This is a genomic window from Nonomuraea sediminis, from assembly GCF_018531495.1.
GTDB lineage: Bacteria > Actinomycetota > Actinomycetes > Streptosporangiales > Streptosporangiaceae > Nonomuraea > Nonomuraea sediminis.
In genome coordinates, this window is the sequence record NZ_JAHDTI010000001.1 from 1,641,061 (window position 1) to 1,698,006 (window position 56,946).

General features: G+C 70.4%; 51 protein-coding genes. 18 read left to right on the forward strand and 33 right to left on the reverse strand.

The window, feature by feature from the left end:
* Nucleotides 1-131 precede the first annotated feature (131 nt).
* Complete coding sequence (locus tag KIK09_RS07640; RefSeq protein ID WP_214317884.1) at nt 132-1,034, forward strand: hypothetical protein; 903 nt, start codon at nt 132-134, stop codon at nt 1,032-1,034.
* A 75-nt stretch (nt 1,035-1,109) separates the two neighbouring features.
* Here the strand turns inward: KIK09_RS07640 and KIK09_RS07645 are convergent, their stop codons facing one another.
* Nucleotides 1,110-1,547: a YybH family protein gene (locus tag KIK09_RS07645; protein WP_214317885.1), complete on the reverse strand. Its 438-nt coding sequence runs from the start codon at nt 1,545-1,547 to the stop codon at nt 1,110-1,112.
* Between the two features lie 278 nt (nt 1,548-1,825).
* Between KIK09_RS07645 and KIK09_RS07650 the strand changes: the two genes are divergently transcribed.
* On the forward strand, nt 1,826-2,320 hold the full coding sequence (locus tag KIK09_RS07650) for a cupin domain-containing protein (protein WP_250572549.1): 495 nt from the start codon (nt 1,826-1,828) through the stop codon (nt 2,318-2,320).
* A gap of 72 nt (nt 2,321-2,392) precedes the next feature.
* Here the strand turns inward: KIK09_RS07650 and pyk are convergent, their stop codons facing one another.
* The 7 genes from pyk to KIK09_RS07685 all read right to left on the reverse strand — a co-directional run bounded on the left by pyk (nt 2,393) and on the right by KIK09_RS07685 (nt 10,235).
* Nucleotides 2,393-3,823, reverse strand: a complete 1,431-nt coding sequence (pyk, locus tag KIK09_RS07655; protein ID WP_214317887.1) for a pyruvate kinase — start codon at nt 3,821-3,823, stop codon at nt 2,393-2,395.
* A 35-nt stretch (nt 3,824-3,858) separates the two neighbouring features.
* Nucleotides 3,859-4,209 carry a DUF2784 domain-containing protein gene (locus tag KIK09_RS07660; RefSeq protein ID WP_214317888.1) on the reverse strand — a complete coding sequence of 117 codons (351 nt, stop codon included), beginning with the start codon at nt 4,207-4,209 and terminating at the stop codon, nt 3,859-3,861.
* Entirely contained in the window at nt 4,206-5,816 is a 1,611-nt protein-coding gene (locus KIK09_RS07665; RefSeq protein ID WP_214317889.1) for a S8 family peptidase, read from the reverse strand. The genes KIK09_RS07660 and KIK09_RS07665 overlap by 4 nt, the downstream gene beginning before the upstream one ends.
* A gap of 87 nt (nt 5,817-5,903) precedes the next feature.
* Nucleotides 5,904-7,376 carry an MDR family MFS transporter gene (locus tag KIK09_RS07670; RefSeq protein ID WP_214317890.1) on the reverse strand — a complete coding sequence of 491 codons (1,473 nt, stop codon included), beginning with the start codon at nt 7,374-7,376 and terminating at the stop codon, nt 5,904-5,906.
* Between the two features lie 77 nt (nt 7,377-7,453).
* Nucleotides 7,454-8,047 (reverse strand): TetR/AcrR family transcriptional regulator, encoded by a 594-nt coding sequence (locus KIK09_RS07675; protein ID WP_214317891.1) that lies wholly within the window; start codon nt 8,045-8,047, stop codon nt 7,454-7,456.
* A gap of 75 nt (nt 8,048-8,122) precedes the next feature.
* Nucleotides 8,123-9,184 carry an aldo/keto reductase gene (locus KIK09_RS07680; RefSeq protein WP_214317892.1) on the reverse strand — a complete coding sequence of 354 codons (1,062 nt, stop codon included), beginning with the start codon at nt 9,182-9,184 and terminating at the stop codon, nt 8,123-8,125.
* Nucleotides 9,185-9,257: 73 nt separating this feature from the next.
* Entirely contained in the window at nt 9,258-10,235 is a 978-nt protein-coding gene (locus KIK09_RS07685) for a glycerophosphodiester phosphodiesterase (RefSeq protein WP_308163963.1), read from the reverse strand.
* A 151-nt stretch (nt 10,236-10,386) separates the two neighbouring features.
* Here KIK09_RS07685 and KIK09_RS07690 point away from each other — a divergent pair, with 151 nt between their 5' ends.
* The gene (locus KIK09_RS07690) at nt 10,387-11,226 is read left to right on the forward strand and encodes a helix-turn-helix transcriptional regulator (RefSeq protein ID WP_214317893.1); all 840 of its coding nucleotides are present in this window, start codon (nt 10,387-10,389) and stop codon (nt 11,224-11,226) included.
* A 451-nt stretch (nt 11,227-11,677) separates the two neighbouring features.
* Here KIK09_RS07690 and KIK09_RS07695 read toward each other — a convergent pair whose 3' ends face one another.
* The gene (locus tag KIK09_RS07695; RefSeq protein WP_214317894.1) at nt 11,678-14,299 is read right to left on the reverse strand and encodes an AAA family ATPase; all 2,622 of its coding nucleotides are present in this window, start codon (nt 14,297-14,299) and stop codon (nt 11,678-11,680) included.
* Nucleotides 14,300-14,542: 243 nt separating this feature from the next.
* Here KIK09_RS07695 and KIK09_RS07700 point away from each other — a divergent pair, with 243 nt between their 5' ends.
* Genes KIK09_RS07700 through KIK09_RS07710 form a run of 3 tightly spaced genes read left to right on the forward strand, consistent with a single transcriptional unit; the run spans nt 14,543 to nt 17,212 of the window.
* Entirely contained in the window at nt 14,543-16,723 is a 2,181-nt protein-coding gene (locus tag KIK09_RS07700; protein ID WP_214317895.1) for an RICIN domain-containing protein, read from the forward strand.
* A 34-nt stretch (nt 16,724-16,757) separates the two neighbouring features.
* Entirely contained in the window at nt 16,758-16,973 is a 216-nt protein-coding gene (locus tag KIK09_RS07705) for a hypothetical protein (RefSeq protein ID WP_214317896.1), read from the forward strand.
* A 14-nt stretch (nt 16,974-16,987) separates the two neighbouring features.
* Nucleotides 16,988-17,212, forward strand: a complete 225-nt coding sequence (locus tag KIK09_RS07710) for a hypothetical protein (RefSeq protein ID WP_214317897.1) — start codon at nt 16,988-16,990, stop codon at nt 17,210-17,212.
* Nucleotides 17,213-17,434: 222 nt separating this feature from the next.
* On the opposite strand, the gene KIK09_RS07715 is transcribed toward KIK09_RS07710, so the two are convergent.
* From KIK09_RS07715 to KIK09_RS07730, 4 genes are all read right to left on the reverse strand, one after another.
* A complete protein-coding gene (locus KIK09_RS07715; RefSeq protein WP_214317898.1) occupies nt 17,435-18,907 on the reverse strand; it encodes a glutamate synthase subunit beta in 1,473 nt (490 codons plus the stop codon).
* A gap of 44 nt (nt 18,908-18,951) precedes the next feature.
* Nucleotides 18,952-23,442, reverse strand: coding sequence for a glutamate synthase large subunit (gene gltB / locus KIK09_RS07720; protein ID WP_214317899.1), 4,491 nt, complete (start codon nt 23,440-23,442; stop codon nt 18,952-18,954).
* Between the two features lie 568 nt (nt 23,443-24,010).
* Nucleotides 24,011-25,510: a bis-aminopropyl spermidine synthase family protein gene (locus tag KIK09_RS07725; RefSeq protein WP_214317900.1), complete on the reverse strand. Its 1,500-nt coding sequence runs from the start codon at nt 25,508-25,510 to the stop codon at nt 24,011-24,013.
* Nucleotides 25,511-25,651: 141 nt separating this feature from the next.
* The gene (locus tag KIK09_RS07730) at nt 25,652-25,831 is read right to left on the reverse strand and encodes a hypothetical protein (RefSeq protein WP_214317901.1); all 180 of its coding nucleotides are present in this window, start codon (nt 25,829-25,831) and stop codon (nt 25,652-25,654) included.
* 56 nt (nt 25,832-25,887) lie between these two features.
* Here KIK09_RS07730 and KIK09_RS07735 point away from each other — a divergent pair, with 56 nt between their 5' ends.
* Nucleotides 25,888-26,265, forward strand: a complete 378-nt coding sequence (locus tag KIK09_RS07735; protein ID WP_214317902.1) for a helix-turn-helix domain-containing protein — start codon at nt 25,888-25,890, stop codon at nt 26,263-26,265.
* A 325-nt stretch (nt 26,266-26,590) separates the two neighbouring features.
* Here KIK09_RS07735 and KIK09_RS07740 read toward each other — a convergent pair whose 3' ends face one another.
* From KIK09_RS07740 to KIK09_RS07775, 8 genes are all read right to left on the reverse strand, one after another.
* Complete coding sequence (locus tag KIK09_RS07740) at nt 26,591-27,175, reverse strand: hypothetical protein (RefSeq protein WP_214317903.1); 585 nt, start codon at nt 27,173-27,175, stop codon at nt 26,591-26,593.
* Between the two features lie 91 nt (nt 27,176-27,266).
* Nucleotides 27,267-28,067, reverse strand: a complete 801-nt coding sequence (locus KIK09_RS07745; protein WP_214317904.1) for a hypothetical protein — start codon at nt 28,065-28,067, stop codon at nt 27,267-27,269.
* Entirely contained in the window at nt 28,064-28,768 is a 705-nt protein-coding gene (locus KIK09_RS07750; protein WP_214317905.1) for a VIT1/CCC1 transporter family protein, read from the reverse strand. The genes KIK09_RS07745 and KIK09_RS07750 overlap by 4 nt, the downstream gene beginning before the upstream one ends.
* The gene (gene lgt / locus KIK09_RS07755) at nt 28,765-29,841 is read right to left on the reverse strand and encodes a prolipoprotein diacylglyceryl transferase (RefSeq protein WP_214317906.1); all 1,077 of its coding nucleotides are present in this window, start codon (nt 29,839-29,841) and stop codon (nt 28,765-28,767) included. Before lgt ends, KIK09_RS07750 begins: the two co-directional genes overlap by 4 nt.
* Before the next feature lie 25 nt (nt 29,842-29,866).
* Nucleotides 29,867-30,616: a DsbA family protein gene (locus KIK09_RS07760; protein ID WP_214317907.1), complete on the reverse strand. Its 750-nt coding sequence runs from the start codon at nt 30,614-30,616 to the stop codon at nt 29,867-29,869.
* Nucleotides 30,616-31,143, reverse strand: a complete 528-nt coding sequence (locus KIK09_RS07765; RefSeq protein ID WP_308163964.1) for a DoxX family protein — start codon at nt 31,141-31,143, stop codon at nt 30,616-30,618. Before KIK09_RS07765 ends, KIK09_RS07760 begins: the two co-directional genes overlap by 1 nt.
* A gap of 96 nt (nt 31,144-31,239) precedes the next feature.
* Nucleotides 31,240-35,169, reverse strand: coding sequence for an endo-alpha-N-acetylgalactosaminidase family protein (locus KIK09_RS07770; protein ID WP_214317908.1), 3,930 nt, complete (start codon nt 35,167-35,169; stop codon nt 31,240-31,242).
* A 123-nt stretch (nt 35,170-35,292) separates the two neighbouring features.
* On the reverse strand, nt 35,293-36,120 hold the full coding sequence (locus KIK09_RS07775; protein ID WP_214317909.1) for a helix-turn-helix domain-containing protein: 828 nt from the start codon (nt 36,118-36,120) through the stop codon (nt 35,293-35,295).
* A 100-nt stretch (nt 36,121-36,220) separates the two neighbouring features.
* Between KIK09_RS07775 and KIK09_RS07780 the strand changes: the two genes are divergently transcribed.
* Nucleotides 36,221-37,945: a glycoside hydrolase family 35 protein gene (locus KIK09_RS07780; protein ID WP_214317910.1), complete on the forward strand. Its 1,725-nt coding sequence runs from the start codon at nt 36,221-36,223 to the stop codon at nt 37,943-37,945.
* Here KIK09_RS07780 and trpA read toward each other — a convergent pair.
* The 8 genes from trpA to hisI form a co-directional block, all read right to left on the reverse strand.
* On the reverse strand, nt 37,942-38,742 hold the full coding sequence (trpA, locus tag KIK09_RS07785) for a tryptophan synthase subunit alpha (protein ID WP_214317911.1): 801 nt from the start codon (nt 38,740-38,742) through the stop codon (nt 37,942-37,944). The genes KIK09_RS07780 and trpA overlap by 4 nt on opposite strands.
* Before the next feature lies 1 nt (nt 38,743).
* Nucleotides 38,744-39,967: a tryptophan synthase subunit beta gene (trpB, locus tag KIK09_RS07790; RefSeq protein ID WP_214318083.1), complete on the reverse strand. Its 1,224-nt coding sequence runs from the start codon at nt 39,965-39,967 to the stop codon at nt 38,744-38,746.
* 12 nt (nt 39,968-39,979) lie between these two features.
* A complete protein-coding gene (trpC, locus tag KIK09_RS07795; RefSeq protein ID WP_214317912.1) occupies nt 39,980-40,819 on the reverse strand; it encodes an indole-3-glycerol phosphate synthase TrpC in 840 nt (279 codons plus the stop codon).
* Nucleotides 40,820-40,941: 122 nt separating this feature from the next.
* The gene (locus KIK09_RS07800) at nt 40,942-41,391 is read right to left on the reverse strand and encodes a DUF2752 domain-containing protein (RefSeq protein ID WP_214317913.1); all 450 of its coding nucleotides are present in this window, start codon (nt 41,389-41,391) and stop codon (nt 40,942-40,944) included.
* Between the two features lie 14 nt (nt 41,392-41,405).
* The gene (locus tag KIK09_RS07805) at nt 41,406-42,008 is read right to left on the reverse strand and encodes a CD225/dispanin family protein (protein ID WP_214317914.1); all 603 of its coding nucleotides are present in this window, start codon (nt 42,006-42,008) and stop codon (nt 41,406-41,408) included.
* 129 nt (nt 42,009-42,137) lie between these two features.
* On the reverse strand, nt 42,138-42,710 hold the full coding sequence (locus tag KIK09_RS07810; protein ID WP_214317915.1) for a DUF4190 domain-containing protein: 573 nt from the start codon (nt 42,708-42,710) through the stop codon (nt 42,138-42,140).
* Nucleotides 42,711-42,828: 118 nt separating this feature from the next.
* Nucleotides 42,829-43,350, reverse strand: coding sequence for a Trp biosynthesis-associated membrane protein (locus tag KIK09_RS07815; RefSeq protein ID WP_214317916.1), 522 nt, complete (start codon nt 43,348-43,350; stop codon nt 42,829-42,831).
* Nucleotides 43,351-43,604: 254 nt separating this feature from the next.
* Nucleotides 43,605-43,946, reverse strand: a complete 342-nt coding sequence (hisI, locus tag KIK09_RS07820) for a phosphoribosyl-AMP cyclohydrolase (RefSeq protein WP_372455574.1) — start codon at nt 43,944-43,946, stop codon at nt 43,605-43,607.
* An 80-nt stretch (nt 43,947-44,026) separates the two neighbouring features.
* Here hisI and KIK09_RS07825 point away from each other — a divergent pair, with 80 nt between their 5' ends.
* Genes KIK09_RS07825 through KIK09_RS07840 form a run of 4 tightly spaced genes read left to right on the forward strand, consistent with a single transcriptional unit; the run spans nt 44,027 to nt 47,916 of the window.
* On the forward strand, nt 44,027-45,076 hold the full coding sequence (locus KIK09_RS07825) for an ABC transporter ATP-binding protein (RefSeq protein WP_214317918.1): 1,050 nt from the start codon (nt 44,027-44,029) through the stop codon (nt 45,074-45,076).
* Nucleotides 45,070-46,266: an ABC transporter substrate-binding protein gene (locus KIK09_RS07830; RefSeq protein WP_214317919.1), complete on the forward strand. Its 1,197-nt coding sequence runs from the start codon at nt 45,070-45,072 to the stop codon at nt 46,264-46,266. The genes KIK09_RS07825 and KIK09_RS07830 overlap by 7 nt, the downstream gene beginning before the upstream one ends.
* 4 nt (nt 46,267-46,270) lie before the next feature.
* Nucleotides 46,271-47,128 (forward strand): ABC transporter permease, encoded by an 858-nt coding sequence (locus KIK09_RS07835; protein ID WP_214317920.1) that lies wholly within the window; start codon nt 46,271-46,273, stop codon nt 47,126-47,128.
* Nucleotides 47,125-47,916, forward strand: coding sequence for an ABC transporter permease (locus tag KIK09_RS07840; protein WP_214317921.1), 792 nt, complete (start codon nt 47,125-47,127; stop codon nt 47,914-47,916). Before KIK09_RS07835 ends, KIK09_RS07840 begins: the two co-directional genes overlap by 4 nt.
* A 456-nt stretch (nt 47,917-48,372) precedes the next feature.
* Here KIK09_RS07840 and KIK09_RS07845 read toward each other — a convergent pair whose 3' ends face one another.
* Nucleotides 48,373-48,729: an STAS domain-containing protein gene (locus tag KIK09_RS07845; RefSeq protein ID WP_214317922.1), complete on the reverse strand. Its 357-nt coding sequence runs from the start codon at nt 48,727-48,729 to the stop codon at nt 48,373-48,375.
* 144 nt (nt 48,730-48,873) lie between these two features.
* On the opposite strand from KIK09_RS07845, the gene KIK09_RS07850 reads away from it, so the two are divergent.
* On the forward strand, nt 48,874-49,671 hold the full coding sequence (locus tag KIK09_RS07850; protein ID WP_214317923.1) for an MEDS and STAS domain-containing protein: 798 nt from the start codon (nt 48,874-48,876) through the stop codon (nt 49,669-49,671).
* Nucleotides 49,664-50,050, forward strand: coding sequence for an ATP-binding protein (locus KIK09_RS07855; protein ID WP_214317924.1), 387 nt, complete (start codon nt 49,664-49,666; stop codon nt 50,048-50,050). The genes KIK09_RS07850 and KIK09_RS07855 overlap by 8 nt, the downstream gene beginning before the upstream one ends.
* A gap of 229 nt (nt 50,051-50,279) precedes the next feature.
* Here KIK09_RS07855 and KIK09_RS07860 read toward each other — a convergent pair whose 3' ends face one another.
* The gene (locus KIK09_RS07860) at nt 50,280-51,998 is read right to left on the reverse strand and encodes an ABC transporter ATP-binding protein (RefSeq protein WP_214318084.1); all 1,719 of its coding nucleotides are present in this window, start codon (nt 51,996-51,998) and stop codon (nt 50,280-50,282) included.
* 56 nt (nt 51,999-52,054) lie between these two features.
* On the reverse strand, nt 52,055-53,824 hold the full coding sequence (locus tag KIK09_RS07865; protein WP_214318085.1) for an ABC transporter ATP-binding protein: 1,770 nt from the start codon (nt 53,822-53,824) through the stop codon (nt 52,055-52,057).
* Nucleotides 53,825-53,942: 118 nt separating this feature from the next.
* On the opposite strand from KIK09_RS07865, the gene KIK09_RS07870 reads away from it, so the two are divergent.
* Nucleotides 53,943-54,572, forward strand: coding sequence for a TIGR03085 family metal-binding protein (locus KIK09_RS07870; RefSeq protein WP_214317925.1), 630 nt, complete (start codon nt 53,943-53,945; stop codon nt 54,570-54,572).
* On the opposite strand, the gene KIK09_RS07875 is transcribed toward KIK09_RS07870, so the two are convergent.
* Entirely contained in the window at nt 54,546-55,178 is a 633-nt protein-coding gene (locus KIK09_RS07875; protein ID WP_250572847.1) for a MerR family transcriptional regulator, read from the reverse strand. The two genes, KIK09_RS07870 and KIK09_RS07875, sit on opposite strands and share 27 nt — an antisense overlap.
* Before the next feature lie 120 nt (nt 55,179-55,298).
* Here KIK09_RS07875 and KIK09_RS07880 point away from each other — a divergent pair, with 120 nt between their 5' ends.
* From KIK09_RS07880 to KIK09_RS07890, 3 genes are all read left to right on the forward strand, one after another.
* A complete protein-coding gene (locus KIK09_RS07880) occupies nt 55,299-56,177 on the forward strand; it encodes a hypothetical protein (RefSeq protein ID WP_214317927.1) in 879 nt (292 codons plus the stop codon).
* On the forward strand, nt 56,174-56,644 hold the full coding sequence (locus KIK09_RS07885) for an ABA4-like family protein (RefSeq protein WP_214317928.1): 471 nt from the start codon (nt 56,174-56,176) through the stop codon (nt 56,642-56,644). The genes KIK09_RS07880 and KIK09_RS07885 overlap by 4 nt, the downstream gene beginning before the upstream one ends.
* Before the next feature lie 104 nt (nt 56,645-56,748).
* The gene (locus KIK09_RS07890; protein WP_214317929.1) at nt 56,749-56,910 is read left to right on the forward strand and encodes a cytochrome c family protein; all 162 of its coding nucleotides are present in this window, start codon (nt 56,749-56,751) and stop codon (nt 56,908-56,910) included.
* Nucleotides 56,911-56,946: the final 36 nt, after the last annotated feature.

Below are 56,946 nucleotides of genomic sequence, written 5' to 3' on the forward strand. Positions count from 1 at the left end.
GGTCAACTGTTCTGAACCGGGTTACTCCTAGATCATTCACTGAGCCCGGACATGTTTCCCTATTGTCGGCGATGTCGACAGGGCATTCGTTATCGAAATGGCAAATGTCCATTTTTATACAGGGAGGGCCAATGGGCTCTTTTTCCAGGATCGTCGGCGGCATAGGGGCAGCTGCGCTCGCGGGGATCACGGTGGGTGCGGTGCCGCCGTCGGCACAGGCGATGTCCCGTCCGGCGAAGGCCGTGAACGTCCCGTGCGATCCGGACGCGCTCGTCGCGGCGATTCGAACAGCCAACGGGAACGGAGCCACCAGGCTCCTTCTCTCGCCGGTCTGCGTCTACAACTACACCACCACGACCGCCCCCGACGACGCCCTCCCGATCATCACGGGCGACATCACCCTGGTGGGCGGTCCGGGCACCACGATCAGGCGCGATCCGTCGACATCCAGCGCCTTCCGTCTCCTGGAGGTCGCATCCGGGGGCACGCTCCACGTCCAGTGGATCTCCATACTGAACGGACGTACGGCGGGCCTCGGTGGCGGAATCCTCAACGCGGGCACCGTGGTTCTGAACCAGACCATCATGGCCCGCAACCACGCGTCGAACGGTGGCGCGTTCGCCAACACAGCGGGCGCCAACGCGACGATTTCCCTCAGCGTGTTCAACGAGAACTCGACAACGGGCGTCGGAGGCGGCGCCATCATCAATTTCGGGACGCTCACGATGTCCACGAGCTCCCTGACCAAGAACAGTGCGCCGATCAACGGCGGTGGGCTGAACACCCAGGCGAACGGCGTTTCACACCTCATCCAGAGCACCGTGGACGGCAACACATCCGGCAGCCTGGGAGGAGGCGTCTCCAACCTGGGAACCACCACGCTCGATCGGGTCGCGGTCACGCGGAACAAGGGATCCGGCGGCGGCGGAATAGCCACCGCCAACGACAATGTCAGCATCCGGAGCTCGATTATCCGGGACAACACCCCCGATAACTGCAGCCCGGCGAACACCATTCCTGGCTGCGTCAACTAGCCGTCGGGGGTGTCCGGTGGATCTCTGTCCGAGTTCGTCACGAACAAGGATCCACCGGGCATCTCAGCTGGCCGATCAGGCCGGCTCATATCCCGGCGGAAACCAGGCTTGAAGGTTCTGAGGGTTGATCGGCACTGAGATATGTTCGTGCGTGATCAGCCATTTGCCGTTCGACCGTCGGCAGCAAACGGTCGACCGTACCCAGATCGCGGTCTGGAGCCCGTTCTTGCGCGTCCCGCTGTCCAGGTGGAGCATGTGCGCGAACGCGGCGTCCGCATTCGTCGCGATGGTGAGGTCGTGGGTCTCCAGGCCGATGGGGCCGTCGTATTCGTCGAACCACCGCACGAAGTTGCCGCGGACCTCATCGGATCCCGCGAACTGGAGCGGGGGGACAACGTCGTAATAGACGATGTCGGGAGAATAATGTGACATGAGCCGATCGATGTCCTTTTTCTGGCAGGCATCGACTCGGCTCTCCAGGAACGCCCTGACCTCGGAATCGCTCGAAGTCATCGCATCCTCCATTCAAGAATCCGGCCGCGACCAGCTCATCTGGCGACGGCTCCCGTGGTCTCAGTAGTCCGACGACGCAGCTCGCCGGAATGTGAGCCGCCACCGGCTGTTCCAGCACTGCCGGTCTTGAGCGCGGCCGCGGCGTCGACGTCGCGGCGGGCTGGAGCATCCTGGATCCTGGCCCAATCGAACAGGCCGGAATTGGATCTCCCGACGGGGCTGCTTCATCGCCTAGGGTCATTCCGCTCAGAACGATCCACCGCTAGGAGTCAGTGACGATGTCCTATCCCCCGCCGCGCTACTTCAAGGATCACGGGATCGCCGGCGCGACCTTCCGGCCGGCCGACGTGCCGCCGGACCTCACGATCGGGATCAAGTCCCGGGTCGGCTATCTGGCTACCGGGGCGAGCACCGATGGGCAGTTCGGTCTCTACCGCTGGGACATGGCCGCGATCCCGAACGGCCCAGGCGCCCACTTCCACAGGACCATTTCCGAGTCGTTCTTCATCCTGGAGGGCACCGTCTCGCTCTACAACGGCGAGCGGTGGCTGGACGCCACCCCGGGCGACTTCCTGTACGTGCCGCCGGGCGGGGTCCACGCCTTCAGCAACAATTCCGATGCACCGGCTTCCATGCTGGTGCTGTTCACGCCGGGGGCGCCCAGGGAGGCGTACTTCGAGGAACTCGCCGACATCGTCGCTTCCGGCCGGCAGCTCACCGACGAGGAATGGACCGAGCTGTACGCCAAGCACGACCAGTACGCCGCACTGTGAACCACGCGGCCGTGCCGGGGGCTCGGCCTCCCGCTGAGGGGAGTCCGAGCCGAGATGAAGCGGCTTGGGCTCCTAGGCGCCGTGGGAGACGGCGGAGCCGATGGTGTGGACGCGGAGGGCGTTGGTGGAGCCGGGAGTGCCGGGAGGGGAGCCGGCCACGATGACGACCTTGTCGCCCTTCTCCAACCGGCCGAGGGACAGCAGCGACGCCTCCACCTGCCTGACCATGTCGTCCGTGTGGTGGACGAAAGGCACCTGGAAGGTCTCCACGCCCCAGGTGAGCGAGAGCTGGCCGCGCACGTGGGGCGCCGAGGTGAAGGCGAGCAGAGGGATCGGGGAGCGGTAGCGGGCCAGGCGGCGTGCCGTCTCACCGGACATGGTGAACGCGCACAGCGCCTTGGCGCCGACGATCGCGCCGACCTCGGCCGCAGCGCGGGCGATGGCGCCGCCGGTGGTCTCCGGCATGCGCTCCAGCGTGTGGGTGGCGTGCAGCCAGGTGGCCTCGGCGGCGCAGGCGATGCGGTCCATGGTGGAGACGGACTCGATCGGGTAGCTGCCGACCGACGTCTCGCCGGAGAGCATGACGGCGTCGGCGCCGTCCATGACGGCGTAGGCCACGTCGGAGGCTTCGGCGCGGGTGGGGCGGGGGGCGTTCATCATCGAGTCGAGCATCTGGGTGGCGACGATGACCGGGCGGGCCTTCTCGCGGCACAGCTCGATGATGCGCCTCTGCACGATCGGCACCTGCTCGAGCGGGAGCTCGACGCCGAGGTCGCCGCGGGCGACCATGATGCCGTCGAAGGCCTCCACGATCTCGGGGAGCCGGTCGACGGCCTGCGGCTTCTCGATCTTGGCGAGCAGCGGCAGCCGTACGGCCTCCTGCTCCATGATGTTGCGGACCACGTCGGCGTCGGAGGGGCGGCGCACGAACGACAGCGCGATCATGTCGCAGCCGGTGCGCAGCGCCCAGCGCAGGTCGGCCTCGTCCTTGTCGGTGAGGGCGGGGGCCGAAACGTTGACGCCGGGCAGGTTGAGGCCCTTGTTGTCGGAGATCATGCCGCCGATGACGACCCGGGTGGTGACCCGTTCGCCGTCGACGCGGGTGGCCTCGAGCACGAGGCGGCCGTCATCGACGAGGATCGTGTCGCCCGGCCGTACGTCGTTGGGCAGGCCCTTGTAGGTGGTGGACACCTGCTCGCGGTCGCCGGGCACGTCCTCGGAGGTGATGGTGAAGACGTCGCCGAAGCCGAGCCGGACGGGCCCCTCCTCGAAGCGGCCCACCCGGATCTTGGGGCCTTGCAGGTCGGCGAGTATGCCTACGCCGCGGCCGAGGTCGGCCGCAACCTCCCGTACCCGGTCGTACACCTCTTTGTGGATGTCATGGTCGCCATGACTGAGGTTGAAGCGGGCGACGTCCATCCCGGCGGCGATCAGCTCGCGCAGTTTCTCCGGTGATGACGTGGCGGGTCCGAGGGTGCAGACGATTTTAGCGCGACGAGTCACGACTCCTACCTTAATTGGTACAGACCACTTGGCAGTCAACGACGGCGTGAAAGGTAGCCCACGTAGGAGAACAGCACGAGAACGGTCACCCCCAGGCGGACCAAGTTCGTGTACTTCTCCGGGTAGATCACGCCCTCGATGTAGTAGTCGATGAAGCCGGAGGCGGGCAGCCCCTGCATCCCGGCGTGATGGCGTCCCCAGTCCTCGATGACCGTCAGAGGACACTCGATACCGGTGGCCAAGGACAGCACAGCCCACCCAACAACCGCTATATGGGCATAAATGGTACGCCGCCACCGCCATGCGATGAACCCGCCCACGGCCAGGTAGGCCAGGAACAGGAAGTGCACCACCATCGCGGCCTCGGCGACGAGGCGATACATCATGGTTTGACGGTAACCGCTCCAAGCGCCGACACGATGCCGTGCCCGTAGAAACCGTTCTTGGCCTTCCCGCCCTCGCAGCGGTGGGACTCGGAGCCGTAGGAGTACTTGCGAGGCTTCGGGCAGGCGTGCTTGGTGGCGCTCTTGTACAGCAGCTTCTCGACCTTGTCGGGCCCGATCTTGCCGAAGCGGCTGACGATCAGCGCCGCGACCCCGCTGGCGTGCGGCGCCGCCATGGAGGTGCCCTCCATGTACTGGTAGTACGAGCAGCTCCCGTTGACGCAGCTGCGCACGACATCGTCGCTCTTCGGCTTGCCCGAACGGTCCAGTTTGCCCTGGCTCCGCAGCGCCCCCTCGGGCGCGGCGGCCAGGATGGTGCGCGCCTGCGAGCCGCCATCGTCGTCGAGGTCGTCGCCGCCGGGGGCCGACACGTCGGTCTGCTCGAGGCCGTAGTCGCTGTAGGGCGCCTTGCGGCCCGACGGTCCCAGCGCGGAGACCGAGATCACGCCCTTGGACTCGGCAGGCACGTTGAGGCAGGAGTTGTCGATCTTCCTGGTCTTCTGGTCGCCGCGCGGGTAGCCGGGGCTGTCGTCGTCCACCTTGGGATGGCCGAGGTCGCTTGAGCCGTTGCCGAGCGCCGAGATGACCGTGACGCCCTTCTTGCGGGCGTAGTCGATGGCCCGCTGCATGCCGGTGATGATCGCCCGCTGCTCCAGCTGCTGCTTCTTGCTGTCGGCGGGGTTGTCGCGGCAGTTGAACAGCCACGGGTCGACGTAGTAGCTCATGTTCACCACGTCGACGCCGATGTCGCCGGCGTAGGTGAGCGCGTCCAGGCTCGGCTTGAGGAAGAAGAACCCGGAGTCCTGCCCCGCCCGGATGTTGACCAGCTGGACGTCCGGCGCGACGCCGGCGATGCCGATGCCGTTGATCGGTGAGGCGATCGTGCTCGCCACGTGGGTGCCGTGGCCGTCGTCGTCCTCGTCGACCGGGTCCTTGCAGGTGGCGACCTCGCACGGGCCGTCGAGCCGGTCGCCTTCCGAGTCCTTCGGCTTGTCGGTGACGAAGTTGCGGCTCAGCTCGCGGTTGAAGTTGGGCGCGATGTCCGGGTGGTTGCCGTCGATGCCGGTGTCGATGACGCCCACCAGCACCTTCCTGCTGCCGGGCAGCTTGGCGTGCGCCCTGTCGGCCCCGATCATCCGCATGTCCCACTGCCGCGGGGCCAGCGGCTCCCCCTTCGACGCGCTCAACGCCGACGCGTCGGGAAACCCGGTACGGCGGGCCGCCCCACCCGTGTCATCCAGCGCCGAGGCGTACCCGATCTCCCGGTCGGCCGACACCCCGACGACGGAGGCGTCCGCCCCCACCCGGTTCACGAAGGCGTCTCCGGAACCCTTGGCGAGCACGTACCCGAGCTTGGCCTCCGTGCTCTCCGCGGTCCCCCCGGCCCGGCGGATGGCCTCGAGCGCCTGGGCCTGCTGCCCGTCGCCGTAGAAGACGAGGAACTGGCCGGGCGGCCCGGAGCGGGCCGCGGGCGCTCCCGATGATGATGTGCAGGCGGTCATCGCACCCGCAAGGGCCAACGCCGTCAACCCGCGGGCAACCCGCCGCATGCTTCCCCCATCCACCGCCGCGATGATGCAAGAACCTGCATCATCGCGACAGTTCCCCGGTGAAGCAACTTTGTCATGAAATATCGGTCACGTGGAAGCGCCGACCTTCTCCGCAGCCGGCTCGGGAGCGGCCAGCCGTACGTCGGGCAGGAAGGCGAGCAGCACCGCCCCCAGCACCAGCAGCGGCGTGAGGACCGCGAACACCCCGGTCACCGCGTCGGCGAAGGCCAGCTGCAGCCCGTGCCTTGCGGCCTGCGACAGGTGGTCGAGCGCGGCGGGCGTGATGGAGCCCACGCCGCTCCCCAGCCTGCTGGTGAAGACCGCGCCGAGGATGGACACGCCGACGGCCCCGCCGATCCCCCGGGCGAAGGTGATGGCCGAGGTGGCCGCGCCCCTGTCGCGCGGCGGCGCGGTGGACTGGACGCCGAGCAGCAGGTTCTGCATCACCATGCCGAGCCCGGCGCCGAAGATCAGCATGTAGACGCCGCAGGTGAACGCGCCGGTGGCGGCCGACATCGTGGTGAACAGGAACGCCGCGAGCGCGGTCACCAGCACGCCTGCCACCACGAACCACTTGTAGCGCCCGACCCTGGCCACGAACTGCCCGCTGATCATCGAGGTGACCACCATGCCCGCCATCATCGGGATGGTCAGCAGCCCGGAGTTCGACACGCTCACGCCGGTGACCAGCTGCAGGAACGTCGCCAGGAACGTGGCCGCGCCCAGCATCCCGGTGGCGAGCAGCACGATCGCGGCCGCGCCGAGGCTGAGCGTCCGGTCGGCGAACAGCCGCAGCGGCACGATCGGCTCGGCCACCCGCCGCTCCACCAGGACGAACAGCCCGAGCAGCACCGCCGAGCCGACCCCGAGCCCGAGGATGACGGGCGAGGACCAGGCGTAGGTGACGCCGCCCCAGGCGGCCAGCAGCGTCAGGCAGATCAGCACGCCGGAGATGAGCGCGAACCCGAGCCAGTCGATGCGGTGGGGCGAGGTACGGCGGGGCAGTTTGAGCACGGCGAAGGCCACGGCCAGCGCGACGGCCCCGAGCGGCAGGTTGATGTAGAAGATCCACCGCCAGGACACGTGCTCGGTGAGCAGGCCCCCGACCAGGGGCCCGCTGATCGAGGCGACGCCCATGACGGCGCCGAACAGGCCCTGGAACCTGGCCCGCTGGGCCGGTGTGGCGATGTCCGCCATGATCGTCATGGTCAGCACCATGAGCCCGCCCGCCCCGATGCCCTGGAAGGCGCGGAAGGCGATGAGCTGGCCCATCGTCGTGGCGAGGCCGCACAGAGCGGACCCGGCCAGGAAGAGCGCGATGGCCGACAGGTAGAGGCGGCGCCGGCCGTACATGTCGCTGAGCTTGCCGTACAGCGGGGTGGAGATGCCCGACGTCAGCGCGAACGCGGTGACCAGCCAGGACAGGCTGTCGACGCCGTGCAGTTCGCCGGCGATGGTGGGCAGCGCGGTGGCCACGACGGTCTGGTCGAGCGCGGCCAGGAACATGGTGAGCATGAGTGAGCCCATGCTCACCCAGAGGTCTCGACGTGCGGATAGCATGCGAAGACTCCTCGCTTCTTTTCGCAGAGGGCAGGAGGAACCGCGGCGATCGGGGGTGCCACCCCGGTCGCCGCCCCTTACGCGGAGAGCCCGCCTTCGAGCAGGTCGAAGGCGCGGTCGAGGAGCTCGTCGACGGAGCCTTCCGTGGTGCCCGCGAGAAACTCGTGCACCGCGGAGAACGTCGCGCCGAACGCACCGATCATGATCAGCCGGGCCCGCAGCCTGTCACCGTCGCCGAGCCGCCGCTCGATGACGTCGACCACGCGCTCCATGACCTTCTGCTGGTTGTTCACCGCGGTCCTGGAGGCGAGCTCGGGATGACGGCGCAGCAGTTCCTGGAACTGCTGCATGCCGGCGAAGATCGGCATGACGATCTCGGCGCGTTCCTTGGCGATGATCCGCAGCGACCGCAGGATCGGCTCATCGGGGGGCCGATTCTCCAGTGCCTCGATCATCTCGTCCGGCGAGACGGGTGACTCCATGACGAGCGCGTCGTCCTTGGAGGCGAAGTAGTTGAAGAAGGTGCGCGGTGAGATGTCGGCCGCCGCGCTGATCGCCTCCACGGTCACGGCCTCGAGCCCCTGGTCGAGCGCGATCCGCACCGCCGCCATCCGGATGGCGTGGCGCTTGGCGGCCCTGCGGCGCTCGCGCCGCTCCTTCGGACTCTCCATGGGTTGCACACTACGCACAAATTGCAGTGCCTGCAAGACTTGCAGGCACTGCAATTCTCAATCCGTACGGCGGGCTCAGCCGCGCGCGAGGGTGGTGCTGCCGAAGACGACCCCGCGGGTCATCGGCCGCTGCAGGAACTCGTGCGGGAAGCCGAGGTCCACCTCGCTGGCCTTGTTCAGGGTCTCCAGCTGGGCGTCGGTGAACGTGACGTCCAGGGCGCCGAGGTTGCTCTCCAGCTGCCCCAGGGTCCTGGCGCCGATGATGGGGGCGGTGACGGCCGGGTTGGTCAGCGTCCAGGCCAGGGCCACCTGGGCCGGGGCGACGCCGATCTCGGCGGCCACGTCCTTGACCACGTCGGCGATGTCCAGGGCGCGCTCGTGCAGGGAGCCGTTGGCCGCGGCCACGTTCTTGCGGCTGCCCTCCGGGCTGGCGTCGGCGCTGTGGTCCAGGTCGGCGCGGGTGTACTTGCCGGTGAGCACGCCGCTGGCCAGCGGCGACCACGGGATGACGCCCAGGCCGAGCTCGGCCGCCATCGGGATCAGGTCGCGCTCCACGGTCCGCTCGACCAGGCTGTACTCGATCTGCAGCGCGATCAGCGGGGACCAGCCGCGCAGGTCGGCGATGGTCTGCATGCGCGCGACCTGCCAGGCGGGGGCGTCGGAGATGGCCACGTAGAGCACCTTGCCCGCGCGCACCAGGTCGTCCATGGCCCGCATGATCTCCTCCACCGGGGTGGTGAAGTCCCAGGCGTGCAGGTACAGCAGGTCGAGGTAGTCGGTGTTCAGGTTGCGCAGGCTGGCCTCCACCGACTGCACCATGCTCTTGCGGTGGTTGCCGCCTGCGTTCGGGTCGTCGGCCCGGCGGTTCATCGTGTACTTGGTGGCGATCACCAGGCGCTCGCGGCGGCCCTCGGCGAACTCGCCGATGAACCTCTCCGACGTGCCGTTGGTGTACATGCTGGCGGTGTCGATGAAGTTGCCGCCGCGCTCGAGGTAGGCGTCGAAGATGCGGCGCGACTCCTCCTTGTCCGAACCCCAGCCCCAATCCGTGCCGAAGGTCATCGTCCCCAGGGACATCGGGGAAACACGCAGGCCGGAGCGGCCGAGGAGGCGGTAGCTGTCAAGTGCGTTCGTCATGTCCCCTAGGGTGCGCCGGGCGCCACACCCCGGGGAAGGGAAGGTTCTTCCTGGGACTGGCCTTCCCACCCAGTCAGGGCCTGCCGGCGATCACGGCGCGGGCCAGGCCGGGGTCGTCGGCGAAGACCGCGTCGACGCCGGCGTCGACGAGGCGGCGCAGCCAGCCTGCCACGTCGCCGGTCGCCCGGGCGAAGGCGGGGACGGCGGGGTCACCGAGGCGGTGGTCCACCGGCAGGTGGGCGTTCTCGTTGCGCAGCGTCCAGACGTGGACCTGCAGCCCCGCCGCGTGCGCGTCCCCGACCAGGGACGTGGGCGGGCCGGTCCGCCCGTCGGGGCCGAGGGGGATGACCCGGTGCAGGTCGACCCCGATGCCGTCGGCGTATCCCGCCACCTCGCGCAGCCCGTCGGGGGTGACGAGGTCGTCCCAGGTCCTGTCGATGCCCGCCGCGCTCCAGTCGTACGGCGCGCCGAGCGGGGCGATCAGCTGGATGAGCGGGAAGTCCGTCACTGTCCGCAGGCCGCGCAGGTTGCCCGTCTCGAACGACTGCAGGAACACCGGCCCCTCGAACCCGATCAGCGTCTCCAGCATCGGCTCCTCGAGCGGCAGCCCGAGGGAGGCGAAGTACGTCGGATGCTTGGTCTCGGGGTAGACGCCCACCCCGTGGCGGCGGGCCAGCTCGACGACCTCCGTGAAGGTCGGGATCGGCGCCAGCCCGTCGAAGGCGGTGTTGGCCGGCCGCAGCTCGGGGATCCGCTCCCTGGCCCTGAGCGTCCGCAGCTCGGCCAGCGTGAAGTCTTCGGTGAACCACCCGGTCATCGGCCATCCGTCGATGGTCTTGCTGGTCTTCCTGCCGGCGAACTCGGGCCGGTCGGCCACGTCGGTGGTGCCGGAGATCTCGTTCTCGTGCCGGGCGACCAGCACGTGGTCGCGGGTGGCGACCAGGTCGGGTTCGATGAAGTCGGCGCCGAGCGCGATCGCGGTCTCGTAGGACAGCAGCGTGTGCTCTGGCCGCAGCGCGGAGGCGCCTCGATGCGCGATCACCTGGGGCACGCAGCCCACTGTAGTGACTCCTCCGCTCGCTGGATCTGATGGAATGCATGGTTTCCACACTTGCGGCCTTCGTGGGGGCGTCGGCGGTGCCGCTGGTCGTGCGGAGCGGGCGGCCCTGGAGAAGGCCTGAGCAGGCCGTAGGATCGAAACGATGAGCACTGTGGACCAGACCCACGAGTTGGCCGCCTTCCTGCGGACCCGTCGCGAGCGCCTGGACCCCGACGACGTGGACCTGCCCGCACGGCGGGGCCAGCGCCGCACGCCCGGGCTGCGCCGGGAGGAGGTCGCCGAGCTGGCCGGCGTCAGCGTCGACTACATCGTCCGGCTGGAGCAGGGCCGCGGCCTGCGCCCGTCGGTGAGCGTGCTCGAGTCCCTGGCCACGGCGCTGCGGCTGACCCAGGACGAGCGGGCCTACCTCTTCGACCTGGCCCAGCAGCGCCCGCTACGGGCGCCCTCGCCGGTGGACGAGGCCGGGCCCATCGCCCGGCTCATGCACGACCTGTCGCCGCTGCCTGCCATGCTGGTCAACCACCGCTTCGACATCCTGGCGTGGAACCCGGAGATGGCCGGGCTCATCGTGGACTTCGGGACGCTGCCCGCCGAGCAGCGCAACATGATGTGGCTGTGCCTGCTCCACCCGGACCTGCGGGACTTCTACCAGGACCGGGAGCGGATCATCCGCGAGGGCATCGCCGACCTGCGGGCCGCCTGGGCGGCGCATCCCGACGACGCGTCGCTGACGGAGCTGATCGACGAGATCACCTCGAGCAGCGAGGAGTTCGCCCGGTTGTGGGCCGAACGGGACGTGCGCGTCAACGGCCGCGGGCGCAAGCGCCTCCAGCACGCCGCGGTGGGGCCACTGACCGTCGACTTCGAGGTGCTGGCGCCGCTGCAGGCGCCCGACCAGCGCCTCATCATCTACCGCGCCGCCGACGCCGCCTCCCAGGTGGCCCTCGACGCCATCGCCGAGGGCCTGGTCCGCGTCGGCTGACTCCCGGCCGATCCCGCACGGCAAGCCACCCCCGCCCACCACACTGCTGACCTCCCGGCCGATTCCGCACGGCAAGCCACCCCCGCCCACCGCACTGCTGACTTCTCGGACGATTCCGTACGGCAAGCCACCCCACCGCCGCCGGCCGCACTCCGGCTGACCGTCCAGGACCGGCGCTCGCGCGAGTGGTCCCCGCACCCCACCGCAACGCCGCCAGGAACCCCGGCACGCGGGGTCAAGGAGCCCCGGAACCCACGGTTCTGGACGCTTGTCGCGGCGCCCGGCGGTGCCAGGAGCCCGGGAACCGCGGAACTCACGGTTCCGGGCGCTTGTCGCGGCGTGCGGCCCCGTGGGCCTGGAGTGCCATCCCTCGACGGGGGCCGGCCACGTGCGGCGGGTGGCGGTTCCCTGGCCTGCCGTACAGAAGCCTGGGAAGGAGACGTGCGGCGGGTCAGGGGGGCGGGGGCGGGCGGTCTGGGAGGCAGGATTCGAGGAGGGTGGCGAGCTGGGCCCGGCTGGAGACGCCGAGTTTGGTGTACGCGCGGGCCAGCGTGTTGTTGACGGTGGCGATCGACAGCCCGAGCTGCTGGGCGATCGTCCGGCTGCTGTGCCGGACCGCAAGCAGCGCCACCTCGCGTTCGCGGGGCGTGAGCACCCCGGAGATCGGCTCGTGCTCGAGCAGCGGTGTGACGGCGCCCTCACACCGCGCGCGGAGCGTGGCCGCCCGCTCGCGCGCCAGCGCCGCCGTGCTCGTCAGGCCGGCCTGGCGGTAGAGCCCGGCCGCGCAGGTAGCGGCCTCGGCGGCGAGCAGGTGCTGGCCGAGCTCCACGAAGGCGTCGGCCGCGGCCGACAGTGCCGCGCCGTTCCGCTTCCGCAGCCCGCGTGCCGCGGTCGCCAGCGCGCGGGTCATCGGCGTGCCGATCGCCGCGTCGAGCTCGTCGAGCCGGTCGCCCCCGCCGTTGCCCCGCAGCCGCAGCACGTCGTAGCGGGCCAGCGCCTCCACGGTGGGAAGGCCGATGCCGCGGGCCAGGTCGGCCGCGTAGCGGGCGGCCAGCGCCGCGTCGGTGAGCCTGCCCTCGGCGGCCAGCGTCCAGGCGTTGCCGAGCGTGATCCACGGAGCGAAGAGCCGGTTGACGTCGTTGGCGCCCGGCTCGGCGCGCTCCATCCAGGTGCGCGCGTCGGCCGCCCGGCCTCCCAGGGCGGATGCCGTGGCCAGACCCGCCACGAAGGTACGGGTGAGGCGGAGGGTGTCTCTGTCCTCGAGGGCGCTGACCGCCTCGCGCAGCGACCGGTCGGCGCGGCCGAGCCTGCCCTGGGCGCACTCCGCGAGGCCGCGGAAGCCGAGGTGACCGGCCGACATCATGGGGCTCTCGCCCGCCAGCACCCGGTGGTATCCGTCGTCGGCGACCTTCCAGGCCGTGCGCAGGTCGCCCATGGCCAGGGATGCCAGGCACCGGGCGATGTCGAGTTCGACCACGCCCCAGGGCAGCTCTGCCTGGTGGGCCGTGGCGAGGGCCAGCCCGCGCCCGTAGTAGCTCGCGGCATCCTCCGCCCGCCCGAGGCAGCCCGCGGCCGCCGTGGCGGCCGCGGTGGCCCAGATGACCGCCTGGGGACCGGCCGCGTTCCCGGCCAGGAGTTCGTCGGCGACGGCGAGTACGGCGGCGCAGCGCCCGTCGAAGAGCAGGATCCAGGTGCGGATCCCCTGCGCGAGTTCCTCTCCCGGCCGGCCCTTGAGCAGGTCCAGCGCCTGCTCGGCGGCCATGACGTCGCCGTGGCCCCAGTACGTGGTCTCGGCGCGGACCAGTGCCCAGGCGAGCAGGTCGTCGTCGCTGGATGGCGGCTCCTCCTGCAGCAGGGTGGCCGCGTCCGCGCTGCGGCCGCGGTATTCCAGCACCTCCGCGAGCAGGGCGTCGGCTTCCACGCAGGGTTCGGTGTCCCTGGCCGCCCGCGCGAGCCGTTCGGCCAGGGCGAGATCCGCCCGGTCGACGGCCTGGCGGGCGCCCTGCCGTACGACGTCGGCCCGCACGACCGCGCCGCTGTCGACCTGCCAGAGCGCGGCGCGCAGCAGGTCGTCCCGGCGGCGGAGCGGGGTGCGCAGCAGGGCGTCGGCGAGCCGCCACGACAGGTGCCGGGACCGGCCGACGGGCAGGTCCGCGCGCAGCACCTCGCCGTAGAGCGGGTGGGCGAGCCGGAGCCGCACGCGCCTGCCGTCGCGCTCGGCCACGACCATGTCGCGCGCCTCGGCCTCGTCGATGAGCTCGGGGGCCACCAGGGTGGCCAGCAGGGCGTGCGGGTACGGCTCGCCGCAGGCAAGCAGTTCGAGCACCAGCCGGGTCCGGGAGTCGAGCGGGCGCAGCCGGTCGGCGAGCAGGTGGCGCACGCCGCCGCTCGGGCGGTAGTCGCCGGTCAGTCGCCAGACCCCGTGGCTCTGCCGCAATGTGCGGTCGGCGAGAGCTCCCGAGAGCACCTCGCGCAGCGCCAGCGGGTTGCCCACCGCGATGCCGTGCAGCCTGCGTCGCGTCACCCCGTCGATGTCCCCCGTGAGGGTGTGGTCGAGCAGTTCGTCGACGGCGGCGGCCGGGAGCCCGGCCAGGTCGAGCCAGAGCGCCTGGCCGTCCTTCCACAGTGCCGTGATCGCGTCAGGAAGGCGCGTGCCAGGACGGCACGTCACGACCATGGAGGCCAGCCCGCACGACCCGAGATGGCCCAGCAGGGCGGCCGATCCGTCGTCGAGCAGGTGGGCGTCGTCGACGCCGATCACCACGGGCCGCTTCTCGCCCCAGGCCCGCACCTGGGTGATCATGGACGACAGCACCTGGTTCCCGGCGACCTGGTCGGCGGGCAAGATGGTGGACACCGCGCCGAACGGGATGGACGCCATGGCTGCCGAAGCGGCCACGAACGCGGTGTGCCATCCCTCGGACGCGAGACTCGCCAGGACCTCCCTGGCCAGCCGGGTCTTCCCGACCCCTGGTTCGCCCGAGATCACCACGCCGGCCGCTTCCCCGCCGAGCAGGCTCGACAGGATCTCGGCGAGCTCGCCTGCCCGCCCGGCGAACGGCCACTGCCGCATGAGGACTCCCTCGTCGTCCAGGGATCGCGTGGCCTATTCGTCACCGGTGCGCCGGTGGATGCGGCCGATGGATAAGAACGTCACTCCGGTGCCGGTTCATGGGGCAGTCGGCCTGATCTAGTTGGCCCCGTTCGCCGCTGGCCATACTGCGGGACGAGTTCCACCCACCCTTCCTACGTGCCGGAGGTTGACATGCGGTGGTGGACGCGCTTTGCGGCGGCGGCGAGCGTCGTGATCTTACTCATGGCAGGGACGGTGAACGCCCAGGCGGGCAGCGCCGCGGACCCGCCTCCCGGCCGATCGATCGACCTGGACAGCCTGCCGTCCGCGCCCGCCAGGGAGCCGACGGACCCGGAGATCAAGAAGCGGGTCGACCGGGGGAAGGCCGCCTGGAAGGCGCTGACGCAGGAGCAGCGCGAGCAGGTCCTCAAGCAGTTCCAGCAACTGGTGGCGCCGAAGGTCGAGGAGGCCGTCGCCGAGCACGGCAGCCTGGATCAGGGCCCCTCGCTGGACAAGCTCTCCCTCGCCGATCTCGCGGGACTGGCCGGGGGGACCAAGCCGTCGGCCGGCGGCGACGTGTCGATCATCGACGCCACCGGCAAGGGCAAGGTGACCCAGCAGGTCCGGGTCGCCCGATCTGCCTCGTCGGCGGCCGCGACGGCGTCCTCCGCGGACGAGGACCTGGACGGTCTGCCCGAGGACTTCGAGGCGACCATCTCCGACCTGTTCACCCCGGTGTACTTCCCCTCGCTGACCGAGGGAGTGGGCACCGGGTTCGCCGACTTCAAGGACCAGCCGAAGCAGGAAGTGCTGCGCGTGCACGACTCGATCCCGCCGCGCCAGCACTACCGGATCCGACCGCTGGGGTTCACCACGGCCAACGGCCAGCAGTACAGCTGGGTTCGCCTGGACTACCTGACCCTGTGGAACCGCGACGACGGGCTGTCCGCGCTGGCCACCGGCGGCTGCCTGGGGCACGACACGCTCGACTTCTTCCTCGGGCTGTTCGGCCTGCGATCGGCCTTCCGGATCTTCGGCGGCCACGACATCGACAACGAGCGATCCGTCATCATCGCCTACGCCCCCACGTCGGGCTCGCGGATCAACCTCGACCCGGCGGCCTACCGGGCCCGCATCCTGTACACCGCGGCCCACGAGGAGTATCCGCTCGGGTTCGACCACAGCTACTTCTTCCTCATCAACGACGCGCCCGACGAGCACCGGATCGTGGCCGAGACCCTGTCCAAGCACGCCAGCTACGGCTTCTACCCCGACGGCTACCCGCTGTTCCCCGCCTGGCTGATCAACGCCGTCTACCTGGGCATCCTCACCCTGGAGGACTTCGGAATCATCGGGCCCGACCTGGCCGACCTGCTGTTCTCCATCGCCGACACGATCATCTACGGGTGCGCGATCGAGCGCGTGATCAATCCCGGTCTCGTCTGGTTCCCCGCGTCGGCGGTGAACGTGGGCGAGCCGGAGCGGCCCTTCCCCGCGTACACCTTCATCCAGGATCCGGAGCTCAGGCGCAAGTTCGACTACCCGTTCCTGTCGGCCACCGAGCAGCCGCCGCAGCAACGGCCCGCCTCCCTCACGGTGGACCGTGCCGCCTTCGTGGTCGGTCAGGCGCCCTCGTACACGGTGACGGGCACCCCGAACTCGCCCATCTACTGGACGAGCACCAGGAACGACCAGCCCACCGGTGAGACGCACACCTACTACGGCCAGCAGACCGACGCCAACGGCAACTGGTCCGGCAGCGGCGTGCCGTGGGCGGCCGCCGACGCCGGGACCTGGACCAAGACCGTCGAGGTGGGGACCCAGAGCGCCTCGGTCGGCTTCACGGTCAACGCCCCATCGCCCACCCCGACTCCAACCCCAACTCCAACAGCCACACCAACAGCCACATCGACACCCACACCGACACCCACGCACACTCCGACACCCACGCCCACGCCCACGCCCACGCCCACGTCCGGGACTGATGGTGTGGATGTGGTGGCGGTTCATTCCGGGAAATGTCTGGACGTGGAGGGCGCCTCACGGGAGGACTTCGCCCGGGTGCAGCAGTTCACCTGCCACGGCGGCGCCAACCAGAAGTGGACCTTCACCGGCCAGGCGGTGCGCGTGGCGCATTCCGGCAAGTGCCTGGAGGTCTCCACCAGCGTCATCGCCCAGGGCGCTCCCGTCCTGCAGGCCACCTGCCAGGAGGGCAACCCCATGCAGGCCTGGAAGGTCGAAGGCGTGGCCGAGGGCGCGACCTGGCAGACCGTCAAGATCGTCGCGGTCAACTCGCGGATGTGCCTCACCGTCGCCGACGCCTCGCAAGCCGACGGCGCCTCGGTACAGCAGTGGCCGTGTCCCCAGTTCGACGCGGCACCCAACCAGCTCTGGAAGATCCCGAAGTCACTCCGGGAACCCTGAGCGCAATCCCCAACACACGAAGGAGGAACCACCCATGCGCAAGATCTTGGGTTGTGCGGGCGTCACGGCCATGGCCGCCTCGATGCTGCTCGGCCTGTCCGCCACACCCGCCCACGCCATGACCGACTGCGAGGACAAGCCCGACGGCACGATCATCACCTACGGCTACAACAACGACGACGGCTCGGAGCACATCTGGATCTTCCAGTGCTACGACGGCGGCAAGGGCAGATTCATCGACGGCTACTGAGCAAGGAGCTGATCATGCGCACGAACATGACCCGCCTGGCGCTGGCGATCGTCACGGTCCTGGCGCCGCTGTCCCTCATCGCATCCCCCGCCCACGCGGAGGGCGGCTGCTACCTCCTCGACGACCTGGACGCCGCGGAGGGCACCACCCTCTACGAGGACGCCCCGGAGGGAAGCGGCTACTACACCTACATCTGCCAGGACGGGATGTGGATATTCACCGGCTACGCGGCTGAGTGACACGCCCGTCGAACCACGGACCCACGGGGCCGGGCGCTTGTTACGGCGCCCGGCCCCGCGGGTCTGGAGTGTCATCCCTCGACGGGGGCCGGCCACGTGCGGCGGGTGGCGGGCCCCCGGCCTGCCGTACGACAGACCGAGGGACAGAGCCGGTACGGCGAGCTACCAGCGGGCCCCCGGCCTGCCGTACGACAGACCGAGAGACAGAGCCGGTACGGCGAGCTACACCAGCGGGCGCGCGGTCGGAGGGATCGGGTACGGCAGCGCCGTGGAACCACTCAGATACCGGTCGACGCTGGAGGCGCAGGCGCGGCCCTCGGCGATCGCCCACACGATCAGCGACTGGCCGCGGCCCATGTCACCGGCGACGAAGACGCCGTCCACCGCGGACATGTACGACTTGTCGCGAGCGACGTTGCTGCGGGCGTCGTAGAAGCCCTCGCCGGTCGACAGGTCCTCGAGCAGCGGGCCGTGCTCGGGCCCCAGGAAACCCATCGACAGCGTGACCAGGTCGGCCGGGATCTCCCGCTCGCTGCCCGGGATCGGCTTGAACCCGGCCTGCGGGCCCTCGACGTCGACCAGCCGCAGCGCCCTGACGTTCCCCGACTCGTCGCCGACAAACTCGGTCGTGGACACCGCGTACACCCGGTCGCCGCCGCCGTCGGCGAGCTCCTCGTGGGCGCTCTCCATCTTGAACAGCGTCGGGAACGTCGGCCACGGCTGCGAACCCGGCCGGTCGGCCGGCGGCTGCGGCATGATCTCCAGCTGCGTGACCGAGGCCGCGCCCTGCCGGATGGCCGTGCCGATGCAGTCGGCGCCGGTGTCGCCGCCGCCGATGACCACCACGTGCTTGCCCTTGGCCGAGATCGGCGACTCGGCGTGGTCGCCCTCCTGCACCCGGTTGGACGGCGGCAGGTACTCCATCGCCTGATAGACGCCGTTGAGCGCGCGGCCCGCCACCGGCAGGTCACGCCAGTTCGTGGCCCCGCCCGCCAGCACCACCGCGTCGAACTGCTCGCGCAGCTGGTCCGCGGTGATGTCGACGCCGACGTTCACCCCGGTGCGGAACTCGGTGCCCTCGGCCCGCATCTGGGCCAGGCGCCGGTCGATGTGCCGCTTCTCCATCTTGAACTCGGGGATCCCGTAGCGCAGCAGCCCGCCGATCCTGTCGGCCCGCTCGAAGACCACCACGTCGTGGCCGGCCCGCGTCAGCTGCTGCGCCGCGGCGAGCCCGGCGGGGCCGGAGCCCACGACCGCGACCTTCTTGCCGGTCCTGGCCGCCGGAGGCTGCGGCGTGACCCAGCCCTCGGCGAAGGCCCGATCGATGATCTCCACCTCGACCCGCTTGATCGCCACCGGGTCGGAGTTGATGCCGAGCACGCACGCCGCCTCGCAGGGCGCCGGGCACAGCCTGCCGGTGAACTCGGGGAAGTTGTTCGTGGCGTGCAGCCGCTCGATCGCCTCCCGCCAGCCGTCGCGGTAGACCAGGTCGTTCCACTCGGGGATGAGGTTCCCCAGCGGGCAGCCGTTGTGGCAGAACGGGATGCCGCAGTCCATGCACCGCGCGGCCTGCTGGTTCAGCTTCTGCTCGGGGAAGGTCTCGTAGACCTCCCGCCAGTCCCGGATACGGACGTCCACGGGGCGGCGTGCCGGCAGCTCCCGGTCGTGTGTGAGAAAACCCTTCGGGTCGGCCATCGGTTACGCCTCCTCTTCGATCGTGATGTACGGCATGCGGGCGCTCATCCCTTGACCGCCGCGGCCATGACCGCCTCGTCCACGTCCCTGCCCTCGATGCGGGCGGCCTCGGCGGCCTCCAGGACCCTCTTGTAGTCGGTCGGCATGATCTTGCCGAACCTGGCCAGCGCCGCCTGCCAGTCGGCCAGCAGCTCCTTGGCCACCGGGGAGCCGGTCTCGGCGAAGTGCTTCTCCACGATCTCCTGCAGGAACTCGGCGTCCTGCTCGGAGAGCTCCTCGATGGCGACCATCTCCCTGTTGACCCGCTCGGGCTCGAGGTCGAGCAGGTAGGCGATGCCACCGGACATGCCCGCGGCGAAGTTGCGCCCGGTCGGGCCGAGCACGACGGCGCGGCCGCCGGTCATGTACTCGCACCCGTGGTCGCCGACGCCTTCCACGACCGCGGTGGCGCCGGAGTTGCGTACGCAGAACCGCTCGCCGACCACGCCGCGGATGAACACCTCGCCGGACGTGGCGCCGTAGAGGGCGACATTTCCGGAAATGATGTGACCGTCCAGGGGGGCCGCGTCGTGCGGGCGGAGCGTGATCCGGCCGCCGGACAGGCCCTTGCCCAGGTAGTCGTTGGCGTCGCCGGTCAGGCGGAGCGTGATGCCCTTGGGCAGGAAGGCGCCGAAGGAGTTGCCCGCCGAGCCGGTGAAGCTGATGTCGATGGTGTTCTCGGGCAGGCCCGCCCCGCCGTACCGCTTGGTCACCTCGTAGCCGAGCATGGTGCCGACCGTGCGGTTGACGTTGCGGATGGGCAGGTCCAGCCGGACTGGGGCGCGCTCGCGCAGCGCGCCTTCTGCCAGCTGGATGAGCGTGTTGTCCAGCGCGTGCTGCAGGCCGTGATCCTGCACACTGGTGCGGCGCAGCGCGGTGCCCGCGGGGAGCTCCGGCTGGTGCAGGATCGGCGACAGGTCGAGCCCGCCGGCCTTCCAGTGATTCTCGGCGGCGCTGGTGTCGAGCAGCTCGACGTGGCCGATCGCCTCGTCGAGCGAGCGGAAGCCCAGCTCGGCCAGGTACTCGCGGATCTCCTCGGCGATGAACTCGAAGAAGTTGACCACGAACTCCGGCTTGCCGGTGAAGCGCTTGCGCAGCTCGGGGTTCTGCGTGGCCACGCCCACCGGGCAGGTGTCCAGGTGGCAGACCCGCATCATCACGCAGCCGCTGACCACGAGGGGCGCGGTGGCGAAGCCGTACTCCTCGGCGCCGAGCAGCGCGGCGATGACGACGTCGCGGCCGGTCTTGAGCTGGCCGTCGACCTGGACCACGATCCTGTCGCGCAGGCCGTTGAGCAGCAGCGTCTGCTGGGTCTCGGCCAGGCCGAGCTCCCAGGGCGCGCCGGCGTGCTTGAGGCTGGTCAGCGGCGAGGCGCCGGTGCCGCCGTCGTGGCCGGAGATCAGCACGACGTCCGCGTGCGCCTTGGACACGCCCGCGGCGACCGTGCCGACGCCGACCTCCGCGACCAGCTTGACGTGCACCCGGGAGGCCGGGTTGGCGTTCTTGAGGTCGTGGATGAGCTGGGCCAGGTCCTCGATGGAGTAGATGTCGTGGTGCGGCGGCGGCGAGATGAGGCCGACGCCCGGCGTGGAGTGCCTGGTCTTGGCGATCCACGGGTACACCTTGTGGCCGGGCAGCTGGCCGCCCTCGCCGGGCTTGGCGCCCTGGGCCATCTTGATCTGCAGGTCGGCGGCGTTGACCAGGTACTCGGAGGTCACGCCGAACCGGCCGGAGGCCACCTGCTTGATCGCGGACCTGCGGGCCTCGTCGTAGAGGCGCTCGGGGTCCTCGCCGCCCTCGCCGGTGTTGGACTTGCCGCCGAGGCGGTTCATCGCGATGGCCAGCGTCTCGTGGGCCTCCATGGAGATGGAGCCGTAGGACATGGCGCCGGTGGAGAACCGCTTGACGATCTCGCTGACCGGCTCGACCTCGTCGATCGGGATCGGAGCCCTGCCCTCCGACTTGATCCGGAACAGTCCCCTGAGCGTCATGAGCCGCTCGGCCTGGGAGTCGACGAGGTTCGTGTACTCCTTGAAGATCTCGTAGCGGCGCGTCCTGGTGGCGTGCTGCAGCTTGAAGACCGTCTCGGGGTTGAACAGGTGCGGCTCGCCCTCGCGCCGCCACTGGTACTCGCCGCCCACCTGGAGCCCGCGGTGCGCGTTCTCCACCCGCGGGTAGGCCTGGCCGTGCCTGCGCGCCGTCTCCTCGGCCAGCACGTCGAAGCCGACGCCGCCCAGGCGGGAGGTCGTCCCGGTGAAGCAGGCGTCGATGACGTCCTGGCTGAGGCCGAGCGCCTCGAAGATCTGGGCGCCGGTGTAGGAGGCCACCGTGGACACGCCCATCTTGGACATGACCTTGATGACGCCCTTGCCGTACGCCTTGATCAGGTTCCGCACGCCCTTGGGTCCGAAGCCCATGTCCTCGACGGTCTCGATCGCGAGGTACGGGTTGACCGCGCCGGCGCCGTAGCCGATGAGCAGCGCCATGTGGTGGCACTCGCGGGCCTCGCCGGTCTCGATGACCAGGCCGATCATGGTGCGGGTCTTCTCCTGGATCAGGTGGTGATGCACCGCGCCCGTCAGCAGCAGCGACGGGATCGGCGCGAGCGCGTCGCCGGAGCCGCGGTCCGACAGCACGATGACGCGCGCGCCGTCGGCGATCGCGGCCGACACCTCGGCGCAGATCTCCTCCAGGCGGTGCAGCAGCGCCTCGCCGCCGCCCGCCACCTCGTACAGGCCGTGGACCACGTGCGGGTGGAAGCCCGGCAGGTCGCCCTCGTCGTTGATGTGGATGATCTTCGCGAGCTCGTCGTTGTCGATCACCGGGTAGGGCAGCACGAGCTGCCGGCAGCTGGTGGGACCCGGGTCGAGCAGGTTGCCCTCGGGCCCGAGCACGCTGGCCAGGCTGGTGACCAGCTCCTCGCGGATCGCGTCCAGCGGCGGGTTGGTGACCTGCGCGAACAGCTGGGAGAAGTAGTCGAACAGCAGGCGCGGCTTCTCGCTCAGCACCGCGACGGGCGTGTCGGTGCCCATCGAGCCGATCGGCTCGACGCCGGTCTTGGCCATCGGCGAGAGGATGACGCGCAGCTCTTCCTCGGTGTAGCCGAACGTCTGCTGCCGCTTGACCAGCGCCTCGTGCGTGGGGATCTCCCGCTGGCGCGCGGGCAGCTCCTCGAAGCGGACCAGCCCCGCGTGCAGCCAGTCCTCGTACGGCAGGGCCGCGGCGAGCTCCGCCTTGATCTCGTCATCCTCGATGATCTTGCCGCGGGCGGTGTCGATGAGGAACATCCTGCCCGGCTGCAGGCGGCCCTTCCTGACCACCTTCTCGGCCGGGATGTCCAGCACGCCCGCCTCGGAGGCGAGCACCACCAGGCCGTCCTCGGTCACCCAGAACCGGCCCGGCCGCAGGCCGTTCCTGTCGAGTACGGCTCCCGCCAGCGTCCCGTCGGTGAACGTGATCGAGGCCGGGCCGTCCCAGGCCTCCATCATCGAGGAGTGGAACTCGTAGAACGCGCGGCGCTGCGGATCCATCTCGGTGTGGTTCTCCCACGCCTCCGGGATCATCATCAGCACGGCGTGCGGGAGTGACCGGCCGCCGATGTGCAGGAGTTCGAGCGCCTCGTCGAAACTCGCGGTGTCGCTCCCATCCGGGTCACAGATGGGGAAAAGTCTGGAAATTTCGCCCGGGATGTGGGCCGACTCGAGCATCGCCTCGCGGGCGCGCATCCAGTTGCGGTTGCCCTTGACCGTGTTGATCTCGCCGTTGTGCGCGACGTACCGGTACGGGTGGGCCAGCGGCCAGCTCGGGAACGTGTTGGTCGAGAAGCGCGAGTGCACCAGCGCGATCGCGGTCTCGTACCGGCCGTCGGACAGGTCGGGGAAGAACGGCTCGACCTGCTCGGGCGTCAGCATGCCCTTGTAGACGATCGTGCGCGCGCTCAGGCTCGGGAAGTAGACGTCGACCTCGTGCTCGGCCCGCTTGCGCAGGCAGAACGCCAGCCGGTCCAGCTCCAGCCCCGCCTCGCCGTTCCGGCTGCTGACGAAGAGCTGCATGAAGTACGGCATGACCGCGCGGGCGCTCGGACCCGGCAGCGTACGGTCGACCGGCAGATCCCGCCAGCCGAGCACGGTCAGCCCCTCCTCGGCCGCGATCTCCTCGATCATGCGCACGCCGATCTCACGGGCCTCGGGGTCGCTGGCCAGGAACGCGATCCCGGTGGCGTAACGACCAGCCTCGGGAAGCTCGAAGTCCACCACGTCGCGGTAGAAAGCGTCCGGGACCTGGGTCAGGATCCCGGCTCCGTCTCCGGTGTCCGGCTCGCTACCCTTGGCCCCCCGGTGATCCAGATTGAGCAGCGCCGTCAGCGCCTTCTCCACGATCCCGTGCCCGCGGCGACCCGCGACGTCGGCAACCATGGCGACCCCGCAGGCATCATGCTCGTTGGCGGGGTGGTAGAGGCCCTGCGGCTCGGGGAATCCGAGATGGGCAGCAGGCATTGAATCCCTCCCGTCGTCATCGTCTGTCTGAACTGCATTACAGGCGGGGACGACGTTGGCCCTGCTGCGTGTTGTGGGTAGAGGTTACCGCACCCTGCCGGAATGGTGCCCAGCACGTCCGCATTGCGAACATTGCCACCAATCCCGACATCTGAAACCAACCATCCCAAACCCCGAACACATTCCCACCCACCCCCTCCCACCCCACCACCCCTCCCCCAAGACCCCCCGACACCACACCCGCCCCACCCCCAGCCCCCACACCGAGCCAAATTTCCGCAAACCCCCACCCACCAGCCCACCATCCGCCGACCAACCCCGGCGCCACACCCCGCAGACCGCGCTCAACCCGACACACCCCACGCCAGCAGGGCCCCGCGCCGGGTCGGCGAGACGCGAAACGGCGGTCCTCGGCGCGCTGTAAGGCGCGTAGCCCAGCGGAGGGCGGTCGGCGGACCGCGGGGCGGTGGGCGGTGGGCGGTGGGCGGCCAAGCCGTACGGGAGTCACGGCGATGGGGTGGCCGGCCGTACGGGAGTTGCGGGGAGGAGGTGGCCGGCCGTGCGGGAGTTACGTGAGGGTGGTGTGGATGGCGGTGGGGAGGGATGTGAGGCGGTGGAGGGGGGCCTCGACGGGGGTGAGGTCGTCTGCCCAGGGGGCCGTGCGGCGGATGAGGGTGCGGGCCTCGTTCTTGGTGAGCGTGCCACCCGACTCGGTGATGAGCGCTTCACGCCAGGCGTTGGCGATCTTGCCGTGCCCGCGGGACAGGATGCGGTGGGCGATGCGCCCGGCGGGGTCGTCGGGGGTGCGGCGGGTGACGTCCACGATCGCGCCCCGGACGTCGATCTCGGCCAGCGGGGCCAAGGCCTCCAGGGGTGCGCGAGAGGTGAGAGGTTCCGGCAGGTAGAGGCGGATGTGGGCGCTCTGCGCCGCGAGCACCAGCCGCGGCAGGGCGGCCTCCAGCCCGGCGGGTACGGCTATCGCCACGGTCCCCTGCTTGCCGAGGTACGGCTTGGCCAGCCAGGTCCCCAGCTTGACCCGTGGTTGCGGCAGGCTCTTGGGCCAGTCGCCGACGAGGAGGTCGGGCTCGAAGTCGCCCAGCTCGACGGCCGGTTGCCCGGTTTCGGCCTCGATCGACTGCGGGCCCTGGGTGTAGATCGCGGTGGCGACGGACTCCAGGCGGGCCGCCACCGCGGGAGCCGTCTTCGTGGTGGGACGCAGGATGTACAGGTCGGCGGCCGACCCGATGGCCTCCGCCCCGAAATATCGGTTGAAGTCGGGATATATGGCTTCGTAGGCGAGGTTGAGCGACGACAGGGCGTTCTGCACCTTCAGCGCCAGCGCCGGAGTACGCTCGCTGGCCCCGTACGCCAGCAGCACCCGCCCGTCGCCCTTCAGCCCCTCCAGCCCGCGCGCCACGAACAGCCCGATCCCCTCAGGCGTGTACGGCGGGTCGGTGATCGCCAGATCGTGCTCCCGCACCGACCCCGGCAGCCCCAGCCGCAGATCCGCCCACCGGGTCCGCACCCCGAGGTCCTGCTCGTCCAGGTAGGCCAGGATCCGGTCGTCGATGTCCACGACCGTCACCTCGACCTCCGGATGCACCATCCGTACGGCGAGCGACGTCAGATCGTGGTCCCCCACGCACAGCAACCGCGACCCCGGCAGCCAGAACCGCGCCCCCAGCAGCAGCGCCCGCCGCAGCACGGTCTCCGGCGTGGCCGCCACGTGATCCAGCGTGTGCCGCCCGCGCGGCGCCTTGGCGATCAGCGTCTCCAGCCGTTCGAGGACGTGCCGGTAGTGCGGCACCAGATGCCCCACCGGATCCTCCGGCCCCGGCGCCATCGCGAGCAGGTCCTGATACTCCGGGGTGTGCGCGAGCGGAATCCTGAACCGCTCGCCGTACCGCTCGAGCTCGACGGCCCGCAGCAGCGCCTCGATGCCCCGCCGCGACGTGGCGGTCTCCCGGACCAGATCGCCCAGCGTCCACCACTGACCGTCGCACAGCAGCGTCAGCGCATGCCGCAACCGCCGCCCATCCACCCCCGCAGCCCCAACGAGCTCCCGCACCTCCACCCCCCGAGCCTACCGACCCCACCCACCCCTCAATCCCTCCAGCCACTTCGCACCAATGTGAACAAAGGCGGATCATTGCTAAACAGGCTTAGCGACAAGCGCTAAGCTCACTATGCTAAGGTTACGAGCGATGATCTACCTGCTTTCCAACAGGCGCTCGGCCGCGCCAAGAAGATCATCCGGGAGGCTGGGTTCTTCGCTGACACTCACCCGACGCTGAACGGCTTCACCATCCGGGCACGACGGCTGACCGATGGCAAGATACTCCCGCCGCCTGGCATCGTTCTCGCGCTTGACCGTGGCGGTGACCCGCAAGAATGGGAAGAGATCCTCACCGTACTGGCCGAGCTGCTGTCGAGGGAGGGGCGCTCGTGACCGTCAAGACCATCACCTATACCGTCACCTACGAGCGGGGGCGCTGGAAGGGACGTACGCCCGGTGTGCTCGGGTCGGTGGGGGCCTCCACGTTGCGTGGATTGCATGCCGAGGCCCGCGACTCCGCAGCGTTCATCTGGGAAGACGAGGAAGTCGACATCACCTTCGTCTACGACCTGCCGGAAGACATGGCGCCATCGCTGGCGACGTATCAGCGGGAGGTGGAGCTGGCCGCCGAGCATGACCGCCGTCGCTTGGAGGCCGCCAGATCGCTGGCACGGGAGCTGACGTCTGCAGGACTCAGCGAACGGGATGCCGCGGCGATCATGGGGATCACCGGACCACGCGTCCACCAGCTGAAGGTCGGCGCCTGACACGTCCGGACGGATGAAGGCGGCGTAAGCATGCCCGCGGCGGTCGCGGCATCGGTCTGGTGGTAGGCCAGGTGCGTCGGGGTGTGGGCTTCGTGGGGACTCCGGAGGGCGCTCCCGTCTCGCAGAGCGGTGGGGGTTCAGGAGTGGGCTTCGTGTAGGGCGATTCTGCGTCGTGAGTGGGTGGAGTCCTGAAGGAGGACCGTCCTCGTCTTGGTGAGGGGTTTGTGCGTGCTGGAGGTGTGAGCCCTTAAGGACGGTGTCCGAGCCGGAGGCGCCGCTGTCAGGGGAGGTCCATGTGTTCGGGAGCGGCTCGGGGCGGTGGCTGCTAGGTGGCGGCGATGACGCGGGGCTGGATGGCGTGGCCGAGGGTGTCGAGGGCTACGAGAGGTTGGAGGAGGTCGGGGGTGGTGGAGTGGGTGGGGCCTACCCAGGTGACCGTGACGTAGTGGCCGAGGGCTCGGGCCTGGGCTCGGCTGTGGGAGGCGTCGAAGGGGGTGGCCTGCCGTACGAAGCCTGAGTGGGACAGGGCGGCGACGAGGGTGTCGGCGGCGTGGCCGTCAGGGAGGTTGAAGATGACGAACTCGCCCGCCACCTGGTCCGAGGCGAAGGTGGCGCGCAGAGCCTGGGTGCAGCCGGGCGCGTCGATGCCCCACAGGGCGTCGGAGCAGTCCGTGAGCTGTTCCGAGGTGAGCTTGCGGAGGCCGCCGACCGTGGGGGCGGTGAAGAGCTCGCCGAGGGACAAGGGAGCGGCGTCGCGCTGGCGGGAGTCGATGACCGCGTACATGGCCGAGGTGGGCTCGCCGCTGTAGGAGGCCGGGCGGGGATCGGCGCGGTGGGTCAGGAACCAGGCGCCCACGCCGCACACCGCCAGGACGGCCACGGCCAGCGGGATCACTACGCGAAGCGGCATCTCGGCCCCCTGGGCGCGACGGTACGGCAGGGCGCCATGAAGCCGTCCACGCGGGTACGGCAGGGCGTCATGACGCCATCCACGCGGGGCGTCATGAGGACGGGCCCGCGATGTCGACGGTGCGGCGGTAGACGGCCTTCTCGGCGCCGCGGAGCGTGAGGGTGAGGGAGACGAAGTCGTCCTTGGGGGTGGGCTCGGCGCCGTCGGCGCGGCCGATCCAGACGAGGCCGACGTAGTGCCCGAGCGCGTAGGCGCCGCCCTCGCTGTGGCCGCCGGCGGGAAAGGCGGCCTCCGGCAGCGGACGGACCCAGCCGCCGCGGTAGAGCGTCTTGAGCGACTCGACGAAGTCCCCCGCGGCCTTGACGTTCTGCAGGTTGAGCAGGGTGTACTGGGCCACGTAACGGCCGTCGGCGCTGGTGTAGGCGGCGCGCGCGGCCTGCGTGCAGCCGTCGAGCTCGTCGAGCAGTTCGGCGCCCCACAGGGCGGCCGTGCAGTCGGTGTCGAGCTTGGTGCCACCCAGTTTGAGCGTGAGCTTCTTGCCGCCGGTGAGCGTCTTCTGGGCGAAGACCTCCTTCTCCGTCAGCGGTTTGGTGTCCTTGGCCCGGTCGCCGATCGGCTCGAGACCCTTGGGCGAGGCCCAGCCGTGGAAGACCTCGGGCAGCGTGGTCCCCGCGTCGAGCATGGCCGCGGTGGCCTGCCGTTCGGGGGCGTAGCCGCTGCCGAGGGAGGTGACGACGAGCGTCAGGCCGACGGCGGCAGCCAGCACCCCGGCGATCGAGGCGATGATCACCAGGAGCTTCTGCTGCTTGGGCTGGAAGCCAAGGTCGGTCAGGACGGGCAGTTGCCAGTCGGAAGCCGGCGGCCTGCGCCGCTTGCGTGTCCTGGTGGTCACAGGCCCGACGCCCCGATCAGGTTGCCGAGCCCGAACGTCAGCCCGGCGGCCACCGCGCCGACGAAGAGCTGGCGCAGCCCCGTGTACCACCAGCTGCGCGCGGTCACGGTGGACACCAGCGCGCCCGCGCCGAACAGCGACACGCACGACAGCACCGCGGACAGCCACAGGCTGGTCACGCCGAGCAGGTACGGCAGGAGCGGCAGCAGAGCGCCGACGCTGAACGACAGGAACGACGAGACGGCGGCCAGCCTGGGCGAGGGCAGGTCGTGCGGGTCGACGCCGAGCTCGTTCTGGGCGTGGACCTTGAGCGCCTGGTCGGGGTTCTCGGAGATCTGCCTGGCCACCTCGGCGGCCAGGTCGGGCGCGACGCCGCGGGCGACGAACGTCTGCGCCAGCTCGGCCTGCTCGGCGACAGGGTTGCGCTCGAGCTCGCGCTTCTCGACGGCGATCTCGGCCAGGGCGAGCTCGCGCTGGCTGGCGACCGAGACGTACTCGCCGCCGGCCATGGAGAACGCGCCCGCGGCCAGCCCGGCGATCCCCGCCAGCGAGATGACCTTGGTGTCGTCGGTGCCGCCGGCGACTCCGGCGATGAGCGCGAAGTTCGACACCAGCCCGTCCATCGCGCCGAACACCGACGGCCGCAGCCAGCCGCCGGTCACGTCGCGGTGCTGGTGGTGGATCTCCGCGCGCTGGCTCATCGCGAGTTCTTCTCTTCCGCCTCGGGCACGGCCGCCGCCTCGGGCACGGAGTCCGTCTCGGGCTCCGCGGGTACGGCTTCCGCCGCGTCCTCGGCTTCCTTCGGCTCGGAAGCGGACGCTTCTTCAGATGCGGTTTCAGTCACCGTATCCGATTCGTCCGAAGATGACCCGGGCAGGTCCGCGGCATCCGCCTGGTCCGACGGATGGGCGGGATCCACCGCTCCCCCCGCCGAGGCGGGCACGATGATCTCCTCCGTCTGCTTGTTCCGCGTCAGGAAGAAGTACACCAGCGCCCCGACGAACAGCACGATCGACGTCCACTGGTTGAGCCGCAGCCCGAGGAACGTCACCGCGTGGTCGACCCCGCCGACGGGATCGATCCGCAGCCCCTCGATCCAGAACCGCCCCAGCGTGTATCCGGCCACGTACAGCGCGAACAGCCGCCCGTGCCGCAGCACGAACTGCTTGCCCGCCCACAGCAGGAAGAAGCCCAGCAGGAGATCCCAGATCGACTCGTACAGGAACGTCGGGTGGTACGTGGCCACGTTCTCGTACCCGGGCAGCCGGTGCTGGGGGTCGATCTCCAGCGCCCAGGGCAGCGTGGTCGGCCCGCCGTACAGCTCCTGGTTGAACCAGTTGCCCCAGCGCCCGATGGCCTGCGCGAAGGCGATGCCGGGCGCGACCGTGTCGGCCACCGCGGAGAGCGAGATGCCGCGACGCCGGCACGCCCACCAGACGCCGACGCCGCCGAGGGCGATCGCGCCCCAGATGCCGAGGCCGCCCTCCCAGATGAACAGGGCCTGGTACGGCTGCTTGATCGCGCGCGGGCCGAAGTAGGTCTGCCAGTCGGTGATGACGTGGTAGAGCCGGCCGCCGATCAGGCCGAAGATCACCGCGGGCACGGCGATGTCGACGATCGTGCCCTTCTCGCCGCCGCGAGCGCGCCAGCGGCGCTCGCTCAGCCAGACGGCGACGACGACGCCGAGCACGATGCACAGCGCGTAGGCCCGGATCGGGATGAATCCGAGGTACCAGACCCCCTGGGAAGGGCTGGGAATGAAGGCAAGGGGCATGTCGGTGAGGGTAGCGGACACCGGGCTACTTGGCGGCCTTCGTGACCGTATCGCGCAGCTGCGCGGGCTTGGAGACCACGCTGAGGTCCATTTCCTTGCCGTTCAGCTTGACCGTCGGAGTCCCCTGGATCTTCTGGTCCTTGAGGGTCTTGTCGGTGTAGGCGATGTGCGCGGACGCCTTCTGCTGCTGGGTGACGCAGGCGTCGAAGCCGGGCGCGGTCACCCCCGCCTCCTTGCCCCAGCCGACCAGCTGGTCGATCTTGAAGCCCTCGGTGCCCTCGGTGGGCTGGTTCTTGTAGAGCAGGTCGTGGTAGGCCAGCCACTGCTTGCCGTCGGCCACGCAGCGCGCGGCCGAGGCGGCGCGAATGGAGTTGCTCTTCATCGGGTCGTCACCGAAGATCGTGATCGGGTGGTAGACGACCTTGGCCTTGCCCTCGGCGGCCAGGTTCCTGAAGGTGGAGCCGCTGATCTCCTCGAGCTGCTTGCACACGGGGCACTGGAAGTCCTCGTAGATGTCCACCACGGGCGCGACGACGCCCTCCTTGGCCATCACGACGGACCCGTCGGACTGCACGGTCGTCGGCGCCGTGTCACCCGCCGCCTCGGAGGTGGACTGGCTGGCGGTGTACCACCAGCCGAGGCCGACCGCCGCGACCGCGACGACCCCCACGCTCAAGTAGGTCACGACCTTCTTGCGCTGCTCCCGCGCACGGTCGGCGGCCTGCTGCTCCCTGATCTTCTCGCGCGCCGACTTCTCGCGGTCGCCCTTGCCCATCAGTAGCTCTCCCCCTCTTCCACCTGATATGTACGGCCGGCCAGCCCCAGTGCCGAGTCGAGCGCAAACCGTCCGGAAGCGAACCGGACGGTCCAGGCGCCGCACAGCATCAGCCCGAAGTCCCGCAGGATCTCCAGCGGGTACTGCGGCTCCTGCCCGCCGGGCAGCTGGCCGCCTCCCCCGAAACAGCCGCAGTCGATGCGCAGCCCATGGGCCCACGCCCAGGCTATGCCAAAGACGAAGGCGGCCATGAGCAGCGTGCCGACGACGGCGGCGACCCTGGTCAGCAGGCCGATGACCAGCAGCACCCCGACCACGATCTCCAGGATCGGCAGGCCGTAGCCCACCATCGTGGCGACCGAGTCAGGCAGCAGCTGGTACGCCTTGACCGCCACCACCGATTCGGCGGGACTGCCGATCTTCAGCCCACCGGCCACGATCAGCGTCACGCCGAGTATCAACCGGGCGACGGTCGTCACCCAGGGTATCGCCACTCTGACGCTGTGTGCCTGTTGCGACGCGGTCACGGGTGCTCTCCTCTGTCTCTGCGCCGGGATGCGCACAGTACCCGCACCACATCCGATCACGTTAAGGATAAGGCTCAGCTAAGCCGAATGTGCTGGTCAGCCGCAACTGAACCGCGCGCCTCCCCAGTCGGCGTGATCGTTGCCGTTGCCGTCGCCACCGTCGGTCACCACAAGATCGACATAACGGGCGCCGGCCAGGTCCGCCTTGAGCTCGTAGGCCGGGTCGGGACCCTTGAGCACCGGGCTCTGCGCCTTGGTCACCCCGTCGGCCACCACGGCGTACTGGACCGACCCGCGCACGCCCTGGCTGTCGTCCACGCCGGCGAAGGCCGCGAAAGCCGTACATCTGCCCGCCAGGAAGTAGCGGATCCTGGCCGGCGCGTGCGTGCCGAGGCCCTTGGGATAGACCTGGCCGCCGATGGTGATCGGGGTGCCGTCGCCCTGGGCCTTGTCGCCGTTCTCCTCGTCGCGCTCGGCGGGCCCCCAGCCGTTGTCGGCGCTGACCCAGTCCAGGTCACTGGCGTAGGCGTCCTTGGCGGGCGGTGGCGGCAGGGTCCGCACGACCGCGGAGGCGTCCACGCTCCGGCCGGCGTAGGCGGCCACGGCCTTCAGCTCGTAGGTCTGGTAGGCGGCGTCGGCGGGCGGCGTCACCTTCCAGACGGTGACCAGCTTGCCGCCGGGCTCGACGCGGCCGTTCCCGTCCCCCGCGGCGGTCCAGCCCTCCGGTACGGCGAGCGTCACCTTGACGTCCTGGGCGGTGTCCTCGAGGTTCTGGAACGTGGTGGTCACGTCGTTGGCCGTGCCCTGCTCCAGCGACGGCGAGGCGGGAACCACGGTCAGCGAGGCGCACGCGGGCGCGTCGGGCGCGGGCCCGAGGTCCTTGACGGCGAAGTCGTCCAGGACGAAGTCGGCCCCCGCCTGCTCGGGCTTGAGCGAGCGCAGCCCGACCCACACGTCGCCGCAGGCGCCGACCACGCGCTCGGTGAAGCGGGCAGTGGTGGTCTGCTCGGGCAGCGGGGTCCGCCTCGTCTCCACACTGGCGCTGCCCTTGTCGTAGCCGGTCACCCAGCTGTAGGTCTCCGCCTGGGCGCTCTGGTAGGCGAAGGACACCTCGTAGGCGTGTCCCGGCTCGAAGCGGGCGGTCCACGGCACGGTCCGGTAGACCAGCCCCTCGCGCTCCTCGTGCGACTTCAGCGACCAGTCGCCGTCGAGCACGTCGTCGACGGTCTTGCCGTTCCACCCCTTCTGCGTGTACGGCTCGTGCCGCTCGGAAAGGTGGGTGCGGGCGTCGAACGAGCCGCCGGCGTCGCCCTTGACGAACGGGCCCCACCCCTGGTCGACGGACTCGAATCCGTCGCTGTCGCCGGGCGGGTCGCTCGCGACGAGCCTGACGTCGTCGACCCTGACCTCGCCAGCGGCGTCCGCGGCCTCGATGCGCAGGTCCGCGCTGCCGGCCTTGGCGGTGAAGTGGAGCTGGACCCGCTGGAAGTAGGTGTCGTGCTTCTCGTCCGAGGCGATGTAGTTGCGGGCGGTGGACCGGTCGAGGCCGATGGCGGCCTCGCCGACCGCCAGCGTCGTCCGGCGGGTCGTGCCGGGTTCGATCTCGATCTCGGCGGAGGCGGTGTAGGCCCGGCCCGGCTCGAGGCCGGTGAGGCGCTGCTGGATCCGGGCGGGGGCGCCGCCGCCGAGGACGGCGACGCGCTGGCCGAGCTGGTTGGTCCTGACGCTGACGGGCCCGCTGGTGTCCCAGGTGTTCACGCCGTTGAAGCCGGGGTCCCTGACGCCGCTGCCCTGGCCCCAGTCGGGGGCGTGCGCCGCGGGGGGCTTGCCGACCGGGTAGAGCACGTACGGCTGGCCCTTGTCAGCATTTAGAGAGATTTTCCCGTTTCGTGGGGCGAGGACGCCCAGCGGGACGCGGCCCTGGTCGGTGAGCTTGTAGAGCCGCAGGGGCCCGGCGGCGTCCCAGGTGGTCGTGCCGCCGTCCGGGTTGTAGTGGTAGTACCTGCCCTCCCACGGCAGCAGGTAGGCGCCGCCGTCGTAGACCTTGTGCGCGCCCGCGAACAGCTCGCGCCTGCTGTTCGTGAACGTCCCCCTGACGCCGCCGGTGAAGTCGATCTCGTCGGCCTTCCAGCGCATGATCTTGTAGTGCTGGAGGAACTTGGCCGGCAGGTTGTGCTCCCAGATGTTGCGGTAGAAGGCGGTGAAGTCGTTCTCCGCGGTCCAGCCCTCGAACTCGACGATGCGGGCGTTGTCCAGGATGGGGTGGGCGTTCCAGACGTCCTTCTCGCTGTTGCGGATGAAGCGGATGATCTGCGAGTTGAGCCCCTTGTTGGTGGCTCCGCCGTAGTTGAGGTCGTTGGCCCAGTGCGACCACAGGGAGCCGCGCTCCAGCTTGTCGGCCCACTCGGTGCCGACCTGCCAGCCCTGGGCGCGCAGCTCGGCAAGCAGCCGGTCGGCCACCCAGCCGAACGGGCGGTAGACGTCCACGTACAGGAAGGCCAGGTTGGGGTCGGTCTCGTCACGAAGCTGATGGAAGCGCTTGGCGAGGGTGCCGTTGGTCAGGTCTGCCCGCTGGTCGATCTGGTAGGACTGGTCGAGCCAGTTCCAGCCCTTGGCCTTGACGTTGACCAGCGACTCGCTGAAGCTCTTCGCCTCCGGGTAGGACTCGGTGGCGTTGACGTGCACGCCGAAGGTGGCGTTCCAGTTCCTGCCCGCCTTGAGCAGCGTGTTGAGGTCGGCCAGCCCGCCGGCGCGGCGGTTGTAGTTGCCGCCGTAGTCGGGGTGCGCCGAGTCGTGGCCCTCCGACTGGTAGCCCTTGAGTATCGCGAGTTGCCCGAGCCCGTCGGTGGCCAGCGAGACCCGCTTGACGTCGTCGAGCGTGCGCAGGAACGGGTGGGTGGCCTGGCTGGAGAAGTTGAACGGGATGTGCGCGACCACCCGCTCCTTGGTCTGGTCGGCGCCCAGCGCCTTGATCTCGATGCCGCGGAAGGCGATCGCGCCGTCCTGCCAGTCGACCGTGTGGTCGCCGTTGGCGTCGGGGGTGACGACGACCCTGGCCCAGGGCAGGTTCTCGGTGAAGGGCGAGCCGGTGCCGCGGTAGGTCCACTGGCCGCTCCACACGCCGACCCTGACCGTGCCGTCGGCGTCCTTCCTCGCCTGGTGCCACAGGCGGGCGGCGTCCTTGTCGGTGGGGCCGCTCGGCTTGTCGTAGGTGGAGTTCGTCTCGACGGCCGCGGCGAGCCTGGCCGTGTTGACGATGGCGTAGCTGGCGCCCACCGGGTTGGCGTCCGGGGCCGTCTGCGGCGTCACCTGGGCGAAGACGTCGGCCGTGCGGGTGGAGTTGGGGTCGAGCCTGGTGAAGGCGGTGGCGGCGCCCTCCTGGGTGCTCGCCACGGACACCAGGTCGTGTCCCGGCAGGTCGAGGGTGTTGATCCGGAAGGCGTCGGTGTTCCTGACCGCGTCCACCCGGAACGTGGTCACCCGCCCCCTCACCCCGATGGACACGTCCAGCCCGACACCGTCCAGGTCCGGAAATTTCAGGCTGTAGCGGGCGGTGCTGCCGTCGTTCCCACTGAGGGCGCCGGTCACGTTGTACGGCCGGCCGTTCAGGACCACGGCAGGCACGGCCGTACCGCCGTCGAGCGTGGCGCCGCCGGCGCGGTCGGTGTAGCGCAGGACGCGCGGGAAGGCGGGGTCGAGCGCGACGGTCAGCTGCGGCGAGGAGATGACGGCGGGCGCGGACACGGCGGCCTGCGGCTCGGGCTTGATGTTCTGCACGGTCGGCGGGGGCGGCGTGGGCCCGGTGGGCGAGATCTCCGGCGAGGGCAGCGGGTTCTTCGGCGTCGGCACCGGCGACGGAGGCGTGGCTGCGTGGGTGACGTGGGCGACGTGGGCCGGGGCGATGGCCTGGGCTCCGGCGGGTAGGGCCGCGCGTTCGCCGGGAGAGGCGTGCGCGGCCAGGGGCACGATCACGGTGGCGCAGACGAGGGCGGGCAGGGCTAAGAGGGCTGCGGAGCTCGGGCGCATGCGGGTCCTTCCGGTGCGCGACGTGGCCTGGTGCGGCGATGGCCGCATGCATAGTCGCATTCGCGCGCCGTTTTCGCCGCGAATACCCACAAACGAGCAGCGCGGGTTAGGCAGCCGTGGCGGTCAGGCCAGCCAGGACTCCTGGGTCCGGAACTCGCTGGGCGGCAGCCCGACCCGGCGGGTGAAGATCCGGGTGAAATAGGCGGGGTCGTCGTATCCCACCCGGCGGGCGACCGCGGCCACGGGCAGCCGGGAGCCGGCCAGGAGATCCTTGGCCCGGTTGAGCCGCACCGACACCAGGTAGTCCTTCGGGCTCGAGCCCGTCAGGCGCCTGACCACGGCCCGCAGGTCGGCCAGCGGCATGCCGAGGCGGCGGGCGTGCTCGGCCACCGAGATCGGCAGGCACGCGTCCCTGCCCAGCGACTGCAGCACCGGCTCCCCGGCCGGGTCCTCGTCGGCGCGGGCCTGCCGCAGCGCCACCAGCACCTCGTGCACGACGGCCGACGTCTCGACCTCCAGGTACGGCCCGCCCCTGCGGCAGGCCTGCGCGATGCGGCCGATCGCGTGCACGGCCGCGTCGGCGGCGGTCAGCGGGATGACGGGCCTGGCCGGGTCGAGGAAGCCGAGGTCCTGGTAGGCGGCCACGGCGGGCCCGGTGAAGTCGCAGAACCACTCGGTCCAGCCCTGCTCGCCGGGCGCGTAGTGGTGCTCGACCCCGGGGAAGAGCCACAGCACGGCGGGCGCCACGACCTCGATCTCCGGCTCGCCGCCCTGGCGGAACCAGCCCCCGCCCTCGGTCACGACGACGGCCACGTGCTTGTGCAGGGTGCGCGGGCCGACCGTGGGCAACCGGCCCTCCTGGTGTCCCACGCCCAGGCAGACCAGGCCCAGCCTGCGGTGGGCCTCGCTCGGCGTGAGGAAGTGCATCCACTGCCGGAACCGGCCTGGCACTGCCGCCCTCTCGATTCGTCCAACCATCCGGCGCGCTTTGTCCATGGCCCGCGCCCGCGACTCCGCACCATCCTGGGCAGATCTACCTGTAAGGATAGCGATGCGAACTTTTGCGATTCAGGACGGCGCCTTCCACCTCGACGGACAGGAATTCAGGATCCTGTCGGGGGCGCTGCACTACTTCCGGGTCCTGCCCGAGCAGTGGCCGCACCGGCTGCGCATGCTGCGCGCGATGGGGCTCAACACCGTCGAGACGTACGTGCCGTGGAACCTGCACGAGCCGCGTCCCGGCGAGTTCGCCCGGCTGGCGGAGGTCGGGGCGTTCCTCGACGCCGCGGCGGCCGAGGGCCTGCTGGCGATCGTGCGGCCGGGTCCCTACATCTGCGCGGAGTGGGACAACGGCGGCCTGCCGTACTGGCTGAGCGGGCGGATCAGGACCAGCGACCCCGAGTACCTGCGCCAGGTCGGCCGCTACTTCGCGCAGCTGATCCCGGCGATCGCCGAACGGCAGGTCACCAGGGGCGGCAACGTGATCATGGTGCAGGTGGAGAACGAGTACGGCTCCTACGGCGACGACCAGGACTACCTGCGCCACCTGGCCGATCTGCTGTCCGCGCACGGCGTGGAGGTGCCGCTGTTCACCTCCGACGGCTCGGCCGACTGGCACCTGACCGGCGGCACGCTACCGGGCGTGCTGGCCACGGTGAACTTCGGCTCCGAGCCTGAGCGGCACTTCGCCGCGCTGCGCGCGCACCGGCCTGACGATCCGCTGATGTGCATGGAGTACTGGTGCGGCTGGTTCGACCACTGGGGCCAGCCGCACGTCACGCGGGACGCCGACAGCGCGGCGGACACGCTGGAGCGGATCCTGGCCGCGGGTGCCTCGGTGAACCTCTACATGGCCCACGGCGGCACGTCCTTCGGCACGCGGGCCGGCGCCAACCAGGTGGGCGAGCTCGCGACCGGCGCCTACCGGCCGACGATCACCTCCTACGACTACGACGCGCCGATCTCCGAGCAGGGCGCTCCGACCGAGAAGTTCTGGCGCTTCCGCGAGATCCTGTCCCGCTACAACCCGGACGTCCCGGACGTCCCTCCGGCCCCGGCGACGCTGCCGCCGTCGCGGGTGCGGCTCACGCACTCGGTACGGCTGCGCGACGCGCTGGCCAAGCTCGCCCTGCCCGAGGTCACCGGGCCTGTGCCGGCCACGTTCGAGGAGCTCGGGCTGGAGCACGGGCTCGTCCTCTACCGCACCACGATCCCCGGGCCGCGGCAGCCGTACCCGGTGACGGTGCGGGGGCTGCACGACAGGGCGTACGTGTTCGTGGACGGCGAGCCCATGGGGGTCCTCGAGCGGGACGTGCCCGGCGGCGTCGACGTGCCGGGCGGGGTGAGCGTCGAGCTGCTCGTGGAGTCGATGGGGCGGACGAACTTCGGGCCCGCCGTGGGCGAGGCCAAGGGGATCGTCGGCGGCATCCTGCACGGCCAGCAGTACCTCAACGGCGTCACGGCCGTGCCGATCCCGCTGGACGACGTGTCGGGCGTGCCCTTCGAGCCGGGCCTGGCCGGGGAGCCGACCGCCTTCTACCGGGGCACCCTCGAGGTGGCCGAACCCGCCGACGGTTTCCTGGCGCTGCCCGGCTGGGGCAAGGGCTACGTGTGGGTCAACGGCTTCTGCCTGGGCCGCTACTGGGAGCGCGGGCCGCAGCGCACGCTGTACGTGCCCGCGCCGCTGCTGCGGGCGGGCACGAACGAGGTCGTCCTGCTCGAACTGGACAGGGTGGGCGCGGACCCGGAGATCCGCGCCGAACCCGAGCTGGGCTAGCCCCTGCTGCGGACGCCCTGGGCCATCTCGCGGGCCAGCTCCCCGATCGAGGCGCGGCCCGCGGCCTCGTCGGGGGCGTCCAGCATGCGGCGGATGAAGGCCGAGCCCACGATGACGCCGTCGGCGTAGGCCGCCACCTCGGCGGCCTGCGTACCGGTGCCGACGCCCAGACCCACGCACACCGGCAGGTCGGTGTGCTGGCGGGTGCGCCGGACCAGGTCCTCGGCGGCCACGTTGACCGTCTCCCTGGCACCCGTGACGCCCATCAGCGACGCCGCGTACACGAACCCGGTGCAGCAGTCGACCACGGCCTTGATGCGCGCCTCCGTCGAACTGGGGGCCACCAGGAACACCGTGTCGATGCCGGCCGCGGCCGAGGCGGCGCGCCACGGCTCCGACTCCTCGGGCGTCAGGTCGGGCGTGATCGTGCCCGTGCCCCCGGCGTTGGCCAGGTCGCGGGCGAAGCGCTCGGCGCCGTAGCGGTCGATCGGGTTCCAGTACGTCATGACGAGCGTGGCCGCGCCCGTCATGGCGACGCCCTCGACGGTGCGCATCACGTCGGCGATGCGGGTGCCGTTGACCAGCGAGCGGTGCACGGCGTCCTGGATCGTGGGGCCGTCCATGAGCGGATCGGAGTACGGCAGGCCGATCTCGATGACGTCGCAGCCGGCCTCGACCAGCGCGGCGGCGGCCGTGACCGCGCCTTCCTTGGTGGGGAACCCGGCGGGCAGGTAACCCACGAGCGCGGCCCGGTTGTCCGCTTTGGCCTTGGCGAACACCGTCTGAAGAGTGGTCATCTCACAACCCGAAGTACTTCATGGCGGTGCCCATGTCCTTGTCACCGCGGCCGGACAGATTCACCAAGATCGTAGCCTCGGGGCCGAGCTCCTGGCCCAGCTTGAGCGCGCCGGCCAGGGCGTGGGAGGACTCGATGGCCGGGATGATGCCCTCGGTGCGGGCGAGCAGGGAGAAGGCCTGCATGGCCTCGTCGTCGGTGATGCCGTGGTAGGTGGCGCGCCCGGAGTCCTTCAGCCAGGCGTGCTCGGGGCCGACGCCCGGGTAGTCGAGGCCGGCCGAGATCGAGTGGGAATCGATCGTCTGGCCCTCCTCGTCCTGCAGCACGTAGGTGCGCGAGCCGTGCAGCACGCCGACCGAGCCGGCGGTGAGCGTGAGCGCGTGCTCGCCCGTCTCCAGGCCGCGCCCCGCCGCCTCGTAGCCGTGCAGCTGGACGCCCTGGTCGCCGAGGAAGGCGTGGAAGATGCCGATCGCGTTGCTGCCGCCGCCGACGGCCGCGCAGATCGCGTCAGGCAGTCTGCCGGTCAGCTCCAGCATCTGGCGGCGCGCCTCGACGCCGATGATGCGGGCGAAGTCGCGCACGATCTCGGGGAACGGGTGCGGGCCCGCGACGGTGCCGAACAGGTAGTGGGTGGTGTCGACGTTGGTGACCCAGTCGCGGAACGCCTCGTTGATGGCGTCCTTGAGCGTCTTGCTGCCGTTGTGCACCGGGACGACCTTGGCGCCGAGCAGCTTCATGCGGGCCACGTTGAGCGCCTGGCGCTCGCAGTCGACCGCGCCCATGTAGATGACGCACTCCAGGCCGAGCAGCGCCGCGGCGGTGGCCGTGGCCACGCCGTGCTGGCCCGCGCCGGTCTCGGCGATCACCCGGGTCTTGCCGAGCCGCTTGGTCAGCAGCGCCTGGCCGAGCACGTTGTTGATCTTGTGGGCGCCGGTGTGGGTCAGGTCCTCGCGCTTGAGGATGACCCGGGCGCCGCCCGCCTGCTCGCTGAAGCGCGGCACGTCGGTCAGCGTCGTCGGCCGGCCCGCGTAGGTGCGCAGCAGGTGGTCGAACTCCCTGATGAACTGCGCGTCGTTCTTGGCCTTCTCGTAGACCGCGGCGACCTCGTCGAGCGCCGGGATGAGCGCCTCAGGAACGTAGCGGCCGCCGAAGATGCCGAACTTGCCGTGCAGGTCGGGGTCGTCGCCGTGGGCGCCGTTACCCGCCAGGTCGGCGGCGGTGAGGATCTCGCTCACTTGTTATCCCTCTGATCCATGGTCGGGACGAGTCGCCGGGTGGGCCCCGGCCGTCACCAGCGCCTCCACGGCCCTGCGCGGGTCCTTCCCGGTGACCAGGCTCTCCCCCACCAGCACGGCGTCGGCCCCCGCGCGGGCGTAGGCGAGCAGGTCGTGGGGGCCGCGCACGCCCGACTCGGCGATCTTGAGCACATTGTCGGGGACCTTCGGCGCCAGCTTGGCGAAGACGTCGCGGTCGACCTCGAGCGTCTTCAGGTTGCGGGCGTTGATCCCGATGATCCTGGCCCCCGCCGCGACCGCCCGCTCGAGCTCCTCCTCGGTGTGCACCTCGACCAGCGGGGTGAGCCCGATCGACTCGGCCCGCTCGATGAGCGACACCAGCGCCTCCTGCTCCAGGCAGACGACCATGAGCAGCGCCAGGTCGGCACCGTGGGCGCGGGCCTCCCACAGCTGGTAGGAGGTCAGGATGAAATCTTTACGCAGGATCGGGATGTCGACCCTGGCGCGGACCGCGGCCAGGTCGTCCAGGCTGCCGCCGAACTTGCGCCGCTCGGTCAGCACGCTGATGACGTGGGCGCCGCCCGCCTCGTAGTCGGCGGCCAGCGCGGCCGGGTCGGCGATGGCGGCGAGCGCGCCCTTGGACGGGCTGGAACGCTTCACCTCGGCGATCACCGACACCCTGGCGCCGCCGAGCGCCGCGTAGGCGTCCTTGGGCGTGGGAGCCCGCTCGGCGCGCTGCTTGAGCTCGTCAAGCGAGACAGCCTGCTGGCGTGCGGCGAGGTCGGCGCGCACCCCGTCGAGGATGTCGTCGAGGACACTCGGTCCTTCGGTCGGCTCACTCACGCGCTTGGGGTCCCTCCGGTCGACAGTAGGGGGTTGGCAGGGAGTTCGCGTCGGCGTCCGCTCCCGGCCTTGTCTTGCGATGGTATCGGCCTCGCCGAGGTCACCTAGCCACCGGGCCCCATCTACGGCGCGAGGAAGGCCCCAAAGGGGAGATTTCGGACCACCCAGTACACGAGCACGACGCCGAGGAAGGCCCACACGTACGCGGGATGGGCGAGCGTGGTCTTGCGAGGCCTGCCCTGGAGGGCGCGGATCATCCAGCGCCCCCACCAGAACAGCAGGAACGGGAGCATGACCACCATGAGCGGGTTCATGTCCAGCGCGCCCACGGGGTCGAGGTGGGCGAGCGCGTGGATCGCGCGCAGCGTGCCGCACCCCGGGCAGTAGAGGCCGCCCGGGATCCACAGGCTCGTCACCCAGAGGAACGGGCAGGTCGGGTAGTGGCCCGGCTGGTTCGGGTCGACGATGCCGACGAGGGTGGTGACGGCCGCGGCCGCACCGGCCACGCCGAGCGGCGCGAGCACCGATCTGAGCCGATCGGTGCCGCGCCGCTCGATGTTGGCGATGCCCATGCTGATTCCGACGCCTAGTATCCGTACGTGCTGCTCGGGACGGTCGACGCGAGGACCACGAACAGGATGATGTACAGGATGATGAGGACGACCTCGGCGATGATGCCGAAGATCAGCGCTCGCTTCCACCACGTCTTGGCCTCTTCCGAGGCCTGGATGGCGCCCTGGTAGTCACCGGCCTGCCACTTCGAGTTCACCTGCGACGACTTGACAATCGACACGATACCGAAGGGGAGGCAGCAGAACAGGGTGGTGAGGATCGCGGCGACCAGATGGTTGTCCGGCGGCGTCTGGGGCGCGCCGTACTCGCCGTATCCACCGCCGGGGGGCGGGCCGTAACCGCCGCCGGGGGGCTGGCCGTAGCCGCCGCCGCTCGGGGGCTGCTGGCCGTAACCGCCACCGCTGGGCGGCTGCTGGCCATAACCACCACCGCTCGGGGGCTGCTGACCGTAGCCGCCGCCGTAACCGCCGCCACCGCTCGGGGGCTGCTGGCCGTAACCGCCGCCACTCGGGGGCTGCTGGCCGTAACCGCCACCGCTGGGCGGCTGCTGACCGTAGCCGCCGCCGGGCGGCTGGGCGCCGTAACCGCCGCCGTCCCCCTGGTTTCCGTAGCTCATGCTCGTGTACTCCTCATTGGTCATGCTGGCGAGTTGCGCGCGACACCTTAGCGACAAACCGCGATCTACATGGAATAACGCCCATCATGCGGACGATTTGTGATCTGACTGCAAGCCCGGCGTCGCCGGTCAGTAGCCCGAGGTCGATGCCGCACCACCGATCCCGATGGCGGCCAGGAGCGCGGCGCCGAAGATCAGCCAGCCCAGAACCCAGAGCAGGATGGTCACGTACGAGGTGATCAGACCGCCCATGGCCAGGCCCTGGCCCTCGCCGCCCGACTTCTTGGCCCTGCTCAGCGCCAGGTGGCCGAGGATGGCGCCGGGGATGCTGGTCAGGCCGCAGAACAGCAGGCCCACGATGCCGCAGATGAGCGAGCCGATGGCCAGGCCGTTGGCCGGCTGCGCGGCGTACTGCGGCCGGCCGTACGGGGGCTGGCCGTAGGGGTTCTGCTGGTAGTTCGGCTGGCTGTAGGGCTGGCCGTACAGCAGCGGGCGGCCGTAGCCGTCGGACGCGGGCTGCTGCCCGTACCCACCGCTGCCCGGCTGTTCGCCGTATCCCCCACTGCCGGGCTGCCGGCCGTAACCAGATTGCTGGCCGTACCCGCCGCTTCCCGGCTGTTGACCGTAGCCGGGTTGCTGGCCGTAGCCGCCGCCAGGAGGCTGGGCACCGTATCCGCCGCCGCCCTGGTCCCCGTAGCTCATCCTGTCTGGCTCCTCGTGTGATCGTGGCGAGTTGCAGAGGCAGCCTATTGAGAAAACGCCGGCCGCACCGGGGACGGTTCACACCGAGGATGATTCGTGACCAGACCGGAGCGGATGATCAGCGGGAATCCGTCGGATCGTCACCCCGGTCGAGGGCGTCCCACATCGAGCGGTCGTCGGGCTTGGCCGCGGCGCCTCCCGGGCGCTCGTAGCGGGCCGACATGCCCGTCCACCTGCCGCCGCGCACGACCGCCACGATCCCGCCCGCGGCCATGAGCACCGCCCCCGTCACGGCCACGACCGGCCAGAACCTCACCGGCTCCCAGACGATCCCCGCCGCGGCCTGAACGGCATTGTGTCCTCGCAGCCACTCCAGTACGGTGGCCCGCCCGGCGGCCGTCCACGCGCTCGCCGCGGCCGCCACACCGCACAGCGCGAGCAGGACGCCGATGATCCGCCTGCCGACGCCTCTGGTCGCCAGCACGGCCACCACGCCAGCCAGTCCTGCGAGCCCGATCGGGGTCAGCGCCGGGCTCAGGTCCCCACCGGTCGGCGCCACGACCCCGGCGCCCTTCACACTCACCCAGCTACGGCTGGCCGCGAACAGCACCAGCAGACACCCGACCCCAGTGCCCGCCACCCACATCCACAACTCCCGCACCCCGGCCCGCGCCCCGCCTTCACGCGTCGATTCGTGGCGATCCTGGGTGCTGGGTCCCGGCTGGTGTGCGCTCGCTGGGTCGCGCGTCTGATCTTGATGCGTCGTGGCGGCGGATGGTTCGGGGCCGCCGTCTTGCCGCGTACCGGCGTCCGGAGCGGCCTCGGAGTCACCCTGGGTGCCAGGGGTTGTGGGGTCGGGGGTAGGCGGTGGCTCCGCCGTACCGTCCGAGGAGGTCATGGCAGGTCGAGCCGGTCGGCGTCGAAGCAGGTGCGGTCGCCCGTGTGGCAGGCGGCGCCGACCTGGTCGACCTTGACCAGGACCGTGTCGCCGTCGCAGTCGAGCGCCACCTCCTTGACGTGCTGCAGGTGCCCGGAGGTGTCGCCCTTGACCCAGTACGCGCGGCGGCTTCGCGACCAGTAGGTGCCCCGGCCCGTCGTCAGGGTGCGATGCAGCGCCTCGTCGTCCATCCAGGCGAGCATGAGGACCTCGCCGGTGTCGTACTGCTGGACGATCGCGGGTACCAACCCGTCGCCGTTGCGCTTCAGCCTCGCGGCGATCTCGGGATCAAGGGGCATGTCCCCATTCAACCAGCCAAGAGGTCCGCCCATTGCACCGGTGGTGGTAGCGGGGAGCGACAGGATCTATCGTTCCGTGCATGCGCGCCAAGCAAGCGGCCGTACAGCTCAGCGGCCTGCGCAAGTCCTTCGGCTCGGTCGAGGCAGTGGCCGGGGTCGACCTGGAGATCGCCGACGGCGAGTTCTTCGCGATGCTCGGCCCCTCAGGTTCCGGCAAGACGACCGTCTTGCGGCTGATCGCCGGGTTCGAGACACCCACCGCGGGAACGGTCAGCCTCGGCGGCGTCGACGTGACAGGCCTGGCGCCCTTCCAGCGCGACGTGAACACGGTCTTCCAGGACTACGCGCTGTTCCCGCACATGAGCGTGCTCGCCAACGTGGAGTACGGCCTGCGGGTCAAGGGCGTGGCACGGCGGGAACGCCGGGAGCGGGCGCTCCAGGCGCTGGCGAGTGTCCGGCTCGAGGGGTTCGAGGCGCGGCGGCCCGCGCAGCTGTCGGGTGGGCAGCGCCAGCGGGTGGCGCTGGCCAGGGCGCTGGTCAACCGGCCCCGCGTGCTGCTGCTCGACGAGCCGCTGGGCGCCCTCGACCTGAAGCTGCGCGAGGAGATGCAGGTCGAGCTCAAGTCGATCCAGCGTGAGGTGGGTATCACCTTCATATTCGTCACCCACGACCAGGAAGAGGCGCTGACCATGAGCGACCGGGTCGCCGTGATGGAGGGTGGCCGGATCGCGCAGGTCGGCACCCCGGCGGAGATCTACGAGCGCCCGGCGACGCCGTTCGTCGCAGGGTTCGTCGGCACGTCGAACCTCATCTCCGGCGACGCGGCCAAGGCCATACTGGGCAAAGAGGGCACGTTCAGCGTGCGCCCCGAGAAGCTGCGCCTGGGGGCCGACGGCGAGGCCGTCTCGGCCGGGGAGCACAGCGCCGCCGGGACCGTGGCCGAGGTCGTCTACATGGGCCCGGCCACCAGGTTCGTGGTCGACCTGGACGCGGGTGGCCGCCTCGTCGCGCTCCAACAGAACCTGCAGGTCTCCTCGATGGACGTCACCGAGCTGCGGGGGCAGCGAGTACGCCTGATCTGGGACCGGCGCCACGAGTTCGCCATAGCACCACAGGAGGGCCCATGTTGAGGAAAATCGCCTCGCTCGGCGCGTTGCTCGCGCTGGCGACGGCATGCGGCTCAGGATCCGGCGGCGGTACGGCTCCCGCCCAGACCCAGGGCGGCTTCCAGCCGCCGAAACTGGAGGCGCTCAAGGCGCTCGGCAAGGGCGAGGGCCAGGTGAACCTGGTGGCCTGGGCCGGCTACACCGAGGACGGCTCGAACGATCCCAAGGTCGACTGGGTGCACCCGTTCGAGCAGGCCACCGGGTGCAAGGTGAACGTCAAGACGGCGGGGACCTCCGACGAGATGGTCAACCTGATGAAGACCGGCGAGTACGACGCCGTGTCGGCCTCCGGTGACGCCTCGCTGCGCCTGGTCGCCTCCGGCACGGTGGCGCCGATCAACACCGCGCTCGTCCCGAACTACGCCGACGTCTTCCCCGGGCTGAAGAACAGGCCGTGGAACTCCGTCAACGGCGTCGCCTACGGCGTGCCGCACGGGCGCGGGGCCAACCTGCTGATGTGGCGGACCGACCAGGTCAAGCCGGATCCGGTCTCCTGGGGCGTGGTGTTCGACCCCGCCTCGCCGTACAAGGGGAAGGTCACCGCGTACGACTCGCCCATCTACCTGGCGGACGCGGCGGTCTACCTGATGGCGACCAAGCCGGAGTTGGGGATCAAGAACCCCTACGCCCTGGACGACAAGCAGTTCCAGGCGGCCGTGGACCTGCTCAAGCAGCAGCGGAAGATCATCGGTGAGTACTGGTCCGACTACACCAAGGAGGTCCAGGCGTTCAAGAGCGGTGACAGCGTGGTCGGCACCACGTGGCAGGTCATCGCGAACCTGGCCCAGGCCGACAAGGCCCCGGTCAAGGCCGAGCTGCCCCGCGAGGGGGCGACCGGCTGGTCGGACACCTGGATGGTGGCCGCCAATGCCGCCCACCCGAACTGCGCCTACAAGTGGCTCGACTGGATCATCTCGCCCAAGGTGAACGCCCAGGTGGCGGAGTGGTTCGGCGAGGCTCCGGCCAACGCCAAGGCGTGCAAGGAGACCTCCGACCCGAACTTCTGCAAGACCTTCCACGCGACCGACGAGAACTACTTCTCCAAGGTCTGGTACTGGACGACGCCCATCTCCAAGTGCCTGGACGGGCGCACGGACGTGGCCTGCAAGGACTACTCGGAGTGGACGCGCGCCTGGACCGAGATCAAGGGCTGAGGCCATGAGCGTGGCGCGCGCGGAGCCGCTGCGGCGGCGCATCGCCGCGACGCTGCACCGGCGCGCCCGCCTGCGGCTGGCGTTGCTGCTGTCGGTGCCGATGCTGTGGCTCGGGCTGGCCTACCTCGGGGCGCTCGGGGCGCTGTTCCTGTCGGCGTTCTGGACGACGGACGTCTTCACGGGGAACGTGGTCAAACAGCTGACGGCTGACAACTTCCGGCAGTTGTTGACTGTCGACGTCTATCGCACGGTCGCCATCCGTTCCGTGCTGGTCGCCGTCGCCGTGACGCTGATCGACCTCGTGGTGGCCTTCCCGATGGCCTTCGCGATGGCCAAGCTCACCCCGCCCCGCGCCCAGCGCTGGCTGGTGATCGCGGTGCTCACGCCGCTGTGGGCGTCGTACCTGGTCAAGGCGTACGCGTGGCGGGTGATGCTGTCGTCGGACGGGATCCTGGGCTGGGGGTACGGGATCGGCGCCACGATCCTGACGCTGTCGTACCTGTGGCTGCCCTACATGATCCTGCCGATCTACGCCGGGCTCGAACGGCTGCCGGACTCGCTGCTGGACGCGGCGGGCGACCTGGGGGCGCGGGGCTGGCGCACGTTCACCACGGTGATCTGGCCGCTGGCGTTCCCCGCGGTGGTGGCGGGCTCGGTGTTCACGTTCTCGCTGTCGCTCGGCGACTACATCGCCGTCAAGATCGTCGGGGGCGGCACGCAGCTCATCGGCAACGTCGTCTACGACAACGTGGGCGCGGCCAACAACCTGCCCTTCGCCGCCGCGGTCGCCACGGTCCCCGTCGTCATCATGCTGATCTACCTGGCCGCCATCCGGCGCACCGGCGCACTGGAGAACCTATGATCCTCTCGCGGATGGCGCGCGCCGCGCTGCTGAGCGCCCTGGGCTTCGGGCTGGCCATGGTGTACGTGCCGCTCGTCATCGTGGTGCTCAACTCCTTCAACGCCGACCGCACCTTCGCCTGGCCGCCCCAGGCCCTGACGGTCCGCTGGTGGGAGGCCGCCTGGAACTCCAGCGGCGTGCGCGACGCCCTGGTGACCTCCGTCCAGGCGGCGCTCGGCGCCACGGCCATCGCGCTGGTCCTGGGCACCATGGCCAGCTTCGCCGTCCAGCGCTACCGCTTCTTCGGCAGGGACACGGTGTCGCTGCTGATCGTGCTGCCCATCGCGCTGCCGGGCATCGTCACCGGCATCGCGCTCAACAACGCCTTCCGCACGCTCCTGGAGCCCGTCGGCCTCTCGCTCGGCCTGTTCACGGTGATCGTCGGGCATGCCACGTTCTGCGTGGTGACGGTCTTCAACAACGTGCTGGCCCGGCTGCGCCGCCTGGGCATCTCGGTCGAGGAGGCCTCCGCGGACCTCGGCGCGGACACCTTCACCACCTTCCGCCTGGTGACGTTCCCGATGCTGCGCTCGTCGCTGCTCGCGGGCGGGCTGCTGGCGTTCGCGCTGTCCTTCGACGAGATCATCGTCACCACGTTCACGGCCGGGGCCGGGGTTCGCACGCTCCCCATCTGGATCTTCGAGAACCTCTTCCGCCCCAACCAGGCCCCCGTCGTCAACGTCGTCGCCGCCGCCCTGATCGTCGCCTCCGTAATCCCCGTCTACCTGGCCCAACGCCTTTCCACCTGACCCCCTTCTCACATCACGCCCTTCCCCCCACGCCGCTCCTCCCAGCACGCAGCTCCTCTCCCGCATTCCACGGCGCGACCTCCCGGACGCCGGGTCGGGGACGCACCCACGGCGCGAGCTCCGAGGCGCCGGATCGTGAGCGCACCCACGGGGCGACCTCTCTGGCGCCCGGTCGGCGGGGTGGGGGACGGCGGGGGCGGCGCCCTGTGCGGCGGCGGGGTGTGGGACGGCGTGCCACGGTCATGGAGCGCCGTGGCGGCGGGTGAGTGGCATCGACTCGCCGGAAGCGCCGGGCGCCGGCCCTCAGCCGGAGTGCGGTGGGCGGCGGTGGGGCGGCTTGCCGTACGAAAGCAGGCGCGCCGCACTGAAACGCGCCCGCCGTACGAGAGCACGCCCGCCGTACGGGGACGTGGCCGCGGCGCGGCAGGACCGCCGCAACAGCAGAAAGGCCGGGCGTCAGCTGGGAGGGCAGGTGAGGGCTTGGGAGAGGGTTTCGTAGATGGAGAAGAGGGGCGCCAGGTTGGTGCGGCGGAGGCGGCGGAGGACCTGGCCGTCGGGGGCGACGAGGGCCAGGGCGTTGTCGCCGTCCGTGACGTGGGCGCGGAGGCGGACCAAGGCGCCGAGGCCCGTCGTGTCGATGAAGGTGAGGTCACTGAGGTCGACGACGAGGCGAGGGCAGTCCGGTGAGCGGGCCGCGACCGCTTCGTCAAGACCTCGGCGCATCCGGGTGACGTTGTCGGCATCCACTTCGCCGGAAAGGCTGACGATCACCTGCGTGCCGTGCCGGTGCCGTCTCATCTCCAGGACATCCACACTGATGCTCCTCGTCAGTCAGGCCCGCCCGTGAACTTGCACCCGCAGGAAACACATTACCGTGTGTTTTGCGGGGAACGCGGTGCGTAATGGCATCTCGCGGAGTACGTTCGGGGCACCAATCAACCGGAGGGGGGTGGTCTGATGGTGCTCGATCCCGATCTCGGAGATCACGTCTGCCTGCCGTACGGCAACGAGCGCGAGCGCCTCGACGCCACCCGCACTCTCGCCGCGAACGGCCTGCGCAGGCGGGTCAAAGTCATGATCATCACGCACACCGACACCCCCGAGGCGACGCGGGCCTGGCTGGGGTTCACCGAGGCCGAGGCGGCGGGGCGGTTGGAGATCCTGGCCGGCGGCGACACCCACTTCGTCGACGGGCGGCTGGATCCCGCGCGAGTCCTCGGCGCGCTGGCCGCGGCGGGCGAGCAGGCAAGGAAGCAGGGCTACGCCGGTCTCTACCTGCTGGTCGACGCCTCATGGGGCTTACGGGACGCCGCCGGGCACGCCAGGCTGGAAGCGGCGACGAACGCGCTGTGCGCCGAGGGCTGGCTGGCGGTCGTGTGCCAGTACGACCGGACGCTGTTCTGCGGCGCGGACCTGGACCGGGCCGCGTGCGTGCATCCGATCTCGCCCGACCAGGCGATGCTGCGCTTCGCCGGCACCTGCCGGCCGGCGGGGCTGCGGATCTCCGGGGAGATCGACCTCACCAACCGGGACGCGTTCGCCTCGATCCTGGCCACGCTGGAGAGCGAGGCCGCGCAGGTCGTCATCGACGCCACGGGCCTGGACTACATGGATGCCGGCGCCGCCCAGCTGCTCGCGGCCACGGCCTCGGCCAGGGGTGCGCGCGGCACCGTGATCACCTGTCAGGAGCCGATCGCCCGCCTGCTCCACCTGGTACGGGCGGATGAGGTCATCACCGTGCGCGATCATGACTAGCCCGGCGTTCTGCGCGACGTTCGGCCACGGCCGCATCACGCCGTTGCGCCGCTCGGTCACCGAGTACGCCGCCAGGTACGGCCTGTCCGGGCGCCGCCTGGAGGACTTCGTGCTGGCGGTCAACGAGATCGCCACCAACGCGGTGTTGCACGGCGGCGGGTGCGGGCGGCTGCGGCTGTGGTCGCAGGACGGGCGGCTCTGGTGCGAGGTCGCCGACGACGGGCCCGGCCTGGCGCCCGGCTGGCTCGGCGCCTCCCGCCGTCCCTCGTGTGACCAGGCGGGCGGGCGCGGGCTCTGGCTGGCCCGCCTCCTGTGCCGCCACCTCGTCGTCGTCTCCGGACCACGCGGCACCCACATCACCTTCGCCAGCCCCGACTAGCCTGTACGGCAAGCCACCCCAACCCGCACTCCCCGAGATCCCGGACCCCCTGCCCCCACACGCTCGGGGCCGGGCGCGAGGCCTACGCGCCCGGGGACCAAGACCAGGCGCGGGGCGCACGCTCAGGGGCAGGATCCGGCGCGCGACGTCCTGGCCGGTTGACCCGCGGGACCCCACGCGCTTGCCTCGCGGGACCCCCGCCCGCTTGCCCTGAGGGTTCTTGTTGGGGTTAGGAGGGGGAGTGGGCGGCGGAGATCCAGGAGGCGTGGAGGGTGGCGTAGACGCCGGGTTGCTGGACGAGGTCGGCGTGGGGGCCGCGCTGGACGAGGTGGCCGGCGTCGAAGACGAGGACCTCGTCGGCGTTCTCCGCGGTCGACAGGCGGTGGGCGATCGAGATCGCCGTACGGCCGCGGGTGACGCCTTCCAGGGCGCGTGCCAGCCGGACCTCGGTGGCGGGGTCGACGGCGGAGGTGGCCTCGTCAAGGAGGAGCAGGTCGGGGTCGGCGAGGTAGGCGCGGGCCAGGGCGACGAGCTGGCGCTCCCCGGCCGACAGCGACTCGCCGCGCTGCCCGACGGGGGTGTCGAGGCCGGCGGGCAGGCCCTCGAGCCAGTCCGCGAGGCCGAGCTCGGTGAGCGCGAGCTCCATCTCGGCCCGGGTGGCGGACGGCTTGCCGTACCTGATGTTGTCGGCGAGAGTGCCGTCGAACAGGAACCCGTCCTGCGGGACCATCACGATGCGCTCCCGCAGCGAGGAGAAGCGCACGTCGCGCAGGTCGTGCCCGTCGATCGTGACGCGGCCCGAGACCGGGTCCATGAGCCGGGTGAGGAGCTTGGCGAAGGTGGTCTTGCCCGAGCCCGTCTCCCCCACGACCGCGATGCGGGAGCGTGGCGGGATCCGGAGGGTGACGCCGTGCAGGACGGGCTCGCCGCCGGGGTAGGCGAAGTGGACGTCCTCGAACCCGACCGAGATGGGGCCGCGCGGCAGCTCGGCGCCGGCGGCGCCGGGGTCGGCCACGTCGGCGGGCGTGTCGATGACGCCGAGGATGCGCCGCCAGCCGGCGACGGCGTTCTGGGCCTCGTTGAGGACCTCGGTGGCGGTCTGCATGGGCGAGACGAACAGCGTGACGAGGAACAGGAAGGCCACCAGCTCGCCCGCCGAGATGTCGCCCGACAGGCCGAGCCGCACGCCGAGCACCACGATGCCGGCGATGGCCAGCGCGGCGACCAGCTCGGTGATGGGGAAGACGAACCCGACGATGGTCTGCGCCCTGACCTGGGCGGTCCTGTTGGCGTCGACGGCCGTGTCGATGCGCTCGGCGGTGCGGCGCTCGGCGGCGTAGGCGCGGATGACGGCGGCACCGACGACCGACTCGCTGACTGCGGCGAGCATGTCGCCGGTGCGCTCGCGGACGGCGGTGTAGGCGCGCGACAGCCACCGCTGGAAGCGCGGCAGCGCGATCGCCAGCGGGACGAAGCAGACCCAGACCAGCAGCGTGAGCTGCCAGGAGTAGACGAGCATGAGCACGCTGGCGACGAACAGCTGCCCGAACGCCACGATGATCATCAGCCCGCCCCACTGCATGAACGTGCTGATCTGGTCGATGTCGTTGGTGACGCGGGAGACCAGCGCGCCGCGGCGCTCGCTGTTCTGGGTGAGCACCGACAGGTCGTGCACGTGGCGGAAGCCGCGCACCCGCAGCGTCGCCAGCGACGACTCGGTCGCCCGATAAAGCCGAACATTCATGACATATCCGCACAAGGCGGTGACCACCACGGCAACCGCGCACAGTGCCACAGCTCGTGAAATATACGGAAGATCTGGGACGCCGGATTTGAGCCCGGTGTCGATCGTCTGCTGCACCGCCACGGGCACGATGATCTTGCCCACGGTGGCGATCACCGCGAGCAGCAGCGTGCCGACGAGCCCCTTGCGGAACTCGGGCGTCATCGACAGGCCGCGCCTGATCGTGGCCAGCGCGGAGCGCTCGGTGTTCTGGGCGATACTCACGCGGTGACCTCCTCTTCTGCCTCGATCGCGGCCCTCTCGACCTCTTCGCGTTCGTAGGCGGTGACCAGATTGCGGTAGCCCTCGCAGCGTTCGAGCAGCTCCTCGTGGGTTCCCCGGTCGGCGACGCGGCCGCGTTCCAGGAAGACGACCTCGTCGGCGAGCGCGATCGTGGCCATCCGGTAGGCGACGACCACCACGCTGGCGGCCGAGTCGCGAAGCCCGTGCAGGATCCTGGCCTCGACCTGCGGGTCCACGCTGGAGGTCGCGTCGTCGAGTATCAGCAGCCGCGGCCCGCGCACCAGCGCGCGGGCCAGGGCCAGCCGCTGCCGCTGCCCGCCTGACAGGGTGGCGCCGCGCTCCCCCACCCGGGTGTCGAGCCCGTTGCCGAGCCGCCCGACGAACCCCTCGGCCTGGGCCAGCCGCAGCGCCGCCCACACCTGCTCGTCGGAGACCTCCAGGTCGAGCGCGACGTTGCCGCGCACGGTGTCGTCGAACAGGAACGTCTGCTGCAGCACCAGCGCCGCCGACCCGGCGACCTCGCCGTAGGCGAGCTCGCGCAGGTCCATCCCGTCAAGCCGCACGGCTCCCGACAGCGGGTCGACGAGCCGCACCAGCAGCTGCACCAGCGTGGACTTGCCCGACCCCGTGGGCCCGACCAGGGCGACGGTACGGCCGGGCCGTACCTCGAACCCGATGTCGTGGAGCACCTCGGTCTCCCCGTAGGCATAGGAGACGCCGGAGACCTCCAGGGCGGCGGGTTCCGCGGAGGCCGCGGCGACCGGGCCGTACGACATCGAGCCCGACGCCTCGAGCACGGCCTGCACCCGCGTCCAGCCGACCACGCTGCGCGGCAGCTCGGCCAGCACCCAGCCGAGCGCCCTGATCGGGAAGGACAGCAACGTGAACAGGTAGGCGACCTGGATCAGCTCGCCGGAGTCGATCGACCGGGTCGACAGCCGCAGCGCGCCCACCGCCAGCACGATCAGCACCCCCAGGGTGGGCAGCGCCTCGAGCAGCGGGTCGAACAGCCCGCGCACCCGCCCGACGGCGATGTTGGCGTCGCGCAACTCGTGCGCCCGCCGCTGGAAACGCTCGGTCTCCTCACCCTCGCGGCCGAGCGTCTTGACGACCAGCGCGCCGTCGAAGCTCTCGTGCGCGATCTCACTGACCTCGGCGCGCAGCTGCTGCGCCCTGGTCGCCAACGGGCTGAGCCTGCGCTGATAGATGAGGTTCAGTACGGCTATCGCCGGAAAGATCAGGAAGCCGACCAGCGCGAGCACGGGGTCGGTCAGCAGCATCCCGATGGCCGCGGTGAACAGCATGACGATCACGCCCACGGCCATCGGCAGCGGCGCGAGCGGCGCCCAGGCGGCCTCGGCGTCGGCGCTGGCGTTGGACAGCAGCTGGCCGGTCGGGTGCTGGTGGTGCCACGACAGGGGCAGGCGCAGGTACTGCTTGGTGACGTCCCGGCGGGAGCGGGCCTGCATGCGGTACTGCAGCACGCCGGCGAAGATCCGCCGGCCTCCCACGCCGAACGCCTTCAGCAGCGCGGTGCCCATGATCAGCAGGACGCCGGTCCACAGTGCGCCCGTGCCCGTCTCCCCCTTGCTGAAGGCGGGCAGGATCACGTTCTGCGTGGCCCAGCCGAGCGCCCACGCGGAGGCGACCGTCATGCCGCCGTAGAGTCCGCTGGCCAGCACGGCCACGGCGAACACCGCTTTCTCTGTGCGGATGGCCACCCCAAGGACGCCGAGTCCTTGACGCATCACGGCCGAGGTGACCTTGCTCGCCACGCGCGGGGATTCCCTTCAAAGTTGGACATGTCTACCTATGTCCCTATCACGGCCGATCACCTCCTTATTCCCCTTGGTTAAGCTGAACCACGTGACATACGCCCGCGAGGAACGCTCCGCGCTCTGTGACCTGTTCGATCAGCTGGGCCCGGAGGCGCCGACGCTCTGCACGGGCTGGAGCACCTATGACCTGGCCGCACACCTGGTGCTGCGCGAGCGCAGACTGGACGCGGCCGCCGGGATCGCGCTCAAGCCGCTGGCCGGCTACACCGCCTCCGTCCAGCAGGGACTGAAGGCCAAGCACCCGTATCAGGAGCTCGTCGGCATGGTCCGCTCCCCCGGCGGGCCGTACGGGGTGCTGCCCTTCCTCGACGACGCGGTCAACACGCTGGAGTACCTCGTCCACCACGAGGACGTGCGCCGCGCCCAGCCCGGCTGGCAGCCGCGCGAACTGCCCGCCGGGCTCCAGGACCTCATCTGGAAGCGGGTCTCGGCGATGGGCAGGCTGACGCTGCGCCGCTCGCCGGTGGGCGTGGTGCTGCACCGCCGCGGCGGCGGCGTGGCGCTCGGCGGCCCGTCGGGCGGGCCCAAGGTGGAGGTCTCAGGCGAGCCCGCCGAACTTCTCCTGTTCTGCTTCGGCCGCCAGGACCACGCCAAGGTGGACCTGTCGGGCGACGAGGAGCAGGTGGCGCGGCTACGGAGCGCCGTCCTCGGCATATAGCGGCGCCGCCACGCTGGCCTGGGCCATCCGGCGCAGCGCGGCGATGAGCGTGTCGCCCAACGCGGTGCCGATCACGACGATCTCCACGGCCCGCTCCCGGTCGGCGGGGTCGCCCAGCACCCGCATGTCCGTCTCGGCGATGCGCTCGGCCGCCTCGGCGTAACCGTCGAGGGCGGCGATCATGTCGTGCCGCCCGATCTCGTCCAGCGTGGCCAGCACGCCGACGACCGTGCGGTAGGCGCTGCTGGGCACCGCGCCCTTCCAGCCGCGCCTGGCGACCATCTCCGCGACGGCCTGCTCGGCGCCGGTCACGTGCGGGCCGGGCCGTACGTCCCTGCGCTGGGTGACGGTGCCCTGGGCCTCGCCCATCAGGTGGTACAGGCTCATCTCGGGGTTGTCGAGGTGGCCGACCAGTTCCCTGATGACCGCGATGGACAGGTCGCCGTACTCGGCCAGGGCTCGCACGAGCTTGAGCCTGCGCACGTGCCCGTCGTCGTAGTCGGCCTGGTTGCGGCCGGTCGGCCGGCCTGGAGCGACGAGCCCCTCCCGCATGTAGTACTTGATCGTCGGGATCGGGATGCCCGTCTCCTCGCTCAGCTCCGCCATCCGCACGTTTTCACTCTCCCTCTTGCCGTTCGTGGATAGCTTAGCTATAGATAGTGATAAGTGGCACTATCCACTATCCATCAACCGGAGGCCGGAATGCTGAGATGGCACCGCCCGCTCATGCTCTTCGCAGGAACCATGGCCGCCTGCGGACTCGTGTTCCTCGTCCTGTTCCTCGTCGACGGACGGCAGCTCGACGGCCTGTCGCTCTGGGCCAAGCCGCTGAAATTCGCGATCTCCCTCGCCATCTACTCCTTCACCTGGGCCTGGCTGCTGCAGTTACAGCACAGGGCGCGGCGGACGAGCTGGTGGACGGGCACCGCGCTGGCCGTGGCCGGCCTCGGCGAGATCGCGATCATCGCCTTCCAGGCGGCCCGCGGCCACCGCAGCCACTTCAACCAGTCCACCGAGCTCGACGGCAACCTGTGGAAGCTGATGGGCATCACCATCGGCGTCCTGATGGTCGCCAACATCGTCGGCGCGATCCTCGTGGCCCTTGAGCGCCAGGCCGACCGGGTCTCCACATGGACCGTCAGGATCGGGCTGCTCATCTCCACGATCGGCCTCGCCGCCGGCGCGCTCATGCTCGGCCCCAAGCCAGGCCAGAACCTCGACATCGCGGTCGGCGCGCACTCGGTCGGCCTGCCCGACGGCGGCCCGGGCCTGCCGCTGCTCGGCTGGAGCACGGTCGGCGGCGACCTGCGCATCCCCCACTTCGTCGGCATGCACGCCCTGCAGCTGCTCCCGCTGCTCGGCCTGGCCCTGGCCGCGCTGGCCCGACGCGTCCCCACACTGGCAGACGAGACCGTACGGCTGCGCCTGGTCGGCGTCGCGGGCGGCCTCTACGCCGGGATCGTGGCGCTGACCCTGTGGCAGGCCGAGCGCGGCCAGCCGCTGATCCACCCGGACGCCGCCACCCTGGCCGCCGCCGTCCTCCTCGTGGTCGCGGCCCTGGTGGCCGCGGCCGTCTCCCTCAGAAAGAAGGTCATGGTCCCGTGAGCACCTCGTCCTGGTTCAGCCTCAGCTTCTACCTGGCCGCGCCCTTCTGGGCGCTGATGATCCTGGCGCCCACCTGGAAGGTGACGCGCAGGATCGCCGGATCGCCGCTGATCGTGCTGCCCGCGCTGGCGGTCAACCTGGTGCTGCTGCTGCCGCTGTTCGCCGACTTCTGGCCGGTGGTGAGCCGGCCGTCGCTGGCGGGGCTGCAGCACCTGGTCTCGAGCCCGGAGGCGCTGACGGCGCTGTGGGCCCAGATCATCGCCTGGGACCTGTTCCTCGGCCGGTGGATCTACCTCGACAGCCGCGAGCGTGGCGTCCATCCCCTGCTCATGGCCCCGGTCATGGTGCTGACCATCCTGCTGTCACCCCTGGGGTTCCCGCTGTACCTCGCGATCCGGCTCGCCTATCGCCAGAATTCCGGCGTGGCAGGGGCTACAGCCAGACCTGTTGGCCGTACCATGGCTTAGGAAAGACGCCCCCCGGTTAAGATCAAGAACATCTTCATAGAAGATGCCAGTGATCGCCCAGATCCGGGTATATACGGCTGGGAATGGACTGCAGGAGGCCCCCCATGCAGGTCAAAAAGGTGCTCACCTACGTTCTCGTCGCGTTCGTGGTCTTCTACCTTTTCACCCGGCCGGCCCAGGCCGCCAACGCGGTCAACGGCGTGTTCAACGGAATCGTGCAAGGCGCCAACCAGTTGGCTGTCTTCTTTACGAATGTGCTGACCTGATGCTTCCGTAGGCTGCCGGATCGTGCTACGCAGACA

Bases quoted from the DNA above. Each gene is read 5' to 3' on its own strand.
- KIK09_RS07680 (WP_214317892.1), bottom strand. From the start codon at position 9,184: ATGACGAACGCACTTGACAGCTACCGCCTCCTCGGCCGCTCCGGCCTG.
- KIK09_RS07645 (WP_214317885.1), bottom strand. From the start codon at position 1,547: ATGACTTCGAGCGATTCCGAGGTCAGGGCGTTCCTGGAGAGCCGAGTC.
- hisI (WP_372455574.1), bottom strand. From the start codon at position 43,946: ATGCCCCTTGATCCCGAGATCGCCGCGAGGCTGAAGCGCAACGGCGAC.
- KIK09_RS07705 (WP_214317896.1), top strand. From the start codon at position 16,758: ATGCGCAAGATCTTGGGTTGTGCGGGCGTCACGGCCATGGCCGCCTCG.
- KIK09_RS07695 (WP_214317894.1), bottom strand. From the start codon at position 14,299: ATGCGGCAGTGGCCGTTCGCCGGGCGGGCAGGCGAGCTCGCCGAGATC.
- KIK09_RS07880 (WP_214317927.1), top strand. From the start codon at position 55,299: ATGCTCTTCGCAGGAACCATGGCCGCCTGCGGACTCGTGTTCCTCGTC.
- KIK09_RS07665 (WP_214317889.1), bottom strand. From the start codon at position 5,816: ATGCGGCGGGTTGCCCGCGGGTTGACGGCGTTGGCCCTTGCGGGTGCG.
- gltB (WP_214317899.1), bottom strand. From the start codon at position 23,442: ATGCCTGCTGCCCATCTCGGATTCCCCGAGCCGCAGGGCCTCTACCAC.
- KIK09_RS07810 (WP_214317915.1), bottom strand. From the start codon at position 42,710: ATGAGCTACGGGGACCAGGGCGGCGGCGGATACGGTGCCCAGCCTCCT.
- KIK09_RS07800 (WP_214317913.1), bottom strand. From the start codon at position 41,391: ATGGGCATCGCCAACATCGAGCGGCGCGGCACCGATCGGCTCAGATCG.
- KIK09_RS07710 (WP_214317897.1), top strand. From the start codon at position 16,988: ATGCGCACGAACATGACCCGCCTGGCGCTGGCGATCGTCACGGTCCTG.
- KIK09_RS07690 (WP_214317893.1), top strand. From the start codon at position 10,387: ATGAGCACTGTGGACCAGACCCACGAGTTGGCCGCCTTCCTGCGGACC.
- KIK09_RS07700 (WP_214317895.1), top strand. From the start codon at position 14,543: ATGGCAGGGACGGTGAACGCCCAGGCGGGCAGCGCCGCGGACCCGCCT.
- KIK09_RS07780 (WP_214317910.1), top strand. From the start codon at position 36,221: ATGCGAACTTTTGCGATTCAGGACGGCGCCTTCCACCTCGACGGACAG.
- KIK09_RS07640 (WP_214317884.1), top strand. From the start codon at position 132: ATGGGCTCTTTTTCCAGGATCGTCGGCGGCATAGGGGCAGCTGCGCTC.
- KIK09_RS07890 (WP_214317929.1), top strand. From the start codon at position 56,749: ATGCAGGTCAAAAAGGTGCTCACCTACGTTCTCGTCGCGTTCGTGGTC.
- KIK09_RS07660 (WP_214317888.1), bottom strand. From the start codon at position 4,209: ATGATGTATCGCCTCGTCGCCGAGGCCGCGATGGTGGTGCACTTCCTG.
- KIK09_RS07670 (WP_214317890.1), bottom strand. From the start codon at position 7,376: ATGCTATCCGCACGTCGAGACCTCTGGGTGAGCATGGGCTCACTCATG.
- KIK09_RS07770 (WP_214317908.1), bottom strand. From the start codon at position 35,169: ATGCGCCCGAGCTCCGCAGCCCTCTTAGCCCTGCCCGCCCTCGTCTGC.
- KIK09_RS07825 (WP_214317918.1), top strand. From the start codon at position 44,027: ATGCGCGCCAAGCAAGCGGCCGTACAGCTCAGCGGCCTGCGCAAGTCC.
- KIK09_RS07855 (WP_214317924.1), top strand. From the start codon at position 49,664: ATGACTAGCCCGGCGTTCTGCGCGACGTTCGGCCACGGCCGCATCACG.
- KIK09_RS07865 (WP_214318085.1), bottom strand. From the start codon at position 53,824: ATGCGTCAAGGACTCGGCGTCCTTGGGGTGGCCATCCGCACAGAGAAA.
- KIK09_RS07715 (WP_214317898.1), bottom strand. From the start codon at position 18,907: ATGGCCGACCCGAAGGGTTTTCTCACACACGACCGGGAGCTGCCGGCA.
- KIK09_RS07850 (WP_214317923.1), top strand. From the start codon at position 48,874: ATGGTGCTCGATCCCGATCTCGGAGATCACGTCTGCCTGCCGTACGGC.
- KIK09_RS07860 (WP_214318084.1), bottom strand. From the start codon at position 51,998: ATGACGCCCGAGTTCCGCAAGGGGCTCGTCGGCACGCTGCTGCTCGCG.
- KIK09_RS07760 (WP_214317907.1), bottom strand. From the start codon at position 30,616: ATGGGCAAGGGCGACCGCGAGAAGTCGGCGCGCGAGAAGATCAGGGAG.
- KIK09_RS07675 (WP_214317891.1), bottom strand. From the start codon at position 8,047: ATGGAGAGTCCGAAGGAGCGGCGCGAGCGCCGCAGGGCCGCCAAGCGC.
- KIK09_RS07830 (WP_214317919.1), top strand. From the start codon at position 45,070: ATGTTGAGGAAAATCGCCTCGCTCGGCGCGTTGCTCGCGCTGGCGACG.
- KIK09_RS07750 (WP_214317905.1), bottom strand. From the start codon at position 28,768: ATGAGCCAGCGCGCGGAGATCCACCACCAGCACCGCGACGTGACCGGC.
- KIK09_RS07875 (WP_250572847.1), bottom strand. From the start codon at position 55,178: ATGGCGGAGCTGAGCGAGGAGACGGGCATCCCGATCCCGACGATCAAG.
- KIK09_RS07650 (WP_250572549.1), top strand. From the start codon at position 1,826: ATGTCCTATCCCCCGCCGCGCTACTTCAAGGATCACGGGATCGCCGGC.
- KIK09_RS07840 (WP_214317921.1), top strand. From the start codon at position 47,125: ATGATCCTCTCGCGGATGGCGCGCGCCGCGCTGCTGAGCGCCCTGGGC.
- KIK09_RS07835 (WP_214317920.1), top strand. From the start codon at position 46,271: ATGAGCGTGGCGCGCGCGGAGCCGCTGCGGCGGCGCATCGCCGCGACG.
- lgt (WP_214317906.1), bottom strand. From the start codon at position 29,841: ATGCCCCTTGCCTTCATTCCCAGCCCTTCCCAGGGGGTCTGGTACCTC.
- KIK09_RS07740 (WP_214317903.1), bottom strand. From the start codon at position 27,175: ATGCCGCTTCGCGTAGTGATCCCGCTGGCCGTGGCCGTCCTGGCGGTG.
- KIK09_RS07805 (WP_214317914.1), bottom strand. From the start codon at position 42,008: ATGAGCTACGGAAACCAGGGGGACGGCGGCGGTTACGGCGCCCAGCCG.
- trpA (WP_214317911.1), bottom strand. From the start codon at position 38,742: ATGACCACTCTTCAGACGGTGTTCGCCAAGGCCAAAGCGGACAACCGG.